The sequence below is a fragment of the Pseudarthrobacter oxydans genome, assembly GCF_030812335.1.
In the GTDB taxonomy this organism is placed as follows: domain Bacteria; phylum Actinomycetota; class Actinomycetes; order Actinomycetales; family Micrococcaceae; genus Arthrobacter; species Arthrobacter oxydans_B.
The window spans coordinates 54088-111758 of the sequence record NZ_JAUSSN010000004.1 but is presented as its reverse complement, the minus strand read 5'-3'; the positions used below and the strand labels follow the sequence as shown (position 1 = coordinate 111758).

50 protein-coding genes and 1 pseudogene (1 of these 51 running past the window's edge) are annotated in these 57671 nt (G+C 68.5%); 36 read left to right on the top strand and 15 right to left on the bottom strand.

Annotation, left to right across the window (positions count from 1 at the left end):
- On the bottom strand, positions 1 to 622 hold the 5' end (the start) of the coding sequence (locus tag J2W14_RS08070; protein ID WP_307460933.1) for an isochorismate synthase. Its footprint begins 911 nt before the window's first position; the window shows 622 of its 1533 coding nt (coding positions 1-622); the start codon lies at positions 620 to 622; its stop codon lies off the left edge, out of view.
- Between the two features lie 129 nt (positions 623 to 751).
- Between J2W14_RS08070 and J2W14_RS08065 the strand changes: the two genes are divergently transcribed.
- From J2W14_RS08065 to J2W14_RS08050, 4 genes and pseudogenes are all read left to right on the top strand, one after another.
- Positions 752 to 1540 (top strand): demethylmenaquinone methyltransferase, encoded by a 789-nt coding sequence (locus J2W14_RS08065; protein WP_307460931.1) that lies wholly within the window; start codon positions 752 to 754, stop codon positions 1538 to 1540.
- A gap of 12 nt (positions 1541 to 1552) precedes the next feature.
- Positions 1553 to 2837 (top strand): annotated as a pseudogene (locus tag J2W14_RS08060) (geranylgeranyl reductase family protein); the annotation flags it as partial.
- Between the two features lie 151 nt (positions 2838 to 2988).
- Positions 2989 to 4089 carry a polyprenyl synthetase family protein gene (locus tag J2W14_RS08055; RefSeq protein WP_307460927.1) on the top strand — a complete coding sequence of 367 codons (1101 nt, stop codon included), beginning with the start codon at positions 2989 to 2991 and terminating at the stop codon, positions 4087 to 4089.
- A 367-nt stretch (positions 4090 to 4456) separates the two neighbouring features.
- On the top strand, positions 4457 to 5278 hold the full coding sequence (locus J2W14_RS08050; protein ID WP_307460924.1) for an endonuclease domain-containing protein: 822 nt from the start codon (positions 4457 to 4459) through the stop codon (positions 5276 to 5278).
- A 125-nt stretch (positions 5279 to 5403) separates the two neighbouring features.
- On the opposite strand, the gene J2W14_RS08045 is transcribed toward J2W14_RS08050, so the two are convergent.
- Both J2W14_RS08045 and J2W14_RS08040 read right to left on the bottom strand, forming a co-directional pair.
- Complete coding sequence (locus tag J2W14_RS08045) at positions 5404 to 5832, bottom strand: hypothetical protein (protein ID WP_307460922.1); 429 nt, start codon at positions 5830 to 5832, stop codon at positions 5404 to 5406.
- Between the two features lie 14 nt (positions 5833 to 5846).
- On the bottom strand, positions 5847 to 6518 hold the full coding sequence (locus J2W14_RS08040; protein ID WP_307460919.1) for a trimeric intracellular cation channel family protein: 672 nt from the start codon (positions 6516 to 6518) through the stop codon (positions 5847 to 5849).
- Positions 6519 to 6580: 62 nt separating this feature from the next.
- Here J2W14_RS08040 and J2W14_RS08035 point away from each other — a divergent pair, with 62 nt between their 5' ends.
- The 14 genes from J2W14_RS08035 to J2W14_RS07970 all read left to right on the top strand — a co-directional run bounded on the left by J2W14_RS08035 (position 6581) and on the right by J2W14_RS07970 (position 21969).
- On the top strand, positions 6581 to 7315 hold the full coding sequence (locus J2W14_RS08035) for a sirohydrochlorin chelatase (protein ID WP_307460916.1): 735 nt from the start codon (positions 6581 to 6583) through the stop codon (positions 7313 to 7315).
- A 243-nt stretch (positions 7316 to 7558) separates the two neighbouring features.
- Positions 7559 to 9307 (top strand): nitrite/sulfite reductase, encoded by a 1749-nt coding sequence (locus J2W14_RS08030; protein WP_307460913.1) that lies wholly within the window; start codon positions 7559 to 7561, stop codon positions 9305 to 9307.
- Complete coding sequence (locus J2W14_RS08025) at positions 9304 to 10095, top strand: phosphoadenylyl-sulfate reductase (RefSeq protein WP_370871225.1); 792 nt, start codon at positions 9304 to 9306, stop codon at positions 10093 to 10095. The genes J2W14_RS08030 and J2W14_RS08025 overlap by 4 nt, the downstream gene beginning before the upstream one ends.
- Positions 10092 to 11063 (top strand): sulfate adenylyltransferase subunit CysD, encoded by a 972-nt coding sequence (cysD, locus tag J2W14_RS08020; RefSeq protein ID WP_307460908.1) that lies wholly within the window; start codon positions 10092 to 10094, stop codon positions 11061 to 11063. Before J2W14_RS08025 ends, cysD begins: the two co-directional genes overlap by 4 nt.
- Entirely contained in the window at positions 11063 to 12496 is a 1434-nt protein-coding gene (locus J2W14_RS08015; protein ID WP_307460905.1) for a sulfate adenylyltransferase subunit 1, read from the top strand. The genes cysD and J2W14_RS08015 overlap by 1 nt, the downstream gene beginning before the upstream one ends.
- Before the next feature lie 90 nt (positions 12497 to 12586).
- Complete coding sequence (locus tag J2W14_RS08010; RefSeq protein WP_307460902.1) at positions 12587 to 13348, top strand: hypothetical protein; 762 nt, start codon at positions 12587 to 12589, stop codon at positions 13346 to 13348.
- A 217-nt stretch (positions 13349 to 13565) separates the two neighbouring features.
- Positions 13566 to 14732, top strand: coding sequence for an RtcB family protein (locus J2W14_RS08005; RefSeq protein WP_307460899.1), 1167 nt, complete (start codon positions 13566 to 13568; stop codon positions 14730 to 14732).
- A 238-nt stretch (positions 14733 to 14970) separates the two neighbouring features.
- The gene (locus J2W14_RS08000; RefSeq protein WP_307460894.1) at positions 14971 to 16143 is read left to right on the top strand and encodes an ABC transporter substrate-binding protein; all 1173 of its coding nucleotides are present in this window, start codon (positions 14971 to 14973) and stop codon (positions 16141 to 16143) included.
- Positions 16144 to 16186: 43 nt separating this feature from the next.
- The gene (locus J2W14_RS07995) at positions 16187 to 16912 is read left to right on the top strand and encodes an ABC transporter ATP-binding protein (protein WP_307460892.1); all 726 of its coding nucleotides are present in this window, start codon (positions 16187 to 16189) and stop codon (positions 16910 to 16912) included.
- On the top strand, positions 16902 to 17837 hold the full coding sequence (locus J2W14_RS07990) for an ABC transporter permease (protein ID WP_307460889.1): 936 nt from the start codon (positions 16902 to 16904) through the stop codon (positions 17835 to 17837). Before J2W14_RS07995 ends, J2W14_RS07990 begins: the two co-directional genes overlap by 11 nt.
- Positions 17838 to 17916: 79 nt before the next feature.
- A complete protein-coding gene (locus J2W14_RS07985; RefSeq protein WP_307460887.1) occupies positions 17917 to 18396 on the top strand; it encodes an SRPBCC family protein in 480 nt (159 codons plus the stop codon).
- Positions 18397 to 18438: 42 nt separating this feature from the next.
- Positions 18439 to 18735 carry a putative quinol monooxygenase gene (locus tag J2W14_RS07980; RefSeq protein WP_307460885.1) on the top strand — a complete coding sequence of 99 codons (297 nt, stop codon included), beginning with the start codon at positions 18439 to 18441 and terminating at the stop codon, positions 18733 to 18735.
- A 335-nt stretch (positions 18736 to 19070) separates the two neighbouring features.
- A complete protein-coding gene (gene cobA, locus J2W14_RS07975; protein ID WP_307460882.1) occupies positions 19071 to 20387 on the top strand; it encodes a uroporphyrinogen-III C-methyltransferase in 1317 nt (438 codons plus the stop codon).
- A 109-nt stretch (positions 20388 to 20496) separates the two neighbouring features.
- A complete protein-coding gene (locus J2W14_RS07970; protein ID WP_307460879.1) occupies positions 20497 to 21969 on the top strand; it encodes an FAD-dependent oxidoreductase in 1473 nt (490 codons plus the stop codon).
- 195 nt (positions 21970 to 22164) lie between these two features.
- On the opposite strand, the gene J2W14_RS07965 is transcribed toward J2W14_RS07970, so the two are convergent.
- The gene (locus J2W14_RS07965) at positions 22165 to 22911 is read right to left on the bottom strand and encodes a GAF and ANTAR domain-containing protein (protein ID WP_307460876.1); all 747 of its coding nucleotides are present in this window, start codon (positions 22909 to 22911) and stop codon (positions 22165 to 22167) included.
- Between the two features lie 184 nt (positions 22912 to 23095).
- Here J2W14_RS07965 and J2W14_RS07960 point away from each other — a divergent pair, with 184 nt between their 5' ends.
- Positions 23096 to 23302, top strand: coding sequence for a hypothetical protein (locus J2W14_RS07960; RefSeq protein WP_307460874.1), 207 nt, complete (start codon positions 23096 to 23098; stop codon positions 23300 to 23302).
- 154 nt (positions 23303 to 23456) lie between these two features.
- A complete protein-coding gene (locus J2W14_RS07955) occupies positions 23457 to 24458 on the top strand; it encodes a DNA topoisomerase IB (RefSeq protein WP_307460871.1) in 1002 nt (333 codons plus the stop codon).
- 133 nt (positions 24459 to 24591) lie between these two features.
- On the opposite strand, the gene J2W14_RS07950 is transcribed toward J2W14_RS07955, so the two are convergent.
- Positions 24592 to 25539 (bottom strand): DUF1206 domain-containing protein, encoded by a 948-nt coding sequence (locus tag J2W14_RS07950; protein ID WP_307460869.1) that lies wholly within the window; start codon positions 25537 to 25539, stop codon positions 24592 to 24594.
- Between the two features lie 137 nt (positions 25540 to 25676).
- Here J2W14_RS07950 and J2W14_RS07945 point away from each other — a divergent pair, with 137 nt between their 5' ends.
- Positions 25677 to 26213, top strand: coding sequence for a hypothetical protein (locus J2W14_RS07945; RefSeq protein WP_307460866.1), 537 nt, complete (start codon positions 25677 to 25679; stop codon positions 26211 to 26213).
- A 144-nt stretch (positions 26214 to 26357) separates the two neighbouring features.
- On the opposite strand, the gene J2W14_RS07940 is transcribed toward J2W14_RS07945, so the two are convergent.
- The 5 genes from J2W14_RS07940 to J2W14_RS07920 form a co-directional block, all read right to left on the bottom strand.
- Positions 26358 to 27038 (bottom strand): FadR/GntR family transcriptional regulator, encoded by a 681-nt coding sequence (locus J2W14_RS07940; protein ID WP_307460863.1) that lies wholly within the window; start codon positions 27036 to 27038, stop codon positions 26358 to 26360.
- Complete coding sequence (locus J2W14_RS07935) at positions 27035 to 28387, bottom strand: MFS transporter (protein ID WP_307460860.1); 1353 nt, start codon at positions 28385 to 28387, stop codon at positions 27035 to 27037. Before J2W14_RS07935 ends, J2W14_RS07940 begins: the two co-directional genes overlap by 4 nt.
- A 163-nt stretch (positions 28388 to 28550) precedes the next feature.
- The gene (locus tag J2W14_RS07930; protein WP_307460857.1) at positions 28551 to 31283 is read right to left on the bottom strand and encodes a cation-translocating P-type ATPase; all 2733 of its coding nucleotides are present in this window, start codon (positions 31281 to 31283) and stop codon (positions 28551 to 28553) included.
- A 25-nt stretch (positions 31284 to 31308) separates the two neighbouring features.
- Positions 31309 to 32130: a polyphosphate kinase 2 gene (gene ppk2, locus J2W14_RS07925; protein ID WP_307460853.1), complete on the bottom strand. Its 822-nt coding sequence runs from the start codon at positions 32128 to 32130 to the stop codon at positions 31309 to 31311.
- Positions 32131 to 32418: 288 nt separating this feature from the next.
- Complete coding sequence (locus J2W14_RS07920) at positions 32419 to 33861, bottom strand: PucR family transcriptional regulator (protein ID WP_307460849.1); 1443 nt, start codon at positions 33859 to 33861, stop codon at positions 32419 to 32421.
- 145 nt (positions 33862 to 34006) lie between these two features.
- On the opposite strand from J2W14_RS07920, the gene J2W14_RS07915 reads away from it, so the two are divergent.
- The gene (locus J2W14_RS07915) at positions 34007 to 35437 is read left to right on the top strand and encodes a gamma-aminobutyraldehyde dehydrogenase (protein ID WP_307460846.1); all 1431 of its coding nucleotides are present in this window, start codon (positions 34007 to 34009) and stop codon (positions 35435 to 35437) included.
- An 89-nt stretch (positions 35438 to 35526) separates the two neighbouring features.
- Positions 35527 to 36882, top strand: a complete 1356-nt coding sequence (gene gabT, locus J2W14_RS07910) for a 4-aminobutyrate--2-oxoglutarate transaminase (protein WP_307460843.1) — start codon at positions 35527 to 35529, stop codon at positions 36880 to 36882.
- A 150-nt stretch (positions 36883 to 37032) separates the two neighbouring features.
- On the opposite strand, the gene J2W14_RS07905 is transcribed toward gabT, so the two are convergent.
- Positions 37033 to 37854 carry an AMIN-like domain-containing (lipo)protein gene (locus tag J2W14_RS07905; RefSeq protein ID WP_307460839.1) on the bottom strand — a complete coding sequence of 274 codons (822 nt, stop codon included), beginning with the start codon at positions 37852 to 37854 and terminating at the stop codon, positions 37033 to 37035.
- A 201-nt stretch (positions 37855 to 38055) separates the two neighbouring features.
- Here J2W14_RS07905 and J2W14_RS07900 point away from each other — a divergent pair, with 201 nt between their 5' ends.
- The gene (locus J2W14_RS07900) at positions 38056 to 38928 is read left to right on the top strand and encodes a universal stress protein (RefSeq protein ID WP_307460836.1); all 873 of its coding nucleotides are present in this window, start codon (positions 38056 to 38058) and stop codon (positions 38926 to 38928) included.
- 71 nt (positions 38929 to 38999) lie between these two features.
- Here the strand turns inward: J2W14_RS07900 and rarD are convergent, their stop codons facing one another.
- Positions 39000 to 40034, bottom strand: a complete 1035-nt coding sequence (gene rarD / locus J2W14_RS07895; RefSeq protein WP_307461592.1) for an EamA family transporter RarD — start codon at positions 40032 to 40034, stop codon at positions 39000 to 39002.
- Between the two features lie 174 nt (positions 40035 to 40208).
- Here rarD and J2W14_RS07890 point away from each other — a divergent pair, with 174 nt between their 5' ends.
- The 7 genes from J2W14_RS07890 to J2W14_RS07860 all read left to right on the top strand — a co-directional run bounded on the left by J2W14_RS07890 (position 40209) and on the right by J2W14_RS07860 (position 49670).
- Complete coding sequence (locus J2W14_RS07890) at positions 40209 to 41657, top strand: FAD-dependent oxidoreductase (RefSeq protein WP_307460833.1); 1449 nt, start codon at positions 40209 to 40211, stop codon at positions 41655 to 41657.
- Positions 41658 to 42435: 778 nt separating this feature from the next.
- A complete protein-coding gene (locus tag J2W14_RS07885) occupies positions 42436 to 43839 on the top strand; it encodes a GAF domain-containing protein (RefSeq protein ID WP_307460830.1) in 1404 nt (467 codons plus the stop codon).
- A gap of 221 nt (positions 43840 to 44060) precedes the next feature.
- Positions 44061 to 45584 (top strand): acetaldehyde dehydrogenase ExaC, encoded by a 1524-nt coding sequence (gene exaC, locus J2W14_RS07880; RefSeq protein ID WP_307460827.1) that lies wholly within the window; start codon positions 44061 to 44063, stop codon positions 45582 to 45584.
- 156 nt (positions 45585 to 45740) lie between these two features.
- Positions 45741 to 46751: an alcohol dehydrogenase AdhP gene (adhP, locus tag J2W14_RS07875; RefSeq protein ID WP_307461590.1), complete on the top strand. Its 1011-nt coding sequence runs from the start codon at positions 45741 to 45743 to the stop codon at positions 46749 to 46751.
- Between the two features lie 16 nt (positions 46752 to 46767).
- Positions 46768 to 47178, top strand: coding sequence for a DUF779 domain-containing protein (locus J2W14_RS07870; RefSeq protein ID WP_307460825.1), 411 nt, complete (start codon positions 46768 to 46770; stop codon positions 47176 to 47178).
- Between the two features lie 156 nt (positions 47179 to 47334).
- Positions 47335 to 48900, top strand: a complete 1566-nt coding sequence (locus tag J2W14_RS07865) for an amino acid permease (RefSeq protein WP_307461588.1) — start codon at positions 47335 to 47337, stop codon at positions 48898 to 48900.
- Positions 48901 to 49064: 164 nt separating this feature from the next.
- Positions 49065 to 49670 (top strand): TetR/AcrR family transcriptional regulator, encoded by a 606-nt coding sequence (locus J2W14_RS07860; protein ID WP_307460823.1) that lies wholly within the window; start codon positions 49065 to 49067, stop codon positions 49668 to 49670.
- A 57-nt stretch (positions 49671 to 49727) separates the two neighbouring features.
- Here J2W14_RS07860 and J2W14_RS07855 read toward each other — a convergent pair whose 3' ends face one another.
- Positions 49728 to 50363, bottom strand: coding sequence for a DUF2461 domain-containing protein (locus tag J2W14_RS07855; protein ID WP_307460822.1), 636 nt, complete (start codon positions 50361 to 50363; stop codon positions 49728 to 49730).
- Between the two features lie 275 nt (positions 50364 to 50638).
- Between J2W14_RS07855 and J2W14_RS07850 the strand changes: the two genes are divergently transcribed.
- From J2W14_RS07850 to J2W14_RS07835, 4 genes are read left to right on the top strand one after another with little or no spacing between them, the layout of a single operon-like run.
- On the top strand, positions 50639 to 51619 hold the full coding sequence (locus tag J2W14_RS07850; RefSeq protein ID WP_307460819.1) for an ABC transporter substrate-binding protein: 981 nt from the start codon (positions 50639 to 50641) through the stop codon (positions 51617 to 51619).
- Positions 51616 to 52458 carry an ABC transporter permease gene (locus tag J2W14_RS07845; protein WP_307460815.1) on the top strand — a complete coding sequence of 281 codons (843 nt, stop codon included), beginning with the start codon at positions 51616 to 51618 and terminating at the stop codon, positions 52456 to 52458. Before J2W14_RS07850 ends, J2W14_RS07845 begins: the two co-directional genes overlap by 4 nt.
- Complete coding sequence (locus J2W14_RS07840; protein ID WP_307460812.1) at positions 52455 to 53228, top strand: ABC transporter permease; 774 nt, start codon at positions 52455 to 52457, stop codon at positions 53226 to 53228. Before J2W14_RS07845 ends, J2W14_RS07840 begins: the two co-directional genes overlap by 4 nt.
- On the top strand, positions 53218 to 54093 hold the full coding sequence (locus J2W14_RS07835; protein ID WP_307460809.1) for an ABC transporter ATP-binding protein: 876 nt from the start codon (positions 53218 to 53220) through the stop codon (positions 54091 to 54093). Before J2W14_RS07840 ends, J2W14_RS07835 begins: the two co-directional genes overlap by 11 nt.
- A gap of 107 nt (positions 54094 to 54200) precedes the next feature.
- Here the strand turns inward: J2W14_RS07835 and J2W14_RS07830 are convergent, their stop codons facing one another.
- A complete protein-coding gene (locus J2W14_RS07830) occupies positions 54201 to 55700 on the bottom strand; it encodes a catalase (protein WP_307460805.1) in 1500 nt (499 codons plus the stop codon).
- A 24-nt stretch (positions 55701 to 55724) separates the two neighbouring features.
- Positions 55725 to 56192: a Fur family transcriptional regulator gene (locus J2W14_RS07825; protein WP_307460803.1), complete on the bottom strand. Its 468-nt coding sequence runs from the start codon at positions 56190 to 56192 to the stop codon at positions 55725 to 55727.
- A 198-nt stretch (positions 56193 to 56390) separates the two neighbouring features.
- On the opposite strand from J2W14_RS07825, the gene J2W14_RS07820 reads away from it, so the two are divergent.
- The gene (locus tag J2W14_RS07820) at positions 56391 to 57662 is read left to right on the top strand and encodes an MFS transporter (protein ID WP_307460800.1); all 1272 of its coding nucleotides are present in this window, start codon (positions 56391 to 56393) and stop codon (positions 57660 to 57662) included.
- The last annotated feature ends 9 nt before the right edge of the window (positions 57663 to 57671 follow it).

The following is a 57671-nucleotide window of genomic DNA, read 5'->3' as shown; positions in this document are numbered from 1 at the left end:
CGTCCCCGGCTGTGCCGATCGCGGCGGTGCCGTCCATAACGGAGCCGGTTCCCGGCGTCGGGCCCGCAGTCAGGGTGGCGTCAACCAGGGGGCGGTCAACAAGCGTGCCACGGGCAAGGAGCGTGCCGTCCGCCATGCTGCCAGCACCAGCACTGCCGCCGGCACCGACGTTGCCGCCCGCACCAGCGTTCCCGCCGCTGAGCCAGCGGTCCAGGGCGGCGCGGGCGCCCGCTTCGGTGAGGTCGCCGTCGTCGAACGTCATCTGGGTGAGCCAGGCCTTGCCGTCACGCAGCCCGACAACGATTTCGGGCACGATCAGGCGCGATTCGTGCGCGGAGGCTTTGGAGAAGGCGAACGAGCCGAAGGCGACGGGGCCGGTGCCGGGCCAGCCGACGGGGTCGTCGATCTCGGCCTCGATGACCAGGTGGCGCCACCAGATGTCCGCCTCGAGGAAACGCTCGGGTCCCGTGGCGGTGAACCGGGCCACCTCGCCGAAGCCGACCAGGCCGGCTTCGCGGCGGGTCCAGCAGAGGAGGTCGTCCCGGACCAGAAACGACGGCAGCCCCCCGGGGAATGATTCTGCATCGAGGGGGACTGTCAAGGTTCGGAACGCGCTCGTCATAGTGAGACCACACTACTCCCGACGCGCCGGAGGCCCCGCCGCAGGCACAACACGGCGCCACGGACGCCCGGTTCAGCCCCAGTTCAGGCGTGGTTAGGGTGTGTGCTGATCATTTGAGACACTGTAAGGGTGAACCGAGCATCCTTGGATAAGCGTCCGGACGAAGTAGCCACGATGTTTGACGACGTCGCCCCCAAATACGACGTCGTCAACGATGTCCTGTCGATGGGGCAGACGCGCCGTTGGCGCAAGGTTGTGGTCGAAGCCATGGATGTGAAGCCCGGCCAGCGGGTGCTCGATCTCGCCGCCGGCACAGGCACCTCCAGCGAACCATATGCCGACGCCGGCATAGATGTGATCGCCTGCGATTTCTCGCTGGGCATGCTCAAGGTCGGCAAGCGTCGCCGCCCCGACATCGACTTCATCGCCGGGGACGCCACGCGCCTGCCCTTCGCGGACAACACCTTCGATGCCAGCACCATCTCCTTCGGCCTGCGCAACGTCAACGAGCCGAAGAAGGCCCTGGCCGAGATGCTCCGGGTCACCAAGCCCGGCGGCAAGCTGGTCATCGCCGAGTTCTCCCAGCCCGTGGTGCCGCTGTGGCGGACCATGTACACCGAGTACCTGATGCGCGCGCTGCCCGCGATCGCCGTCAAGGTCTCTTCCAACCCGGACGCCTACGTCTACCTCGCCGAGTCCATCCGTGCCTGGCCGGACCAGGACCACCTCGCGGCCTGGCTGCAGGAAGCCGGCTGGGACAAGGTTTCCTACCGCAACCTCAGCGGCGGCATCGTCGCCGTGCACCGCGGCGTCAAGCCCGGCGCCGAGGCCGGCCCCTCCGCGGCCGCCGCGGCGCTGGCCGCCCACACCGGACCGGTGGCGAAGCTGCGCCGCAACATCACCCGGCCCGCGCGTTAGTTCGTCGCCGCCGTGAAAGTACTGATCGTCGGAGCAGGTCCGGCCGGATCCACTGCCGCCTACTACCTGGCGCAGGCGGGCATCGACGTCACGGTGCTGGAGAAAACCAGCTTCCCCCGGGAAAAGGTCTGCGGCGACGGGCTCACCCCCCGCGCCGTCCGCGAGATCCAGAAGCTCGGCCTGCCGCACCCCGAAGCCGACGGCTGGCGCCGCAACAAGGGCCTGCGCCTGCTCGCCGGCGGCCGCAGCATCGAACTGCCCTGGCCCGAGGTCTCCGACTTCCCGCAGTACGGCCTGATCCGCACCCGGCTCGGCTTCGATGAGGAGCTGGCCCGGCACGCCCAGTCCGCGGGCGCCGTCGTGCTTGAACGCCACAGCGTCACCGAGGCCCTGCGCTCCGACGACGGCCGCGTCACCGGGGTCCGCGCAGCCCTGCTGGACGAGTCCGGCCGCAAGACGGGGGAGACCCGCGACTTCGCCGCCGACGTCGTCCTCGCCGCTGACGGGAACTCCAGCCGCACCGCCGTGTCGCTGGGGATCCGCAAGCGCGACGACCGTCCGCTCGGCGTCGCCGTCCGCACCTATTTCACCTCCCCGCGGCACGACGACGACTGGATGGAAGGCTGGCTGGAGCTCCCCGGCCGCGACGGCAAGCTGCTGCCCGGCTACGGCTGGGTGTTCGGCGTCGGCGACGGCACCTCCAACGTGGGCCTCGGCATCCTGAACTCGTCCAAGGAATTCGGCAAGCTGGACTACAAGCAGGTCCTGCGCGAATGGACCGCCGGCATGCCCGCCGAATGGGGCTTCACGCCGGAAAACCAGGTCGGCGAGATCCGCGGCGCCGCGCTACCGATGGGCTTCAACCGCACCCCGCACTACTCGCCCGGGCTACTGCTGCTCGGCGACGCCGGCGGGATGGTCTCCCCGTTCAACGGCGAGGGCATCTCCTACGCCATGGAGTCGGCCCGGTTCGCGGCCGAGTTCATCATCGACGGCGCCGCCCGTTCGGCCTCCGCGGGCTGGGGCCCGGCCGACGGCGACGCGCACCTGTCGCGGTACGCGGACTACGTGCGGGACCAGTGGGGTTCGCACTTCACCCTGGGCCGCGCCTTCGCGGCCCTGATCGGCAAGCCGGCCGTGATGAAACTGGCCCTCCGGACGGGCATGCCCATTCCTGTGCTGATGCGTTTTGTGGTGCGGCTGCTGGCCAACCTGACCGATCCCGCGGCCAAGGGCTTCGAGGACCGCGTCATCCGGGTGCTCGAATCGCTGGTCCCGGCGACGTCCAACCAGGGCCTGGCCCGGGCGGACGCTGCCGGTGCGGGCGCTGCCAGTGCGGGCCCGGCGCACGCCGGCCCGGCCTCCGGCGACGCCCCTGCGCACGGCGACACCCCGACCCACACCGGCGCCAACTCCGCGGTTTCCGCAACAAAAGTTAGGGTTAACCCGTGACCAACTCTGCAGACCAAAGCTGGACGCACGCCGGACACGGCCTGCCGAGCTCCGAGCCCAGCCTCAACACCACCGCGATCGCCACCGGATTGCAGCTGCCGGCCGGCTTTGCCGCGATCGCGGGCGACCCCGAACTGGGGCCGGCGATCACCACCAACCTGGCCCGCGTGGAGAAGAAGCTGCGCGAGGCCATCGCCAACTCCGATCCGCTGGCTGACGCGACGTCGCGCCACCTCGTGGAAGCCGGCGGCAAGCGCATCCGCCCCTTGCTGACCTTGCTCTGCGCGCACCTGGGTGACGCCTCCCGGCCCGCCGTAGTGCAGGCCGCCGTCGTCGTCGAACTGACGCACCTGGCGACGCTCTACCACGACGACGTGATGGACTCCGCGCCGTTCCGCCGCGGCGCCCCCACGGCGCACGAGGTCTGGGGCAACTCCGTCGCGGTCCTCACCGGCGACCTGATCTTTGCCCGCGCCTCCATCCTGGTCTCCGAACTCGGCTCCCGCGCCCTCGGCATCCAGGCCCGCACCTTTGAGCGGCTCTGCCTGGGCCAGCTGCACGAAACCGTCGGCCCGCGTCCGGACGAGGACCCGGTGGAACACTACCTGTCGGTCATCGCGGACAAGACCGGCTCGCTCGTGGCCGCCTCCGGCCAGCTCGGCGCGATCTTCTCCGGCGCCGACGAGGCCTACGAGCCGATGCTGGTCGAGTACGGCGAAAAGGTGGGCGTCGCCTTCCAGCTCGCCGACGACGTCATCGACGTCACCGGCGTCAAGGTCAAGTCCGGCAAGTCCCCGGGCACCGACCTGCGCGAAGGCGTGCCGACCCTGCCCGTGCTGCTGCTGCGCAAGAAGGCCGAGAACGGCGACCAGTCCGCCGTCGAGCTCCTGAAGCTCATCGACGGCGACCTCAGCTCCGACGAGGCCCTCGCCGCCGCGGTTGCCGGCCTGCGCGAGCACCCTGTGACGGCGGAATCCTGGGTGGTGGCCCGCGCCTGGGCGCAGGAGGCCATTGCCGCGCTCGCGCCGCTGCCCGAGGGTGTCGTGAAGGACTCGCTGACCAACTTCGCGCTGGCCGTGGTGGACCGCGCCAGCTGACTCTACGGGCTCCGGCTTAAACGGAATGGCCCCGGTTCCTGCAACGTTTCGAGTCATCCGTTGCGTCGAACCGGGGCCATTTCTCCGTTCGCATCAGATCCACCGGAGGCATTTGGTGAACCCATGAATGAGCATATGACAGAAGTGTCACGCTGTCTAGGGATTCTGTAAATCCAGTGTCACACGATTGTTCGGGGACGCCTGATGGACTTTCCCCACGTTTCAACGTTTCCATCACCAAACCCCGGGCCTTTCGCTGCGGCACGCCGTTGGGGTGTCTGATAGGTGGGGAAATTCGGCGGAGAGTTTGTCCACATAGTCCAACTGCCGGTTCTACGACGTGGGCACCGCCGGGTCTGCTGGAGGCATGGACCTCACCGAGTATTTGAGATACGCCGGCTCGGTGGCCCGGACGGCGACGCTGTTGCAGGCCGGATTCACCGAGCGAACCATCAGAAACACCCTGGCTTCCGGGCAGGCGGTGCGGTTGCGGCACGGAGTAGTGGCCCTGCACGATGCGCAGCCGGACCTCGTTGCCGCCGTCCTGGCCAACGGTCTGCTGTGCTGCGCCTCGGCGGCCCCCCACCACGGGCTCTGGAGACTTTTTGCCCCCGCGCGGCTGCACCTTCTGTGCCGGCATGGCTCGGCTGCCGGCGTCGTGGTTCATCGTGGCAGTGTGGTGCCGCCGGAGTTTCCGCGCCCGGTGGCCGGGCTGACCGACTCGTTGTTGCATGCCGTGAGATGCCTGCCAGCCGTGGAAGCCGCGGTCATGGTGGAAAGCGCCCTGGTGCAGGGCCGCACCACGCTCGGCTATCTCGGGCAACGCCTTCCGGGAAATCGAAACGGAGGGGCCCGCAGAGTCCTGGAGCTAGTCGACGGAACCGCGGACTCTGCGATAGAAGTTGTGGCCAGGCTGCTGTTCCGGAGTGAAGGGATCTACACCCAGACGCAGGTGGACCTGCCAGGAATCGGCATCGTGGATTTTCTGCTGGAAGGCTTCCTCATCGTGGAGATCGATGGAGGCACGCACCTGGAAGCCCGGCAGGTCAAGAAAGACCGGCTGAGGAACAATGCCAGCACAATCGCCGGCTACGCCGTACTCCGGTACGGGTACCAGGACGTTGTCTACAACCCGCAGAAGATCGTCCGGGAAGTGTGGCAGGTTCTGCGGGGCCGGGTGGTGCGCTGAGATTCCCCACTTTCGGCTTCCCGCCGGCCGGGATCCCCGGCGGTTCGGGGCAACACACGGGCTGTGCCAGTCAAAGGTGGGGAGAATCCGCCGGCCGGCGTGGCGGTGGCCCGGGGGCCCGGGGCTTAGTCCTCGTCCTCGTCGTTGAAGGCCCACTCGAACATGTCGAAGACGAACTCGGAGAACGTGCCCTCTTCGCTCTTCCACTGGCCGCGGGCGTTGTTGCGGCGGTACACGATCGGATCCGGGACACTGAGGTCGCCGACCCGGAAACCCCAGGTGAACTGTTCTTCCTCGTCCTCGAGGAACATGAGGAAGCCTTCGTCATCAACTTCGAGCTCTTCGGGGTCCCAGAAGTAGTGGTACGCCTCCATGATGTCCTCGCAGCCGCCGACCGCGAGGTAGAACTCCCGCAGCACCTGCGGCACCTGGAACTGGTGCTCGGCGAGGGCCTCGTCCAGCTCCTCGGCCTCGAGGCCATCCTCTTCCTGCCATTCGTCTTCGAGATACTTCGGAACAAGCGCGCGGAACTTCTCGAGGAACATGTCAGTCATGGTTCTTATCCTAGCTAATCCTTGGGCCCGCCATCCGCCGCGTTCAGGCCGAGCCGGTGCCAGCCTCGGACCGCCAGCGGCGCGTACCACTTCCGCCGCCAGGCCGTGACGCGGAAGGCGAAAACGACGGCTGCGACGGCACCCGCGGTGAACGCGTTAAATGTGCCGGTGACGGACAGGGCCACGGTCAGGACCGCCCCCGCAAACGCCGGCAGGGCGTAGATGTCCTTGGGGTCGAACAGCTGGGGCACCTCATTGGCGGTGATGTCGCGCAGCAGTCCTCCGCCCACCGCCGTCGTGACCCCCAGCAGCACCGCCGCGACCGGGTTCATCCCGGCGTCCAGCGCCTTGAGGGTTCCGGTGATGCAGAAGAGCGCCAGGCCGCCGGCGTCGAACAGGATGAGCAGCGAGGTGTAGCGCTGGACGCTGGAGAACAGGAAGTACACCAGCACCGCGGCGAGCAGCGGCGGCGCCAGGTAGGCCGGGTTGGTGAAGGCCGCGGGCGGGCCGGCGTTGATGATGATGTCGCGGATGACGCCGCCGCCCAGGCTCACCACCGAGGCCAGCAGCAGGGAGCCGACGATGTCGAACTGTTTCCGTGCTGCGAGCAGGGACCCGGAGACCGCGAAGAAGAAGACCCCGGCCAGGTCCAGCCAGAGCAGGACAACGCTAAAGGAAAAAGTCATGGAGGGTCCCGGTGGGATAGCAAGGGGGCGGATGGGGCGGGTCCAAGGTTACGCTAACGGCTATGAATAGCCCCATCCTGATCGCCTGCGCCCACGGCACCTCGAGCACCGAGGGTGCCGCCGAAGTCAACGCCCTCCGGGACGGGATCGCCGCGCTGCGGCCCGGACTCGACGTCCGCGAGGCCTACGTCGACGTCCAGGACCCCGAGCTGCCGGACGTCGTCGCGGGCCTGCCGGCGGGGGAGACCGCCGTCGTCGTCCCGCTGCTGCTGAGCGTCGGCTACCACGTCAAGGTGGACATCGCCCGGGCCGTCAAGAGCCGCCCGAACACCCGCGCCGCCGCCCCGCTGGGGCCCGATCCGCGGCTCGCCGCGCTGCTGGACGTCCGGCTCCGGGAGGCGGGCGTGACCGACAACGACGCCGTGATCCTCGCCGCTGCGGGGTCCTCCGACCCCACCGCCGCGCAGAACGTCGAGGTGCTCACGGAGCAGCTGCGCGCGCTGCGGTCCAACCGCATCGTGGCCGCGTACGGTGCGTCCGCGAAGCCGTCGGTGCCCGAGGCCGTGGCCATGCTCCGCGAGGAGGCCGCGGGCGGCGCCGGCGCGGGGGAGTCTGCCGGGGCAGTCGATTTGGGCGGACGCGTGGTCATTGCCGCCTACCTGCTGGCACCGGGCTTCTTCCACGACCAGCTCGGCAAGGCCGGCGCGGACCTCGTCACGGCGGCGCTGCTGCCGTCGCCGGTGCTCGCCGAGATCGCGCTGGAACGCTACGACGCCGCGCTCGCGGCCGGCGCCTGACCCGGGGGCGACCCGCCGCCGTCGTGCGCCCGGGCCGCACCGCCTCCGCAACCGCCTCGCCCCGGGCACGGCCTGACCCGCCGCCGTCGGGCGCCCGGCGTCCGGCGCCTGACGCACCCGCCCCATGCACACCGCCCGCGCCACTTCAAGGCTCGCCGACGCTTCGTGACGATTTGTTGCCCTAGGTGACCTCGCGTTTCCGGACCTTTGTGACGGCATTACGGCCCGCCCTAGAGTCGATCCATGACTGATACAGCTCTAGCCGGAGCGTCCCCGGACCAGGCTGCCCCAGGCCGCACCAAGCGCCCCACCTCCCGCCCCGCCGCAAAGCCGCACGGGCAGTGGAAAGTGGACGGCACCGAGCCGCTGAACGCGAACGAAACCTGGAAGCAGGAAGACAACGGCCTGAACGTCCGCGAGCGCATCGAGTCCGTCTATTCCAAGCACGGCTTCGACTCGATCGAGGGCACGGACCTGCACGGCCGCTTCCGCTGGTGGGGCCTCTACACCCAGCGCAAGCCCGGGATCGACGGCGGCAAGACCGCCACGCTCGAGCCGCACGAGCTCGAGGACAAGTACTTCATGCTGCGGGTCAGGATCGACGGCGGTGCGCTCACCACCGAGCAGTTGCGCGTCATCGGCCAGATCTCCGTCGACTTCGCCCGCGACTCGGCCGACCTCACCGACCGCCAGAACATCCAGCTGCACTGGATCCGGGTCGAGGACGTCCCCGAAATTTGGCGCCGCCTCGAGTCGGTGGACCTGTCCACGACGGAGGCCTGCGGCGACGTGCCCCGCGTCATCCTCGGCTCCCCGGTCGCCGGCATCGCCAAGGACGAGATCATCGACCCGACGCCGCTGATCCACGAGCTCGCCGAACGCTTCATCGGCGACCCGGAACTGGCCAACCTGCCGCGCAAGTTCAAGACCGCCATCACAGGCCACCCCAGCCAGGACGTCGTCCACGAGATCAACGACGTCGCCCTGGTGGGCCTGGTCCACCCCGAACTGGGCATCGGCTACGACCTCTGGGTCGGCGGCGCGCTCTCCACCAACCCGATGCTGGGCAAGCGCCTCGGCGCCTTCGTCCGGCCGGACCAGGCCGCCGACGTCTGGCTCGGCGTCACCAGCATCTTCCGCGACTACGGCTACCGGCGCATGCGCACCAAGGCCCGGCTGAAGTTCCTGCTGGCCGACTGGGGCCCGGTGAAGTTCCGCCAGGTCCTCGAGGACGAATACCTCGGCTACAAGCTCGACGACGGCCCGGCCGCGCCGAAGCCCTCCACCCCGGGCGACCACATCGGTGTGCACGAGCAGAAGGACGGCAAGTTCTTCATCGGCGCCACCCCGCTGGCCGGGCGCCTCTCCGGCGGCCAGCTCGTGAAGCTCGCCGACACCCTGGAGGCCCGCGGCTCGCAGCGGCTGCGCACCACCCCGCACCAGAAGCTCGTCGTTCTCGACGTGCCCAAGGACCAGGTGGAACCGCTCGTCGCCGAACTCGACGCCCTAGGCCTCTCCGCCCGCCCGTCCGTGTTCCGCCGCGGCACGATCGCCTGCACCGGCATCGAATACTGCAAGCTCGCCATCGTCGAAACCAAGGTCACGGCCGCCACCGCCGTCGCCGAGCTGGAACGCCGCCTCGCCGACCTCGTCGAAACGCAGCAGCTCCCGCAGGCCCTGTCGCTGCATATCAACGGCTGCCCCAACTCCTGCGCCCGGATCCAGACCGCGGACATCGGCCTCAAGGGCATGATGCTTCCCACGCCCGACGGCGACCCCACCCCGGGTTTCCAGGTCCACCTTGGCGGCGGGCTGGCTTCCGACAGCCGCGAGGAGGCGGGCCTCGGACGCACCGTCCGCGGCCTGAAGGTCACGGCCGAGGACCTGCCTGACTACGTCGAGCGCGTGGTCCGGAAGTTCGTGGCCGACCACACCGAGGGCCAGACCTTCGCCGAGTGGGCCTTCGCGGCCGATGAGGGTGATCTGCAGTGAGCAAGCACGCGCTGGGGGTTGACCCCGTAGCTGGTGCAGCTCCGCAGGAGGCTGCTCCCCAGGGGGCGGCCGCCGTGGCCACGCCCGTCCTCCGCACCCACGACGAGCTCAAGGTCATCGCCGAATCCGGCGCCGCCGAGCTCGGCTGGGACGCCCCGGCCCGCGAGGTGATCGCCTGGGTGGCGCGCAACTTCGAGCTGCCCGCGGTCGCCGTCGCCTGCTCCATGGCCGACGCCGTCCTGCCGGCGCTCGTCGCGGACCAGCTTCCCGGCGTCGACGTGCTCTTCCTGGAGACCGGCTACCACTTCCCGGAAACCTATACGACCCGCGACGAGGTCGCGGCGAGCCTGCGCGTCAACGTTGTCGACGTGCTGCCGGAGAACACCGTGGAGCAGCAGGACCGGCTGCTCGGCAAGGACCTCTTCGCCCGCGACGCCGCCCAGTGCTGCGCGCTGCGCAAGGTCGCCCCGCTGCGCCGCACCCTGGCCGGCTACGAGCTCTGGTTCACCGGGGTCCGCCGCGACGAGGCCCCCACCCGCACCAACACCCCGCTGGTCACCTGGGACGACGTCAACGGCCTGGTTAAGGTCAACCCGGTGGCGGCCTGGAGCTTCGACCAGCTGGTCCAGTACTCCGATGACAACCTTCTCCCCGTCAACCCGCTGCTTTCACAGGGCTACCCGTCCATTGGCTGCCAGCCCTGCACGCGCAAGGTGGCGCCCGGCGACGACCCCCGCGCCGGCCGCTGGGCAGGAACCGACAAGACAGAATGCGGACTACACGTATGAGCATCAAAACCACCAACGAGGACCTGGAGCTTTCCGTGCTGGATCTTGACGCTGATTCTCCGAAGGCGGCGCATCCCCGCCTCTCCAGCCTGGACACGCTCGAGTCCGAGGCGATTCACATCATCCGCGAGGTCGTTGCGGAGTTTGAGAAGCCTGCGCTGCTGTTCTCCGGCGGCAAGGATTCCGTGGTGATGCTGCACCTGGCCACCAAGGCATTCTGGCCCGGCAAGGTGCCTTTCCCGGTGCTGCACGTGGACACCGGGCACAACTTCCCCGAGGTCATCGAGTTCCGCGACCGGACCGTGGAGCGGCTGGGGCTCAAGCTCGTCGTCGGCTCCGTTCAGGAGTTCATCGACTCCGGCGATCTGGCCGAGCGTGCTGACGGCACCCGCAACCCGCTGCAGACCGTCCCGCTGCTGGATGCGATCCAGCGCAACAAGTTCGACGCCGTCTTCGGTGGCGGCCGCCGCGACGAGGACAAGGCCCGCGCCAAGGAACGCATCCTGAGCCTGCGCGACGAGTTCGGCCAGTGGGACCCGCGCAACCAGCGGCCCGAGCTGTGGAACCTCTACAACGGCCGGCACACCGTGGGCCAGCACGTCCGCGCGTTCCCGATCAGCAACTGGACCGAACTCGACGTCTGGCGCTACATCGAGCGCGAAAACATCGACCTGCCCGGCCTCTACTACGCCCACGACCGCGAGGTCTTCGCCCGCGACGGCATGTGGCGCGCGGTCGGCGAGGTCTCCCAGCCCCGCGACACCGAGCAGGTCATCACCAAGACCGTCCGCTACCGGACCGTCGGCGACATGTCCTGCACCGGCGCCGTGGAATCGTCCGCCGCCACCGTGCGCGACGTCGTGATCGAAGTTGCCGCCTCCACCATCACCGAACGTGGCGCCACCCGGGCGGATGACCGCATCTCCGAGGCCGCCATGGAAGACCGCAAGAAGGATGGCTATTTCTAATGAGCACCGAAATCGACACCGCCCGCGCGGCTGCCCTGCTTGACGAGGCGCCCCTCGCGCACGCTTCGCTGTTCCGTTTCGCGACCGCCGGATCGGTCGACGACGGCAAGTCCACCCTGGTGGGCCGGCTCCTGCACGACTCCAAGGCGATCCTCGCCGACCAGCTCGACGCGGTCGCCCGCACCTCCGCGGACCGCGGCTTCGGCGGCGCCGGCGCGGCCGGCATCCAGGCGATTGACCTCGCGCTGCTCACCGACGGCCTGCGCGCCGAGCGGGAACAGGGCATCACCATCGACGTCGCCTACCGCTACTTCGCCACGGACCGCCGCAGCTTCATCCTCGCGGACTGCCCCGGGCACGTGCAGTACACCAAGAACACGGTGACCGGCGCGTCCACCGCGGATGCCGTCGTCGTGCTCATCGACGCCCGCAAGGGTGTCCTCGAGCAGACCCGACGGCACCTGTCCGTGCTGCAGCTGCTGCGGGTGGCGCACGTGATTGTCGCCGTGAACAAGATCGACCTGGTGGACTTCAGCGAGTCCGTGTTCCGCGAGATCGAGGCCGACGTGCAGAAGGTGGGCCGCGAGCTCGGCCTGGGTGCGGACGGCATTGCCGATCTGCTGGTCATTCCGGTGTCCGCGCTCGACGGCGACAACGTCGTGGACCGCTCGGACCGCACGCCCTGGTACGACGGCCCGGCCCTGCTCGAGGTCCTGGAGACGCTGCCGGCCGCGGACGAACTCGAAAGCCACCTGGAAAGCTTCCGCTTCCCGGTCCAGCTCGTCGTCCGGCCGCAGGGGGCGCTGGCTCCCGACGCCGTCGCCGCCGGGCTCGACGTCGAAGGCTACCGCGACTACCGCGCCTACGCCGGCCAGATCACCGAGGGCTCCGTGAAGCTCGGGGACAAGGTCAGCGTCCTCACCCCGGGCCAGGCCCCGCGCACCACTACGGTGATCGGCATCGACTTCGCGGGACGGCGGCTCACCGAGGCCGTGGCGCCGCAGTCCGTGGCCCTGCGCCTGGCGGACGAGTTCGACGTCGCCCGCGGGGACACGATCGCGGCGGCCGGCACCATCCGGGAAGCCTCGGCCGACCTGTACGCCGCGCTGTGCTGGCTTTCGCCGAAACCGCTCCGCGAGGGCGCCAAGGTCCTGGTCAAGCACGGCACCCGCACGGTTCAGGCGCTGGTCCGGAACGTGACGGGAAAGCTGGACCTCGCCAACTTCCAGCTCGAGCCGACCACCACGCTGGAGCTCAACGACATTGGACATGCCCAGCTGCGGCTCGCCGCGCCGCTGCCGCTGGAGAACTACCTGCACCACCGCCGCACCGGGGCGTTCCTGGTGATCGATCCGCAGGACGGTAACACGCTCGCCGCCGGCCTCGTCAAGGACCACCCCGGCGACCACGAGGACGAGCGCTACTCGATCTGAGCCGGTCCTTGAGCTGGGCGTGCTAAGGCCCGGTCCCAAAACCTGAGCGTGCAGCCCTGGGTTTAGCTGACTGCGGGCTAGAGTCGTCGCATGAGGACGGGATGGAAGCAGCTGGACCCACTGCAGCGAGGCCTGCTCATCGGGCTGGTCCTCGGTGTGCTTCCGGCTGTGCTCGCCCGGGATCCGCTCTGGATTGCGGCCACTCTGGCGGCAGGGGCAGTCACCGGCAACGTTGTCGCACGACGCCGTAAGCGTGCCCGGGCAAAAGCGCGCGCTACGAGCACAGGGGCACCTGTGACCCGTCAGCAGCGTCGGCAGGACAAGGTCGACCAACGAGAATTCAGGCTGAGAGCTGCTTCCTCCTACCAGGGCCGCGAACTGCTGTACCGCGGCGCCGATCGCTCCACGGCCCTGGAACGGGTCCGCGCCAAAGTCCCCGGCTTCGCGGACGAACGCTATGAGGCGGCACTGTCCGATGCCGTCGCCCAGCTCGAGCGACTCCGCCGGCACTCCCTGGAACGACGAGCCAAGAACATCGCCGAGGCTCGCCTCCAGGATGTGCTCAACGCGGTGTTCGCCCTGCACTACGTCAACGGACGCTTTGGCCGGCAAAATATCGACGACGGGATCGTCCTGATCCATCTGCACGAGGTGCTGGGTGACCTGTGGTCGGCGGAGGAGATCGAGGCGGCTCTCGCCCGCTCAGCCACCTTGATCGAGGACGGGATGCGCTATGGATGGCAGCCGGACCAGACGGGGCAACATCTGGACGAACTCGCGACCCGCCACCCAGGTTTCAACCTCCCCAACCTGCACGCAGCCTTGGCCTGGGGTTACCAGAGAAACCGGTGAGCCCGCGGGGGCGGTGGACGCCTACTGGCCACATCGAGCCACTTGGGTCAGCGGCCGCAGGTTGATGAGCGTGACGGCAGGCAGCAACAGCGGCCGCAGAGCCGGTCTAGGTGAGTCGTCATGCGCCGAAAGAACCCTAGCTACTTGCGGGTCGCCGTCCAGGACCCCTTGCCACCCGGCCGGCGGACCACGATCATCGTCGTGGGAGGGCAGATCGTTGGAAGTCATCAACAGCAAGCTGTTCAGCTGGGCCTCGATCCTTGACGACGCGACCCGCCAGCAGGCCCTGGCCACGGCGCAGCTGTCGGTCATCTTTCCGCATCTGGCGCTCATGCCGGACGCCCACCTGGGCCTCGGCGCCACCGTGGGATCAGTCATCCCCACCCTCGGCGCCGTCATCCCCGCGGCCGTGGGCGTGGACATCGGCTGCGGCATGATCGCCGTGCGCACGCAGTACTCCGTCAAGGACCTGCCGAAGGACCGCAAGCCGCTGCGGGAGGGCATTGAGCACGCCGTTCCGCTCTCCGCCGGCCACTTCAACCACAGGATCAGCGCCACCGCCGCACCCCGGATTGACCAACTGCGGCGCCTGGCGGCGAAGGCGCGGTTCGACCCCGGCCAGTACGCCGCCAACTGGACGCTGCAGCTGGGATCGCTGGGCTCGGGCAACCACTTCATCGAGGTGTGCGCCGATGAGACGGATGCCGTGTGGCTGTTCCTGCATTCCGGCTCCCGCGGCGTGGGCAACAAACTCGCGCAGCGGCACATCGGCGAGGCCCGGAGCTTGGTCCGGAGCGGGAAGGTCGTGGTGCCGCACCCGGATCTGGCCTACCTCCGCGAGGGCACCCCCGAATTCGACCGGTACATCCGGGAGCTCCGCTGGGCCCAGCACTTCGCCCTGCTGAACCGCGAGGAAATGATGGACCGGGTGGTCCGGCAGTTCGAATCCTGGACCGGCGGCTCCGTCCGCGAGGCCGAACGGATCAACTGCCACCACAACTTCACCGCCAGGGAATGGCATTACGGCAAGTCCGTCTGGGTCTCGCGCAAGGGAGCGATCCGGGCCGAGGCGGGCGACCCCGGGCTGATTCCCGGCTCCATGGGCACCGCATCCTACGTCGTCGTCGGGCTGGGGAACAAAGAGTCCCTGAACTCCTCCCCGCACGGCGCCGGACGGGAATACTCCAGGCATGCGGCGCAGAAGACCTTCACCCTGACCCAGCTGAAGGCCGCCATGCAGGGCATCGAATTCCGTCCCAGCAAGGCCTTCATCGACGAGATCCCGGCGGCGTACAAACCCATCGACACGGTGATGCGCGACTCCGCGGACCTTGTCAAGATCCGGCACAAGCTCCGGCAGCTCGTCAATGTTAAAGGCGACTAAAGCGCCATAAATCCGCTGTAAAGCCCGGATGACGGTCCCGCATATGACGCCGCATGAACCCGCGTGACCCCGGGTTTCCGGACCGTTGAACCGCGTTCCCCGCAGTCCCTATGGTGAAGCAATGACAACCACGGAACTGCTTCCCCCTGGCCCCGCCGGCCGGGTACCCCGGGGGCGATGTCGCCGGCGCTGACCACCCGCCCGGCCTCCCGCTCACCCCAGGAACAGGACCTCCCTCATGTCATCGCCCTCGAACACCCCCACCCCCGGCCAGACCCCCGGAACCACCCGGATCGTCGCCGGTGAATCCGCCAAGCCCAGGCGCAGGCGCGCGCTGGAGATCAGCCTGGCGGTCGGCCTCGTGCTGCTGATCGCCGCCGGCGCCGCCGTCGCGTCGTCGCTGAACCGCACCAATGACGCCGCCGCCGCTGCGCCCGCGGCCACCCCGGCTGCCGAACTCAAGCTCGGCTACTTCGGCAACATCACGCACGCCCCGGCCCTCATCGGCACGAGCCAGGGCCTGATCGCGAAGAGCCTCGGCGAAACCAAGCTCAGCACCCAGGTCTTCAACGCCGGCCCCGCCGCGATCGAAGCCCTCAACGCCGGCGCCATCGACGCCACCTACATCGGCCCCAACCCGGCCATCAACTCCTACGTCAAGAGCAAGGGCGAATCGATCAGCGTCATTGCCGGCGCCGCGTCCGGCGGGGCGCAGCTGGTCGTCAAGCCCGAGATCACCTCGGCCGCGGACCTGGCGGGCAAGAAGCTCGCGACCCCGCAACTCGGCGGCACCCAGGACGTGGCCCTCCGCGCCTGGCTCGGCCAGCAGGGCTACCAGACCAACACCGACGGCAGCGGCGACGTCGCCATCAACCCCACCGAGAACGCCCAGACCCTGAAACTCTTCCAGGACGGAAAGCTCGACGGCGCGTGGCTCCCGGAGCCCTGGGCCTCCCGCCTGGTCCTCCAGGCCGGCGCGAAGGTCCTGGTCGACGAGAAGGACCTGTGGGAGAAGGGCGAGTTCATCACCACCGTCCTGATCGTCAACAAGAACTTCGCCGCCGCGCACCCCGAGACGGTCAAGGCGCTGCTGAAGGGCCACGTCGAATCCGTGGACTGGCTCAACGCCGCCCCCGCGGCGGAGAAGTCCACGGTGCTCAACGCCGCGCTCAAGGACTCCGCCGGCGCCGCCCTGCCCGCCGACGTGATTGACCGCTCGCTCCAGAACATCGTCTTCACCGTCGACCCGCTCGCCGGAACGTACCAGAAGCTGCTCCAGGACGGGGTCGACGCCGGCACCACCAAACAGGCCGACATCAACGGCATCTTCGACCTCACGGCCCTGAACAGCGTCCTCGGCGAGGGCACCACGGGCACGAAAATCTCAGCGCAGGGACTGGGCAAGGACTAGCCGGTCCTTCCCCCAGCCCGCCAACAGAAGTAAGGACGTGACCATGCCAGTCGTACTGGAAAACCTGGGCAAGCGCTTCGGCGACGGCGCCCCGGTGCTGGACGACGTCAACGCCAGCATCGGGCAGGGCGAGTTCGTCGCCCTGCTCGGTGCCTCCGGCTGCGGCAAGTCCACCCTGCTGAACATCATGGCGGGACTGGAGGCCCCGACGTCGGGCGCCCTGGAGGTGCCCAGCGACGGCGCCGCCTTTATGTTCCAGGACGCGGCGCTGTTCCCCTGGCTGAACGCGCGGGAGAACATCGAGCTGGCCCTGAAGCTGCGCGGCGTCGGGAAGGCCGAGCGGAGGATCAAGGCGGGGGAGCTGCTGGACCTCGTGCACCTGGGCGGAGCCGGCGACAAGCGCCCGCACGAACTCTCCGGCGGCATGCGCCAGCGCGTGGCTTTGGCCCGGTCGCTCGCCCAGGACCGGCAGCTGCTCCTGATGGACGAGCCGTTCGCCGCCCTGGATGCGATCACCCGCGACCTGCTGCACGATGAGCTGGAGCGGATCTGGAAGGAAACCGGCCGCACCATCGTTTTTGTCACCCACAACGTCCGCGAGGCCGTCCGGCTGGGCCAGCGCGTGCTGCTGCTCTCCTCCCGGCCCGGCCGCGTGGTGCGGGAATGGCACGTAAGCGAAGAGCACCGCACCGACGCCGGACTGGCCGGCCAGCTCACCGGCGAAATCACCGCCCGGCTACGCGAGGAGATCCGCCGCCATGCCAAATAAACCAACGTCCCTGGTGGAGCCCGCCGAGACCCGCCACATCACCGCGGCCCTGACCCGGTCCTCGACCGGCCCGTCCGACCTGCGCGAGCTCGAGGCCGGGCTGGACTCGCTGCAGTCCGACGCCGTGCGCAAGGCCCGCGTCGACTGGAGCCGAGTCCTGCTGCCGGTCGCCGCGCTCGCGGTGCTCGTCCTCATCTGGCAGCTCTACGTGTCCCTGGGCTTCAAGCGGCAGGACCTGGTGCCCGGGCCGCTGGATGTGCTGGGGCAGCTGGGAACTCTGTGGGCCGACGGGAAGCTGCAGGAAGCGGTATGGACCTCGCTGCAGCGCGGGCTCGTCGGGTTCCTGATCAGCGTGGCCATCGCGACCCCGGTCGGGCTCCTGCTCGCCCAGGTCGCGCCGCTGCGCCGCGCGTTCGGCCCGCTCATCTCCGGCCTGCAGGTGCTGCCGTCCGTGGCGTGGGTGCCGGCCGCCATCATCTGGTTCGGCCTGACCGACGCCACCGTGTACTTCGTGGTCTTTATGGGCGCCATCCCCTCGATCATCAACGGGCTGATCTCCGGCGTGGACCAGATCCCGCCGCAGTACCGCAGCGTCGGGAAAGTCCTGGGCGCCTCCCGGCTCCAGCTGGCGCTGCAGATCATCCTTCCGGCAGCGCTGCCGGGTTACCTGGGCGGACTCAAGCAGGGCTGGGCCTTCTCCTGGCGCTCGCTCATGGCCGCGGAAATCATCGCCGTGGGCGGCACCATCGGCTTCGGCCTGGGCTCGCTCCTGGACCAGGGCCGCGTGCTGTCCGACATGACCACCGTGATGGCCGCGATCCTGATGATCCTCGCCGTCGGCATCCTGATCGAGCTGCTGTTCTTCGGCCCGATCGAAAAGCGCCTGCTCCGCCGTCGAGGCCTCCTCGCCGGCAGCACCCGCTAGGCACCCCAGCACAACCCGACAACGGGCCCCGACGGCGACTACCGCCGTCGGGGCCCGCTGTGTCTGGCAGACTGGCGGCATGACCGTGAGCTTCGTCTGCCGCACCGAGTCCGTTCTGCCGAGGGAGCAGCTGTTCGACCGGGCGCGCAGCATTGACGCGCATGTGGAGACGATGGCGGCCTCGGGGGAGCGTGCCGTGGCCGGGGTCACTGCAGGACTCATCGGCGCCGGCGAGGAAGTGACCTGGCGAGCCCGTCATTTCGGCGTCCCCCTGACCATGACCAGCCGCGTGACCCGCCTCGACTACCCGGCCTCGTTCGTGGACGAACAAGTGAAGGGCCCCTTCAAAGCATTCCGCCATGTCCACGAGTTCGCGGCCAACGGCGCCGGCTCGGTCATGACGGACCGGATTGAGTTCTCGGCACCCTTTGGACCCGTGGGCTGGCTGGTCGAGCGGGTCGTTCTGCGCCGCTACCTGCAACGCCTTATTGCCGGGCGCGGTGCCCTCCTCGCGAAGCCTTGTCCGGACCCCGGGACCGGCCTACACTCGCGGCTATAGGCCGGGTTCCGGCCGATCCAGCCCAATTCTGAGGAGACAGCCGTGGCGCCAAAATATGGAGTGCTGGCACTGGTCGAAGCAAAGCCGGGGAAGGAACAGGACGTCTGGGACTTCCTCAACGGGGGCCGGGAGATCGTTCTGGCGGAGCCCGGCACCCGGACCTGGTACGCCTTCCGGGTCAACGAGAACACTTTCGGCATCTTCGACTCCTTCGACACCGAGGAGGACCGGCAGGCCCACCTCAACGGGGCCATTCCCGCCGCCCTGGGCCAGCACGGGCCCGAGCTGTTGGCCAAGGACCCCGACCTCAAACTGATCGAGCTCATCGCCGTGAAATAGGGGATGGCCGCCCGGCCGCCTGCCAACTCGCCTGCCGTCCGGGGGGACTTTGACGCGGAGAGGCCGTCACATGAGCCCGAGCTGGCTGTTCCGGCCGGCAAAGTGCCCCCGGACGGCGACGGGGACGGGGACAGGACGCCCAGGATGCCGCGCGGGCCGGCCCCGGACGGCGAACGGGTGCCCCGGGACGGCGACTGGGACGGCGACAGGGAGACCCAGGGTGCCCCCCGGGCCGCCTCCCGGACCGCGACAACTATGTGACGTGGCGTTACCCCGCGTGAACGGGTGTTTCCGCACCGTTGTTTAGGCCCCTGGCACCGCCCTATCGTCGATGCATGGCAATTCAGGACATTTACCCCACGGCGCTGCGCCTCCTCGGCCGCCCCGTGCTGGTCGTCGGCGGCGGCCCGGTCGCCGCACGCCGCGCCAAGGGACTGCTCGACGCCGGCGCCCGCGTCACCGTCGTCGCGCCCCTGGCCTGCCCCGCCCTGACCGGCCTCGCCGACGCCGGCCTCCTCGCCTGGGAGCCCCGCACCTACCGCACGGCCGACGTCGACGGCGTCTGGTTCGTCCAGACCGCGACCGGCGACGCCGCCGTGGACGCGCAGGTGTCGGCCGACGCCGAGGCGCAGCGGATCTGGTGCGTCAACGCCTCCGACCACGAGGCCTCCGCCGCCTGGACACCCGCCGTAGCCGTCGTCGATGACGTCAAGATCGCCGTGAACGCCGGGGGAGACCCGCGCCGCGCCATGGCCCTGCGGGACGCCGTCGCCACCGCCCTGGAAACCGGGGACCTCCCGCTGCGCCGGCAACGAACCACCACATCCGCCGGAACCGTCGCGCTCGTCGGCGGCGGACCCGGCGACACCGGGCTCATCACCGTCCGCGGCCGGCGGCTGCTCGGCCAGGCCGACGTCGTCGTCGCGGACCGCCTGGGCCCGCGCGAACTCCTCAGCGAACTGGCCCCCGACGTCCGCGTGATCGAGGTCGGCAAGACCCCCGGCCACCACCCCGTCCCGCAGGCCGAGATCAACCGCATCCTGGTCGACGAGGCCCTGCAGGGACACCGCGTGGTCCGGCTCAAGGGCGGCGACCCGTACGTCCTGGGCCGCGGCGGCGAGGAAGCCGAATTCTGCCGGCAACACGGCGTTGAAGTTGAAGTGGTCTCCGGCGTCACCTCCGCCATCTCCGTCCCGGCCGCGGCCGGGATCCCGGTCACGCACCGCGGCCTGGCCAAGGGCTTCAGCGTCGTCACCGGCCACGAGGAACTCTCCGAAGTCCCCGCCCGGGCCGACCACACCGTGATCCTGCTCATGGGCGTGGGCCAGCTGCGCGATTCCGCGGCCTCGCTGGGACGCGCCGGTTTGCCAGCGGGGACACCTGTTGGCATCGTAGAGAATGGTTATTTGCCGAACCAGCGGGTGACCATCGGAACGCTCGGGACCATCGCGGATCAGGCGGAGGCGGCAGGCGTCGCGAACCCCGCCGTGATCGTGATCGGTGACGTGGTCCGCGTCAGCCCGTTCGCGCCGTCGCACTTCAAGACCGCGGACTACAGCACCACCTCCCCGAACGCCCCGCGCACCGCCAGCACCACCACCAGCACCACCGCGACTACCAAGACCACCCAGACCCGCGTACTAACCCCCTGAACCGCATACCGACCCCCTAAACCCCGTCGATTGCTCCACAACTGCCGTTATCAGGCCCCAAAAGGGCAGGTGTGGAGCAACGGATGCAGAAGAACAAAGGAACACAGCCGTGTCAACGAACACCCCTGTAGGAACTGCTGCCCGCCCGCTGCGCATCGCCGTCGTCGGCTCCGGACCCGCCGGTGTGTACGCCGCGGACATCCTGACCAAGAGCGAGGCCGTCAAGAGCGGCGAGCTCACGGTCAGCATCGACCTGTTCGACCGCTACCCGGCGCCCTACGGACTGATCCGCTACGGCGTGGCCCCGGACCACCCGCGCATCAAGGGCATCGTCAACGCCCTGCACAAGGTCCTGGACCGCGGCGACATCCGCTTCTTCGGCAACGTCGACTACGGCACGGACCTCTCGCTCGAGGACCTCCGCACACACTACGACGCCGTCATCTTCGCCACCGGCGCGATCAAGGACGCGGACCTGAACATCCCCGGCATCGAACTCGAGGGCTCCTACGGCGGCGCGGACTTCGTCTCCTGGTACGACGGGCACCCGGACGTCTCCCGCGAATGGCCCCTGGACGCGAAGGAAATCGCCGTGATCGGCAACGGCAACGTCGCCCTTGACGTCGCCCGGATGCTCTCCAAGCACGCCGATGACCTCCTGGTTTCCGAAATCCCGGACAACGTCTACGCCGGCCTGAAGTCCTCCCCGGTCACCGATGTGCACGTCTTCGGCCGCCGCGGCCCCGCCCAGGTGAAATTCACCCCGCTGGAGCTGCGCGAGCTGTCCCACTCCAAGGACGTGGACATCATCCTGTACGCCGAGGACTTCGAGTTCGACGCCGAATCGGACCGGCAGATCCAGAGCAACAACCAGACCAAGACCATGGTCGGCACGCTCACCAACTGGATCGCCGAGCAGCCCGAGGACCTCTCAGAGCTCACGGCCTCCCGCCGCCTGCATCTGCACTTCCTGCACAGCCCGGTTGAGGTGTACGGGGACAATACCGGCGAAGCCGGTGCGCCCGGCCGCGTCGCCGGCATCAAGTTCGAGCGCACCGAGCTGGACGGCACGGGCCGCGCCCGCGGCACCGGCGAGGTCGTCGACTACCCGGTCCAGGCCGTGTACCGCGCCATCGGCTACTTCGGCTCGTCGCTGCCCGAGGTCGAGTTCGACCACAGCAAGGGTGTCGTCCCGAACGACGGCGGCCGCGTCCTGGATTCGTCCGGCGCCCACGTGCCGGGCATCTACGCCACCGGCTGGATCAAGCGCGGCCCGGTCGGCCTGATCGGGCACACCAAGGGCGACGCCCTGGAGACCGTGACGTACCTGCTCGAGGACCGCGCCAACCTGCCGCTGGCCGCGGCACCCGCCCCGGGCGCCGTCGTCGAACTGCTGGAGAACCGCGGCGTGCAGTACACCAGCTGGGAAGGCTGGCTGGCCCTGGACGCACACGAGCGGTCCCTGGGCGAGAAGTTCAGCGCCGACGCCGGCACGGACGGCCTCGTCCGCGAACGCGTCAAGGTGGTCCCGCGCGAGGACATGGTCCAGATCTCCCGCGATGGAGTGGCCGCGGAGGTCTAAGCGCCAACCTGGTGACCCCGATTGTGCAGGACGGAGCCGCCCGGTCGCGGTCACCACGCGGTGACCGCGACCGGGCTCGGCCGGGGTGCCGTGGCACCGGTTTGCCGGACAGGCCCCGGGGCACGGCGGACCTGCCGGTGGGGCGGCTGCAACTGAGCCGCGGTTGCGAAAAGACGCGGGCGTTCAGCTCTTGGCTCAGCGTGTTCCGGGATTGATGATTTCTCCGCTGCTGGCGAGATGATCGGCGATATCCCGAAGCTTGATGTTGGACCGGGAACTGGCGCGGCTGAGGACGACGAAGGCTTGCTCGGCCGTGATCTTGTACCGCTCCATCAGGATGCCTTCGGCCTGGCCGATCGCCTGTCGGGAAGCCAGGGCTTCGCCGAGTTGGCTGATTTTTTGGGAGTCCGCGAAGGCCACCGCAGCGTGGGCTGCCACCAGCATTCCGACCTGTTCGGATTCGCTTGAGAAGGCATTGGGGCCGTCACCATAGAGGTTCAGCGCACCCAGCCGGTCACCCTCGACGAATAACTGGAATGACAGCATGCTCCGCGCCCCGAGTGCCACGGCACCCCGGGAGAACTCAGGCCAGCGTTTCTCCTGGCTGAGGTCCGGGACACGGACGACGTGTTTCTCATAGGCAGCGTCCAGGCACGGGCCCTGCCCGGTGGAGTTTTGCAGGGCATCGATTTGTCGGGGAAAGTCCCCTGATGCGACTTCTGATTCGATCTTCTTGCGGGCCGTGACGAGGCTGATCGAAGCATGCGCGGCACCCGGCACAAGTTCCACGGCAGCATCGAGGATGCCGGAGAGGACGCCCTGAACGTCGTCTTCGTGCTGCAACTCCCGTGCGAGCTCACTGAGTTGGGTCGCCAGCACCCCGCTGGCCGTCCTGTCATCGTTCCGGGTCTGGCTTGTCTCTGGTCCGTCAGCACCCATCATGAGCCTCCGCTTTCCCTCGCATTTCTTGATTCTATGCCTCATGACAAAGCCTGGGCGGGGTCCGGAGTACCCTAGCCAGCGGCCATCAGTGCCGGTAGCCACTCGCGGCCGTGGCGGGTCGCCCTGTACTGTCCCTCTTGGGTGCATGTAGGGCCCGGACGCCCACGTGAAAGATGGAGAAGGCATGACGACGGAGAACCTGCATCTGACCCCGGCGGAATCGTTTCCCGAGCACTTGGAGAAGGTCTCGGACCGGGAACTGCAGATACTCGACAGCCAGGTCCAGCGCCAGATCGACCACGAGATCGTGGCCGGGGGAGAGGCGAACCCGGAAACGGAGTTTCGGCGTTACGAGCTGAACGAGGAGTTCGGAAACCGGGAAAGCCGCTAACAGCCTTGCCGTTACACCTGGGGCTCGGATGCGGGTTCAGCTGGTTCAACTTGTAGGTAATCAGTAGGCTTACCGTCATGGAAGCGCAGCAGATGCCAAGCACGCCCGGACCAGGTCCCCGCCAGCCAGGACCCCGCCGGCCAGGAGCCCGCCGGTGAGGCTCCGGCGCAGCAACGCGTCCGGCCGCGGCTACCGCAGGGTCCCGGCCGGGACCGGCTTCAGCTACAAGGACCTGGACGGCTCCACCCTGCCGGCCGGGCCGGTGCGCGAGCGGCTGGAGAGCATCGGCATCCCGCCGGCGTGGACGGATGTCTGGATCGCGCCCTACGACAACGGGCACATCCAGGCCACCGGGGTCGACGCCGTCGGCCGCCGCCAGTACATCTACCACCCGGGCTGGCGCGAAAAGAAGGACCGGGTCAAGTTCGACCGCGCCCTCCAGCTCGCCGAAACGCTGCCCGCCGCGCGCCGGCTCGTCACCATGGACCTGCGCTCCGAGGGCCTTACCCGGGAGCGCGTGCTGGCCGCCGCCTTCCGGATGCTGGACAGCGGCTCGCTGCGGGTCGGCTCCGAGCGGTACACGAATGAAAACGGCAGCCACGGCCTGGCCACCCTGCTCTGCGCGCACGTCGGCGTGCGCAAGGACGAGCTCCGGCTCAGCTTCCCCGCCAAGAGCGGCAAGAACTGGGAATCGCGGATCCACGACGCCGACCTGGCCGCCGTCGTGCGCCAGCTCAAGCGCCGCGGCGGCAACGCCCGCCTGCTGGCCTACAAGGACGGCCGGCGCTGGCACCCGGTGACCAGCTCGGACATCAACGACTACGTCAAGGAACGCACCGGCCAGGACTTCACCGCCAAGGACTTCCGCACGCTGCGCGGGACCGTGGCCGCGGCGGCGAGCCTGGCGAAGAGCGGTCCGCAGCCGAAGGTCTCGGCCCGGAAGAGGGCGGTGAGCCGGGCCATGCTGGACGCGTCCGACGTCCTCGGCAACACGCCGTCGATCGCCCGGAAGAGCTACGTGGATCCGCGGCTGCTGGACCACTTCTCCGCGGGGGAGACCATCGACCCGAAACGGGCGGACTCCGCCGAATCCGAGGTCCGCGCCCTGCTGTACCAGGAGGGCGACGTCGTTCCGCTGCGGAAGGCCGCGGGGTAGCTGCCGGGCCGGCCGACGGCGGCGCCGTGCGGGCCGACGGCGGGCTGGACGGCGGCGGGTTTGGACGACGGCGAGTTGGACGACGCCGGGCCGGCCGACGGCGGCGCCGTGCGTCGGGTTACACCCGCCCGGGCTACATCCGGCCGAAGCGTGCCCGGACCAGCGCGAACAGCCCGTAGGCGATGAAGCCCGCGCCGATCGCCAGGAGCAGGACTGGGCCGAACGGGTGGTCCTGCAGGGCCTTGAGGCTGCCATCCAGCCCGGTGGACGAGCCGGGATCGTTGGTGGCGGCGGCGATGACAAACAGCAGGCCCGTCAGGATCAGCGCCACACCCTTGGCAATGTGGCCGGTGACGCCCAGACCGCTGATCAGCCGGCCCCGGCGCATCCCCTCAAAGTGGCGCAGTTCCTCCTTGAACTTCTTTCCCGCGCCCTTGACGATGAAGTACACGCCGATCCCGATGATGGTCAGGCCCAGGCTGATCAGCGCCGGCACCCCGAAGGGGCTGCGGACCAGGGCGGTGCTGAAGTCGCGGGTCGAGTCGCCCGAATCGCCCCGGTTGCCCAGCGCGAACCCCGCGAAGCTGAGCCCCACGCTGCCGTAGGCGATGCTGAGGAAGCCGGAGGAGACCAGCTTCCCGAGCCGCTGCCGGCGTGGAAGGTGCCGGGCCCGCAGCGTCGCCTCACTGAGCTGCCACAGGGAGAGCCCGGCGCAGGCGATGAACCCCGCCCACATGACCGCCGGACCCCACGGGTTGGCCGCGAGCTGTTCGATCGCCCCGGTCGGCTCGGCCTGGCCCGGGGCGCCCAGCACCAGGGCCACGGCAATCGCGCCGATCACGATGTGCAGCAGCGCCATCACGGCAAAGCCGGAGCGGGCGACGACGTCGAGCGCCGCGCTGTCCGACGCGGACTCCGCGGCGTCGGCAGCATCGCCGGCGGCCGCGCCCAGGGCTCCGCCCCGGGTTTCGTCTGAGGTTTCGTCCCTGGTTCCGTCTGAGGTTTTGCCGCCGGCCTCGCCCGTCGTCTCGCCTACGGCTCCGCCGGGCGCTGGCTGGCCGTGTGGCCCCGGTGATTCCATGCCGACGAGTCTAGTCAGGGCAGGGCGCCTCCCCGGAACTACCAAGTTTTTCATAAGTGTGCTTACCATAGCCGGAACGTGGCCTTTCGTGGGCCCCGACTGTTCCAGACTCGAATGCAGACGATAGGAAGCTCACCATGGCAGGAAATCTTGTTGCCCGATCCATCCACGACCTGACGGCGGGTGCCTGGTTCGGCGGTTCGCTGATGGGCGCCATCGGCCTGAACGGCGCGACGGCGGAAGCCAAGGATCCGGCCGAACGCACCCGGCTCTCGAGCCTGGGCTGGAAGAAATGGGCCCCGGTCCAGACGGCGGCCTTCGGCGCGCACATTCTCTCCGGCCTGGCGATCATGTGGGAGAACAAGGGCCGGATGGCCAAGCAGGACGGCGTCACGCGCCTCAGCGTCATCAAGACCGTCGTCACCCTCGCCGGCGCCGGCGTAACCCTGTACGCCGGGCTCCAGGGCGCCAAGGTGGACAAGCTCGCGAGCGAAGGTGCCAAGGGCGCCACCGAGCCCAAGCCCGGCGCCTCCGAGGAACTCCGCTCCGCCCAGCAGCAGCTGAAGGTCCTGCAGTGGGCCATCCCGGTCTTTGCCGGCACCGTGATTGTCCTCGGCGCCAAGCACGGCGAGATGCAGCGTCCCAAGAACGTCTTCGCGGGCCTCGCACGCTAATCGCGGGCAGCGGTGTGGCGTCGCGCTAGATTCGCGCTCGCCGCACGGCACGGCGCGGCGTCAGCCGCCGCCGTCACCCGCACAAGCAAGGCCCCCGCACCGGAAGCGGATTCCGGTGCGGGGGCCTTTTGCTGCCCGGGGCAGCTACTGCTGGATCCACTCCGCGCAGGAGTTCAGGTTCCGGTGCACGCTCTCGACGGCGGCCGTTTCGTCGTGCGCGGCGATGGCGTCGACGAGTTCGTCGTGACCTTCGTGCGGGAGGCCGTTGAAGCCGGCACGGCCCTGCTGCCGGAGCAGGTCGGCGTGGAAGACGACGCCGAAGCTGACGTACAGCTCGTGCAGCAGCGGATTGCCCGAAGCCTGCGCGACGAGGACATGGAAGTCCCAGTCCGCCCGGGCCCAAGCGGCATAGTCCTCGGCGAGCCAGGCGACCCGGCGGGCCTCCAGCAGCCCGCGCATCGCCTCGACGTCGTCGGCCGTGGCGTGGCGGGCCGCGAGCCGGGCGGCCTGGGTGTCCAGGCCGACCCGGACCTCCAGGATGTGGACCTGCGAGTGGTCCCGGTACATGCGCTGGGCCGCGCCGGAGATCTCACTCGTGGCGCGGACGTAGGTCCCGTCCCCGCGCCGGACCTCCAGCATGCCGCTGTGCGCGAGGGCCTTGATCGCCTCGCGCAGGGTGCCCCGCGATATGCCGAGGGCGGCCATCAATTCGGGTTCGGCCGGGATCCGCTGCTGCAGCGGCCATTCGCCCGAATGGATCAGCTCCCGCAGCTTGGCGGTGACCTCCTCCACGAGCGGCGGCCGGTGCGATGTAGTGAGCGTCATGACTGTGCCCTTCCGGCTGAGAAACGGGTGGGCGTCCCGCCGGCCTGCAGTTCCGCCGGCGGCAGCTCCGCAGGCGCCGGTTCCGCAGCCGCAGGCTCCGGTGGCCGGGGAACCTTGGGCTTGGCGGTCAGCAGGTGCCCGACGGCGATCTGGCCCAGTGCCACGGCCAGCAGCAGGATCAACGGCAGCGTCCAGGAGTCGGTGGCGCTGTGCAGCAGCCCCATGCCGAAGGGACCCAGTGTCGCCAGCAGGTAGCCCGCGGACTGCGCCACCGTAGACAGGGCGGTGGTTTCGGCCGTGGTGCGGCCGCTGCGGCTGATCATCACCATCACCAGCGGGAAGATCCCCAGCCCGAAGCCCAGCAGTACCGCGGTCAGCGGCGCCCAGGTGACCGGCAGGACGAGCATGGACAGGACGCCCACGGCCATCGTGACCGTGGCGAGGTAGAAGGCGGTGCGCCGCAACCGGGGGCGTGAGCCGATCGCGACCAGCGCCATGCCGGACGGGACGGAGACGAGCTGCATCAGGCCGAACATCAGCCCGCCTTCGGAGGCTGTCATGCCCAGGGTGACCAGCATGTAGGGGAACCAGCTCAGCACGGCGTAGGCCAGCAGGGCCTGGACCGTGAAGCCGAGCGTGATCAGCATGCCCGTGCGGGTCCGCAGCAGGGGCCAGGGGGAGACCCGGCCGGCCTTGACGGCGGGCGCGTTGCGGTGGGCGTGCAGCGCGATCGGCAGGAAGCCGAGGCAGGCGCCGAGCGCCAGGAAGCCGATCGCTCCGACGCCGGCGGAGGGCGAGCCGAGCTGCTGCGCGACCGGGACGATCAGCACGGCAACCACGGTGGCGCCGGTCGTCATGGTCACGGTATACAGCGCCGTCATCAGCGAAGTCCGGTGCGCGAAATAGACCCGGATGAAGGACGGCATCGCCACGTTGCAGATCGCCAGCCCGGACATCCCGACGACGGTGCCCGCCATCAGCATGCCCGTCGAGGGGATTCCGCGGACCAGCAGCCCGGCCGCGAGCAGCACCAGGGAGAGCAGGATCGCCTTCTCGAGCCCCAGAACCCGGGTAAGCCACGAGGTTGCGGCGCCGGCCACCGCGAAGGACAGCGTGGGAATCGAGGGGATGATGGCGGCGATCAGCGGCCCGTAGCCCAGGACCGCCTGCAGGTCATGCAGCAGCGCGGCGGCGCCGGTGATCCCGGCGCGCAGGTTGAGCCCGATCAGCACGATCGCGACGACGCCGGCGATGACCACGCTGCGCGGTGCGCGCACGACGGCGGGAGGTGCTGTGACGGCGGGGCATGCTGTCTGGGGAAGGGCGGACGCCGCCGTGCTGGTAGCCATTTCTAAAGGTTAGACGTTTGACGTTTGAGGTGTCACCTTTAGTGGCGAATATCTCGGCAGGTGACTTGCCCACGCCCCACCAAGCAACGCGGAGTCACTTAGCGCCCAAGACGCGGCCCGGGATGGGCGCGATGTGACCCCGCGATGCTTTTAGAAGGTGGGGTCAGCGCGCGTGCCGGGCCCGCAGGATGAGCTTGAACAGCTCGCCCAGGAGCAGCAAAAGCACCGCCGGAACCAGGCAGGCCAGCCACTGCTCGCCGTTGAGCGCCACGGTGCCGAACAGGTCCTGCAGCACCCGCATCTGGGTGATCAGCATGGAGCCGACGAAGGCCCACGCGAACGCCCAGAGCAGCTTCGGGTTGGAGAACGTGGAGGGGCCGAAGGCGCTTTCGGTGGGGTAGCGGAGGTTGAGGGCGACGGCGATGTTCATCAGCCCCAGGCCCACGATGGCCATGCTCTGGCCGATCTCGAGGGAGCCGTAGGAGGTCTTGCCGATCTCCACGAGGACCAGTGTCGCGGCCGCCATGAACAGCCCGACCACAAACAGCCGCACCATCATCGACCGGACGATGATCGGCTCGTTGAAGGGCCGGGGCTTGCGGTCCATGATGCCCGGCGTCGCGAGGTCCAGGCCCATGACGGCACCGATCGGCGCGACGATCGCCATGTGGATCCACAGCACCTGGGCCGGGCTGAGCAGCGCCGTGCCGGCGATCGCGAAGGCCGAGGACCCGATGAAGGCGAGGATGAACATAAAGAGGTTGGCGACCTGGATCCGGATGAACTTCTGCAGGTTGTCGTACACCAGCCGGCCCTGCTCGACGGCGGTCACGATGGTGGCGAAGTTGTCGTCCGCCAGGATCATCTTGGCCGCGCCCTTGGCGACGTCGGTGCCGGTGATGCCCATCGCGATCCCGATGTCGGCCGCGGCGATGGCAGGCGCGTCGTTCACGCCGTCGCCGGTCATCGCGACGATGTGGCCCTTGCGCTTGAGCACCTCGACCAGCCGGACCTTGTGCTCGGGGGCCACACGGGCGATCACGCCGATGCCGTCCACCTGGCTGTCGGCCTCCGTATCGCTCATCGCCGCGAACTCGGCACCGGTGACCGCCCGGCCCCGGATGCCCAGCTCGTCGGCGATCGCGGCCGCGGTGATGGCGTGGTCGCCGGTGATCATCCGGACCCGGATGCCGGCGTGCTTGGCCTTGGCGATGGCGGCCACGGCTTCGGCCCGCGGCGGGTCCACCTCGCCGATCAGCGCGCAAATCTCCAGATCCTGCATCAGCGCCATCAGGTCGCCCGAGGACTGGAACGTCGCGGGGTCGAACTCGCGCTGCGCCAGGGCGAGCACCCGCCGGCCCTGGCTGGCGATCCGTTCGTTCGCGGCGAGCACTTTCGCCCGCATCTCCTCGGTGAGTATTTCGGCGCGGCCTCCCGGCATCCGCCCGGACGATGACCGGTTGAGCACGACGTCGGGCGCGCCTTTCACGTAGGCGCGGATCACGGGCCTGCCGTCGGCCCCCGGCATCCGGTGGAAGGTGGCCATGAACTTGTAATCGGAGTCGAAGGGCACCGACGCGACCCGCGGGTTGTTCCGGCGGAACTCCTTGACGTCCACACCGCCCTTCTGCGCGAGCACGTACAGCGCAGCCTCGGTGGGGTCGCCGATCACCTCGCCGTCCTGGATATCGGAGTCGTTGCACAGCGCGCACGGGAACATCACATAGTCGAGGTTCTGCTCGGCGTCGCCGGTGGTCCGCTTGACCTGCCCGTCGAAGCTGTAGCCCTCACCGCTCACCGTGTAGTGGTGCTGCACGGTCACGAACTCGCGCACCGTCATCTGGTTCAGGGTGAGGGTGCCGGTCTTGTCCGAGTTGATCGCCGACGTCGAGCCCAGGGTCTCGACGGCGGGCAGGACCTTCATGATGGCGTTCTTCTTGGCCATGTTGACCGAGCCCACCGACAGGATCGTGGTGACGACGGCGGGCAGCGCATCCGGGATGGAGCCGACGGCCAGCGCCACGCCGATCCCGAAGAGCACCGCGAAGGAATCGCCCTGCGCCAGGCCCATCACCACGATGGCGACGAAGGCGAAGAGGGCGGCGATGATGATGAAGATGGTGAGCCGGTCCACCTGCTTGGTGAGCGGGGTCTTCTCCACTTTCTGCCCGGACAGCATGTGGGCGATGTGGCCGACCTCCGAGCCCATGCCCGTGGTGGTCACCAGGATCTCGCCGTGGCCCCGGGTCACGTTGGTGTTCATGAATGCCATGTTGAGCCGGTCCCCGATGCCGACGTCGTGCCGGCCGATGACGGCGGTGTCCTTCTCGACCGCGACGCTCTCGCCGGTCAGGGCGCCCTCCTCGATCTGGAGGGTCGCCGCCAGGATGACCCGGCCGTCGGCGGGGACCCGGTCACCGGCGTCGACCACCACAATGTCGCCGGGGACGATTTGTTCGGCGGGGATTTCGGCCATGTCGCCGTCGCGGCGCACCTTGGCCATCGCCTTCATCATCTGGCCCAGGGAGGCGGCGGCTTCTTCAGCCTTGCCTTCCTGGTGATAGCCGAGCCACGCATTGAACAGCGTCAGGATGGCGAGCCCGATGGCGGTCCCGTATTCCGCGATCAGCAGGCTGACCAGCGCGGCGACCACGAGCACGATTTGCATGTAGTCCCGGTAGTGCTTGAAGAACCGTTTCCAGACCGGTTCCTGCTTCGCGGCGGCCAGGGCATTGGGGCCGTACTCCTGCAGCCGCTCCTGCGCCTCGGCCGCGCTCAATCCGCGGGCCGGGTCCACCCGCAGTTCGGCCGCCACCTCGGCGGGCGCGAGCGTGTACCAGGGGGCGTCCGCCTCGGCCCGGGCCACTGCTGCCGCCGTTCCGGGATTGTCCTTCATGACTTCCTCCTCATCACGGCACGGCTCAGAACTGGGTCGGGACGCGCCGCACCGCGAGCGTCGGCTCTTGGTAGTCGCCGGGCTTCTGGCGCTTCGGCAGTTCGACGTCGAGCCCCGGGTACGGCTCGTAGGGCACCTGGGTCAGCAGGTGGCTGATGATGTTGAGCCGGCCGCGCTTCTTGACGTCATTGTTCGCGACGAACCACGGTGCCCACGCGGTGTCGGTCGCGGCGAACATGGCGTCCCTGGCCCGGGAGTAGTCGTACCACTTGCTGTAGGACTTCAGGTCCATCGGCGAGAGCTTCCAGGTCTTGCGCGGATCGTCCATGCGGCTCTGGAGCCGCCGGGTCTGCTCGTCCGCGCTGACCTCGAGCCAGTACTTCACCAGGATGATGCCGGAGTCGACCATCGCCTTCTCCACCAGCGGCGCCATATTGAGGAACTTCTGCGTCTGCTCCGGGGTGCAGAAGCCCATCACGGGCTCGACGCCGGCCCGGTTGTACCAGCTGCGGTCGAAGATGACGACCTCGCCGGCCGCCGGGAAATGGGCCATGTAGCGCTGGAGGTACATCTGGGATTTTTCCCGGTTCGTCGGCGTGGGGAGCGCCACCACCCGGAACACCCGGGGGCTCACCCGCTCGACGATGCGCTTGATCGTGCCGCCCTTGCCGGCCGTGTCCCGGCCCTCGAACACGATGCAGATCTTGGCTCCGGTGGACCTCACCCACTCCTGAAGGGCCACCAGTTCGCCCTGCAGCTTGGCCATCTCCGCCTCGTACTCCTTGCGGGGCATCTTCGTGCGGGTCTCGTCCTCGGTGCCGTTTTTGTTTTTCTTCTTTTTGCCCACGATCGGCCTCCTAGTCGGGTACTTCCTAGGGCGAATCAGGCAACCGCACTCCGACATCCGAGGGGACCGGCCCTGTCGTCCGCGGGGCGGGCGGAAAGGCGCAGACTCTTCACGGGCACTCTCGTACAGCGTGCTGCCAATCCCAGTGTTGACCGCGGCTTCGTGCCGGGTCTACGGCACTAAGACCCTATTGGGCAACGCGGGGTCATGTCGCGCCCATGTTGGGGCCCGGGATGGGCGGGGTCTGACCCCGCGTTGTTTGGGGGCGGGGGCTCCTGGTGGGAGGCGTCAGCGCGGGTGGCGGGCGCTTAGCCGCTGCACGGCCAGCGCGAGCCAGAGCTGCACCCGGTCCGCGGTCTGGGCCGGGTCGTAGCCGGTGAGCTCGGTGATCTGGGCCAGCCGGTAGCGGACCGTGTTCCGGTGCAGCGTGAGCTCCTCGGCCACGGACGCCACCGAGCCGTTGTTGTTCAGGTAGCTCTCCAGTGTCGCCATCAGCTCGGCGCCATGGGCGGCATCGAAGCTCCGGAGCGGGTTGAGGGACTCGTGCGCCATGTCCGCCAGCGGCACATCCTCGCTGGCCAGCAGCAGCGAGGTCAGGCTCAGCCGCTCCGGTTCGTTCACGGGCAGGCCGTGGCTCGCCGCGTCGCGGGCCTCGAAGTAGCTCCAGCGCAGCCCGTTGGGCTTGGTGTAAGCGCCGCCGATCCCGATCGTGGCGTGGATCCCGGCCTCGGCCAGGTGGTCGCTGAGGCTGCGGGCCAGCGCACTGGCGCCGTGGCCGTCGTCGGGGATCACCACCACCAGGTCCTTGCCGACTACGGCGCTTACCGCCTTTTCCAGCGGCTGCGGCAGGGAGGAGGTGCCGAGCTGTTTGGTGTGCGCGGCGGATTCTGCCAGCAGGACGACGTTCCGGCGGGTGCTGTTGACCCCGATGCCCGCGAGCCGGCGGGTGGCCTCGCTCGGCTCCAGGGTCCCGTGGATCACGTCCTCGAGGACCTGCCCGGCCAGGGCCCGCTGGGACTGGCGCTGCTTGACCATGTTGTTGAGTTCGACGCTGATCAGGTTCTGCGCGTAGCCCACGATCCCGGAATCCTCGAAGGGCTGCCGCACCCACAGCGTGCACGCGTCACGGCGGCCGGTGGGAATCGGGAAGGATGCCCAGCCGTCCGCGCTCGGTGCGGGGTGGCCCGGCACGCTGTTGTAGAGCTGGGCGGTGAACTGGGTCAGCACGATGTCGGTGCGCAGCATCGACCCGAGGTGCTTGAGGAGCTCGGCGAGGCCGCCGCCGGTGAGCAGGGCGCGGGCGAGGATCTGGTGCCCGGCGATCAGCCGCTCCAGCTTGGTGAAGTGGTCCGCGGACTGGGCGTCGGCGACGAGCTTGCCGATCGCGATGAACGGCGTCTCGTACGGCACCGCCACCACGGGCAGCCCCCAGCGGTTGGCCTCGGCGATCAGGGCCGGCGGCACGGCGTCGTGCGTCAGGCCGATCCCGAAGCCGATGCCCACCGCACCGGCGCGCTGGACCTGGCGGACGAAGCGGCGCTGTTCCGGGGCGCTCTTGAGCCGCATGCCGGTGGTGAGGACCAGTTCGCCGCCGTTGAGGAACCGCTGCGGGTCCTCCTGTTCGGTGACGGCCACCCAGACGATGTCCTGGTGCCAGGTGGTCTCCGCGAGGCCGGCCTTGGCGAGTTTGAGGGACGGCACCCCCAGCAGGGCGGCAAGTGAAATGGCCATAAATTCAGGATAACCGCGGGCTGGGCAAGCGCACTAAAATATGGCGTCAACGGTGTGCAGGTGACTATTCCCCGGGGTTGACCGGCTGGCATAGGCTCGGAGCAGTCTCATTGGGTCCTTTTCAGCGCGAAAGAGGTTGTACACCGTGGTTCAAACCTTGCAAAACTTCATCAACGGCGAGTTTGTCACTCCGGCCGGAACCGGGGTCCTGGACATCGTCAATCCCACCAACGGCGAGGTCGTGGCGAAGTCGCCGGTCTCGGGCCAGGCCGACGTCGACGCCGCGATGACCGCCGCGAAGGACGCTTTTAAGAGCTGGAAGCACACGACGCCGGGGCAGCGCCAGCTGATGCTGCTCAAGCTCGCCGACGCCGTCGAGGCCAACAGCGACGAGCTCGTCGAGGCCCAGCACCGGAACACCGGCCAGGTCCGGTCCCTGATCGCCTCCGAGGAAGTGGCCGCCGGCGCGGACCAGCTGCGCTTCTTCGCCGGCGCCGCCCGCATCATAGAGGGCAAGTCCGCCGGGGAATACTTCGAGGGCCACACCTCCTACGTCCGGCGCGAACCGATCGGCGTCGTCGCCCAGGTCGCGCCCTGGAACTACCCGTTCCTGATGGCCATCTGGAAGATCGGCCCGGCCCTGGCCGCGGGCAACACCGTGGTGCTCAAGCCCTCGGACACCACCCCGGAGTCCACCCTCGTCCTGGCCCGCCTCGCCGGCGAGATCTTCCCGGCCGGCGTGCTCAACGTCGTCCTGGGCACCGGGGAGACCGGCGCCCTGATGGTGGAGCACAAGGTCCCCGGCCTGGTCTCCATCACCGGCTCCGTCCGGGCCGGCATCGCCGTCGCCTCCGGCGCCGCGAAGGGCCTCAAACGCGCGCACCTGGAGCTCGGCGGCAAGGCGCCGGCCATTGTGTTCGCCGACGCCGACATCAAGAAGAGCGCCGCGGCCATCGCCGAGTTCTCCTTCTTCAACGCCGGCCAGGACTGCACCGCGATCACCCGCGTCCTGGTCCAGGATTCGGTGCACGACGACGTCGTCGCCGCCATGGTCGAGCACACGAAGACCCTGCACACGGGCTCGCAGAACGATGAGGACAACTACTTCGGCCCGCTGAACAACGTCAACCACTTCAAGGCGGTCACGTCCGTCGTTGAGCACCTGCCGGCGAACTGCAAGATCGAGACCGGCGGGCACCGGGCGGGGGAGAAGGGCTACTTCTTCGAGCCGACCATTGTCACCGGCGCCAAGCAGAGCGATGACATCGTCCAGAAGGAAACCTTCGGCCCGGTCATCACGGTGCAGAAGTTCAGCACCGAGGAGGAAGCCGTGGAGATGGCGAACGACGTCGACTACGCCCTCGCCTCCAGTGTCTGGACCAGCAACCACGGCACGGCCATGCGCCTGAGCCGCGACCTGGACTTCGGCGCCGTCTGGATCAACACCCACATCCTCCTCACCGCCGAAATGCCGCACGGAGGGTTCAAGCAGTCCGGCTACGGCAAGGACCTCTCCATGTACGGCGTGGAGGACTACACCCGCATCAAGCACGTCATGTCTGCATTAGATGCATAACGCCGTCGCATAATCCCCACCGGCTCCCGAACTTCGCTCCGCCAGGAAACCCTGCCGGCGTGGCCCCATTCAGCAAGAAAGGCTTTTCCATGACCACCACCGCGAATGACATCACCTACCGTCTTGAGCAGAAGCGCCGCGTCCAGGCCGATTTCCCGGGCCCGAAGTCCATTGCCCTGACCGAGCGCCGCAAGGCCGTCGTCGCCGCCGGCGTCGCGTCCACCGTTCCCGTCTTCGTCGCCGACGCCGACGGCGGCATCATCCACGACGTCGACGGCAACTCCTTCATCGACCTCGGCTCCGGCATCGCCGTGACCAGCGTAGGCGCCTCCGACCCCGCCGTCGTCGGCGCGGTCAAGGAAGCCGTGGAGCACTTCACCCACACCTGCTTTATGGTCACGCCCTACGAGGGCTACGTCGCAGTCGCCGAGCAGCTGAACCGGCTCACCCCGGGCGACCACGAGAAGCGCACCGTCCTGTTCAACTCCGGCGCCGAAGCGGTCGAGAACGCCGTCAAGGTCGCCCGCCTGGCCACCGGCCGGGACGCCGTCGTCGCCTTCGACCACGCCTACCACGGCCGGACCAACCTGACCATGGCGCTGACCGCCAAGGCCATGCCGTACAAGACCAACTTCGGCCCGTTCGCGCCCGAGGTCTACCGCATGCCGATGAGCTACCCCTACCGCGAGGAAAACCCGGCGATCACCGGTGCCGAGGCCGCCAAGCGCGCCATCACCATGATCGAGAAGCAGATCGGCGGCGAGCAGGTTGCCGCGATCATCATCGAACCGATCCAGGGCGAGGGCGGCTTCATCGTCCCCGCCGAGGGCTTCCTGCCCGCGCTGGCGGCCTGGGCCAGGGACAAGGGCGTCGTCTTCATCGCCGACGAGGTCCAGTCCGGCTTCTGCCGCACTGGCGAATGGTTCGCCGTGAACCACGAGGGCGTCGTCCCGGACATCATCACGATGGCCAAGGGCATCGCCGGCGGCATGCCGCTCTCTGCCATCACCGGCCGCGCCGACCTGCTCGACGCCGTCCACCCGGGCGGCCTCGGCGGCACCTACGGCGGCAACCCGGTGGCCTGCGCCGCGGCCCTCGCGTCGATCGGCTCCATGGAGCAGTACGGCCTCAACGCCCGCGCCAAGCACATCGAGGAGCTCGCCCTCGGCAAGCTGCGCGAACTGGCGACTGACCAGCCCGTGGTCGGCGACGTCCGCGGCCGCGGCGCGATGCTCGCCATCGAACTGGTCCAGGCCGGCTCGAAGGAGCCGAACCCGGAGCTGACCAAGGCCGTCGCCGCGGCCTGCCTCAAGGAGGGTGTCATCATCCTCACCTGCGGCACCTACGGCAACGTCATCCGGCTGCTGCCGCCGCTGGTCATCAGCGACGAGCTGCTGCTGGACGGCCTCCAGGTCCTGGCCGCGGCCATCAAGGCCAACGCCTGACCCCGGCCGGGCACGAAGGCCGTCAGGCCGTCCCCGGGCCACCCGGTCAGCCGGCCGTCCGGCCAGCCCGCCATCCGGGAATCCGGCCATCCGGGAACACCGGATAGCTGACACCAGCAGAGCCGTTAAGCCTGTGTAGCTGTCCGGGAGCTATTTCCAGAAACTGGCGTCGAGCTGGACCGCGACGACGTAGACGACCTGGCCCCGCTCGATTTTCTCGACCTCCCAGACCCGCACCTTGGTCTCCGGCACCGGATCCCCAGGCCGGCCGACGCCGATCCCGTAGCTGACGACGCCCTCGAAGTCCCCGGCCGGGGCGTAGCTGGTGAGCGCCGGGTAGCCCAGCGCCGGGCCCGGTTCGCGCGTGATGGTGCTGGCCGTGCCGTCCTCCGTGTGCGCCTGGGCGCCGCGGAAGACCACATTGAGGACGGCGCCGGTGCCGGGCATGGCAACCGGCAGGCCGCTGCCGTCGGCGATCAGTTCAGGCACAAACTCGATCTCGTAGCTCGGGAACCCGCCCAGGAACCGGAAGCTCATCTGGTCGTAGGGCGGACTCTCCGCGGGGTGCGACCCGGCTCCGATGGCGTACAGCGCGGGCAGCAGGGGAGCGGCCGGGGGCGGGGCAATCGGCACCGGGTTCTCATGCGTTTCCCTGAACGGGCGGCCCGGGCCGGGCCAGGTCCAGTCCAGGACGATTTTGGAGGAGATCACCCTGGCGCCCGAGTGCGGCGGAGCCGTTTCGTCAGTGTCGGCCGGAACGGTGGCGGACGCGGACGGAGCCGCCGCCGCCGTCGTCGGCGTCGACGTCGCGGGGGCGGACGGGGAAGCGGTGGACGTGGCAGCGGGCAGGCTGGTTCCGCCGGATTGCGGTGCGGACGGCGTACAGGCGGTGAGGGCGAGCAGCAGTGCCACCATCGCCAGCCCGGTGTTCCGGGTGGCGGCGCGGAACCTCCGGGTGTCAATCGCTCCCATAGCGGGCTCCCCTCGACCCTGCCAGCCTAGGGACGGATGATTGCCCTGCTCAGGGCCGAAAGTCACGCACTGACACGGCCAATTCGGGGCCCCGCTGGGCTAGAGTCGTTCCTACCACTGCAGGAACGCAGACCGGCCGACGTCGCCCGGAACCCCCGGAGCAAAGCTGGCTTCTGCCACAGACCCATAAGGGGTTTATACATGCGATACGTAGTTGGCTATACCCCCAGCGACCGCGGCGCCGACGCCGTTGCACTGGCCTCTGCCCTGGCCCGGGCCCAGGGTGCCCAACTTGACCTGGTCTATGTTGTGGACCGGCGGACCCCCTACGTCGCCCTGCACCCGGAGGGAAGCGGTGTCAGTGCCGCGGAGCAGGAAATGCTCACCGCGGAACGGGAGGGCCTGTCCCTCATCCCCAAGGACGTCGAGGCCAGGTTCCATGTCCGCCACGCCGACTCGCACGCCGCCGGCCTCATTGATGCAGCCCTGGACTACGAGGCCGGACTGATCGTCGTCGGTGCCGCCAGCGCCGGGCTGTTCAAGCGGTACACCATCGGCAGCGCGGCCAACGCCCTGCTCCACGCCTCGCCCGTTCCGGTGGCGCTCGCACCGCGGGGTTACCACCGCACGGAGCCGATCACCCGGCTGACCCTCGCGGTGGGCCAGCGTCCCGGCGCGGAGGCGGCGATCGACGTCGCGATCGCGGCCGCGGAACGCCGGGGGGTCCCGCTGCGGCTGGTTTCCCTCGTGGAGCTCGACGTCGAAGGGGACAGCGGCGAAAACATCAACGCGGCGCACATCCACGCCAATACCGTCCTCACCGCGGCCGCCCACCGGCTCCCGGACGGGCACGACGTCACGGTCGAGGTGGCCCATGGCCGCACGATTGAGGAAGCGATCGACGACCTGGACTGGGACGAGGGCGAGATCATGATCGTCGGTTCGTCCCGCCTGGCGGAGAAGAACAAGCTCTTCATCGGCAGCACCGCCCACAAGGTGCTGCTGGCCCTGCCGGTGCCCATGGTGGTGGTCCCGCGCGACTACTCACGGATGCACGTCAGCCCCGGGGTCTGACAAGCCGGAGCGCGCCGGCCGCCCGGGCCAGACTCAGGCGCCGGCCGCCCGGGCGGCGGCGCGGGCCAGACTCAGGCGGCGGCGCGCGCCAGTTTCCGGTTCACGGAGTTCTTCCGGGCGGTGAGCAGCATGTCCACGGTGAGCACCAGCAGCGCCAGCCAGACGACGCCGAAGCCGATCCAGCGGTCCGTCGTCATGGGCTCGTGGAACACGGCCAGCGCCACGATGAACTGCAGCACCGGGGCGAAGTACTGCAGCAGGCCGATGGTGGTCATCGGCAGGCGCCGGGCCGAGGCGCCGAAGAACAACAGCGGCACGGCGGTGATGATGCCCGACGCGGCGAGGAGCCAGAAGTGCCCGGGGCCGTGAGCCGCCAGCGTCGCGGCTCCGGTGAGTGCCAGGACGATCATCGCGGCGGCGGCCACCGGCGCCAGCACGATCGTCTCGACCGTGAGGCTGGTGATCGCGTCGGCGCGCGGGCCGACGCGCTTCTTGACGAAGCCGTAGAGGCCGAAGCTCAGCGCCAGGGTCAGGGCGATCCACGGCAGCTTGCCGTAGGAAACCGTCAGGACGCCCACGGCGATGAAGCCGATGCCGACGGCGGCCCACTGCAGCGGCCGCAGTTTCTCCTTCAGCACCACCACGCCCAGCAGGACCGAGACGAGCGGGTTGATGAAGTAGCCCAGGGAGGCTTCGACGGCCTGGCCCGTGGTCACGCCGTACACATAGGTCAGCCAGTTCACGGCGATCAGGAACGCGGCGATGATCAGCGGGAAGATCAGCGTGCGGTTCCGGAAGGCGGCGCCCAGGACCCGCCAGGAGCGGGTGATGGTGATCAGCAGGGCGCAGAACAGCAGCGACCAGAGCACGCGGTTGGCCACGATTTCGACCGCGCCGGCCGGTTGCAGCAGGAAGAAGTAGAGGGGCATCAGCCCCCACAGGCCGTAAGCGCCGATCCCGAAGATGATTCCCGCCGTCGTGTCCGTGTCCACGGCCTTGAGGGCCGCCGGCGGTCGCTTCGACGGGCTTCCGCCGGGGGCGGCGGTGCCCGGAGCGCTCAGCGTGGCGGGGGAGGGGGAGCGGTCGGGGATAAGCACAAGATCAATAACACCACCTGCGGGACACCTATTCCTGCCTTTCGGCCCGGAGGCGTCCGGCGCCGGGAGCGGATCCCTGCGATGTCGGTCACCGGGGCGCCCATACTGTCCTGCGGACATTTAGAATGGGGGATTGTGCGCTGCATGTGTCGGCGCCGTCGCTAAGACTCAGAAGGGCTTCCGGTGTCCAACTCGGCCGAAACCACGCCTCAAAGAACGTCCAAACGTCCGCTCCGCGTTGCGATTGTCGGCGCCGGACCGGCCGGCGTCTACGCCGCGGACATTCTGACTAAGTCCAACGAGGTCAAGGGCGGCGACTTCGAGGTCAGCATCGATCTCTTCGAGGCCTACCCGGCACCGTACGGCCTGATCCGCTACGGCGTCGCCCCGGACCACCCGCGGATCAAGGGGATCGTGAACGCGCTGCACAAGGTCCTGGACCGCGGCGACATCCGCTTCCTCGGCAACGTCACCTACGGCCGTGACCTGACCCTGCACGATTTCCGCGCGTTCTACGACGCCGTGATCTTCTCCACCGGCGCCATCAAGGACGCGGACCTGGACATTCCCGGCGTCGGGCTCGAGGGGTCCTTCGGCGGGGCCGACTTCGTCTCCTGGTACGACGGGCACCCTGACGTTCCGCGCGACTGGCCGCTGGAGGCCAAGGAGATCGCGGTGATCGGCAACGGCAACGTGGCCCTCGACGTGGCCCGGATGCTGGTCAAGCACGCCGACGATCTGCTCGTGACGGAAATCCCGGACAACGTCTACCAGGCGCTCAAGAACTCCCCGGTCACGGACGTGCACGTGTTCGGCCGCCGCGGACCGGCCCAGGTCAAGTTCACACCCTTGGAACTGCGCGAACTCTCGCACGCCCGGGACGTCGACATCGTCCTGTACCCGGAGGACTTCGAGTTCGACGAGGCCTCCGACGAGGCGATCCGCAGCAACAACCAGATCCGCACCATGGTCAACACCCTGACGAACTGGCTGGTCGAGGAGCACACCGAGGCCGCAGAGCCGTCCTCGCGCCGGTTGCACCTGCACTTCCTGCACAGCCCGGTGGAAATCCACGACGACGCCGCCCACCCCGGCAAGGTCACCGGCATCAAGTTCGAGCGGATGCAGCTGGACGGCACCGGCAACGTCAAGGGCACGGGGGAGTACCTCGACTACCCGGTCCAGGCCGTGTACCGCGCGATCGGCTACCACGGTTCGGCGCTGGACGAACTGGCATACGATGCCCGACGCGGCGTCATCCCCAACGAGGGCGGCCGGGTGCTCGACGCCGAGGGCAATCCCGTGCCCGGCATCTACGCCACGGGCTGGATCAAGCGCGGCCCCGTCGGCCTGATCGGCCACACCAAGGGCGACGCGCTGGAGACCATCGGCTTCCTGCTCGAGGACCGGCTGAGCCTGCCCCCGGCGCAGAACCCGGACCCGCAGGCGATCATCGACCTCCTCGAGGAGCGCGGGATCGAATACACCACCTGGGAGGGCTGGAACCGGCTCGACGCCCACGAGCTGGCCCTCGGCGCTGAGTGGTCCGCCTCCGGCGACGCCGACAGCATCGTGCGGGAACGCATCAAGGTGGTTCCCCGCGAGGACATGGTGCGGATCTCCCGCGGTTAGCCACCCGTCCGCAGCGCAGGCCGCTCTGACGCTGCGCCGGTTCTCTGATGCCGCGCCTGCCTTCCTGCGCTGCGCTTGCGTTCCTGCGCTGCGCGAAAACGCTGATGCGCCGATACACCGGCGTCGACAGCGCTTTGGCGCATCGCGGAACCCATAGCGCGTCGCCGAACCGGTAGCGCGTCGCCGGCGCTGCGTTGTCCGTCGATGACCCGCCGTCGTTGGAATGACGGTCCCGGCGCCGGCGGTGTGGCAGAAGGACCGGCAGCTCGCGCGGCGCAACGTTGCTCATGACGCGCGAAAACGCCGGCGCGCCGGTATACCGGCGTCGACAGCGCCTTGGCGCAGCGTGAAAATGGTTGCGCAGCCTGAAAGGGATGCCGCGTCGTGGAACCGATTGCGCGTCGCGGCCCGATGGGGGTGCTGCGTGGCAGAAGGACCGGCAGCTCGCGCGGCGCAACGTTGCTCATGACGCGCGAAGACGCCGGCGCGCCGGTATACCGGCGTCGACAGCGCCTTGGCGCAGCGTGAAAATGGTGGCGCGTCGTGAAAGGGAAGGCGCAGCGTGCAGCTAGTTGCACGGTGCCGGGCGCACGCTCCCCGCGGAATGACCGCGGGGCGTGGGCCTCGGCGCCACGCCGCCCACGCCGCCCACGCTCCGGCGCCCCAACCTCCAACCTGCCCGGGCGGCGGGAGCTCTGGCGGGCTGGGGGTACGCCCCGTAGACTGACCAGACATGGCTGCCTCCGGCACGCCGTCGTGCCCGTCCGGTGGGAGTTCAATGAGGAATCCGATCCATCCGGCAGCGCTGTTCCCGCCAGCCGGCGGAGTTCCCGCAGCGCTGCGCCAGAAGTATGCCAGCGCCGGCCACGAGCAGCTGGACTCCCAGGGGCTCGTCTTCCCGGCCGATCTGCAGCTGCCCGGCCTCAGCAGCCTGATCCAGGAGTCCTGGCGCCGTTCGGCCCAGCTGCACGCCAACCCGGACAATCCCGAGGCCCCGCTGGCGATGGACAGCGAAGAACTCGAAGAGTACCGCCGCCAGCACCCCCTCGCCGCCATCATGCCGGTCATCCACAAACTCCTGGTCCTGCCCAGCCACGACAGCGGCATGCTGGTGGCCGTGGGCGATGAAGTGGGCCGGCTGCTCTGGGTCGAAGGCGACGCCGAAATGCGGCGCCGGGCCGAGGGCATGATGTTCGTTCCCGGGGCCGACTGGTCCGAAGCGACCGTAGGCACCAGCGCCCCCGGCACCGCCCTGGCCCTGGGCCGCGGCATCCAGATCTCCGGCGCCGAACACTACAAGCGCTCCGTCCACCCGTGGAGCTGCACGGCCGTGCCGTTCCACGATCCGGATTCCGGGGCGGTGCTGGGCGTGGTGGACATCACCGGCACCGAGTCCGCCGTCGCGCCGCACACCCTGTCCCTGGTCGAGGCCACCGTGGCCGCCGCCCAGGCGCACCTCCGCGTCGAGCGGCTCCAGCTCGCGGCCGCCAAACAGTCCTCGCCGGCCCGACGGCGGGGCGCCGCCGCGTCCGGGACGGGCCGGGACAGCGGCACCTCCGGGACCGGCGGCTCGGCCGGCAGCCTGTACCGCAACAGCCTCCAGCTCCTCGGCCGGGACCAGGCGCTGCTCAGCATCGACGGCCGCACCGTGGCGCTGTCCGCCCGGCACAGCGAAATCCTGGCCCTGCTCAGCACCCACCCCGAGGGGCTCAACGCCGAGGAACTGTGTGCCCTGCTGTACCCGGGGGACGCGTCCACCATGACGCTGCGGGCCGAGATGGTCCGGCTGCGCAAGGTCCTCCAGCAGCTCAACCCGGCCGCCGTTCCCGAGTCACGGCCCTACCGGCTGCCGCTGGACCTGGTGCCGGACTCCGGCCAGGTGCTGAACTGCCTGCAGCGCGGCGCGCACCGGATCGCGCTCGAGATCTACCGCGGCGCCGTCCTGCCCCGCTCGGAGGCCCCAGGCATCGCCGAGCTGCGGTCCCGGGTCTCCTCCCTGCTCCGCGACGCGGTGCTGACGGACGGCAGCGCCGAGACGCTCCTGAGGTATGCCGAGCTGCCCGAGGCGAGGGACGACGTCGAGGTCCGGCTCGCGGCGCTGAAACTGCTGCCGCCGCGCTCACCCAAGCGCGCCGCGATCGTCGCGGACCTGGAACGGCTCGAGGCGGAACTCAGCGCCTAACCCCCGGTTGAGCTATCAGATATGGTCCTTAAAAGGTCCGTTTCGGCCGGTTTAGCAGCCGTAAGTGATAGCGCAACCGGGCCAGCCGCGCGGCCCACGCCCGCAGAAGTGACCCGGGTCACGTGGTTGCAACCTGACTGCAACCTCCCTGCTCCTAGGCTGAACACAACGGTGGCGCCGACATCTGGCCGCCACTATCTTGCACAGCAAAGGAGCTAGCAATGACTGTTTACGCACAGCCCGGCACCGAGGGCTCGAAGGTCACCTTCAAGGACCGCTACGAGAACTGGATCGGCGGCGAATGGGTCGCCCCGGTCAAGGGCCAGTACTTCGAAAACATCACTCCCGTCACCGGCAAGGTCTTCTGTGAGGTCGCCCGCGGCACCGCCGAGGACATTGAACTGGCGCTGGACGCCGCCCACAAGATTGCGCCCTCCTGGGGCAAGACCTCCGTCGCCGAGCGCGCCGCCATCCTGAACAAGATCGCGGACCGGATCGACGAGAACCTCGAGATGCTCGCCGTCGCCGAGTCCTGGGACAACGGCAAGCCGATCCGCGAGACCCTCAACGCGGACATCCCGCTCGCCGCAGACCACTTCCGCTACTTCGCCTCCGCCGTCCGCGCCCAGGAAGGCCGGCTGTCCCAGCTCGACGACGACACCACCGCCTACCACTACCACGAGCCGCTCGGCGTCGTCGGCCAGATCATCCCCTGGAACTTCCCGATCCTGATGGCCGTCTGGAAGCTCGCCCCGGCCCTCGCCGCCGGCAACGCCGTCGTCCTCAAGCCGGCCGAACAGACCCCGTCCTCGATCCTGGTCCTGATGGAACTCATCGGCGACCTGCTCCCGGCCGGCGTCCTCAACGTCGTCAACGGCTTCGGCGTCGAGGCCGGCAAGCCGCTGGCCTCCAGCCCCCGGATCCGGAAGATCGCGTTCACCGGCGAGACCTCCACCGGCCGCCTGATCAGCCAGTACGCCAGCCAGAACCTGATCCCGGTCACCCTGGAACTGGGCGGCAAGAGCCCCAACATCTTCTTCAACGACGTGGCCGACACCAACGACGCGTTCTACGACAAGGCACAGGAAGGCTTCACCCTCTTCGCCTTCAACCAGGGCGAAGTCTGCACCTGCCCCTCCCGCGCCCTGGTCCAGGAAGACATCTACGATTCGTTCATGGCCGACGCCGTGAAGCGCGTCGAGAAGATCATCCAGGGCAACCCGCTGGACACCGACACCCAGCTCGGCGCCCAGGCCTCCAACGACCAGCTGGAAAAGATCCTCTCCTACATCGACATCGGCAAGCAGGAGGGCGCCAAGATTCTCACCGGCGGCGCCCGGGCCGAGATGCCCGGCGACCTGGCCGGCGGCTACTACGTGCAGCCGACCATCTTCGAAGGCCACAACAAGATGCGGATCTTCCAGGAGGAAATCTTCGGCCCGGTCGTGTCCGTGACCCGCTTCAGCGACTACAACGACGCCATGGGCATCGCCAACGACACCCTCTACGGCCTCGGCGCCGGCGTCTGGTCCCGTAACGGCAACGTCGCCTACCGCGCCGGCCGCGAGATCCAGGCCGGCCGCGTGTGGGTGAACAACTACCACGCCTACCCGGCGGGCGCTGCGTTCGGCGGCTACAAGTCCTCCGGCATCGGCCGCGAGAACCACTCGATGATGCTGGACCACTACCAGCAGACCAAGAACCTCCTGGTCAGCTACAACGAGAACAAGCTCGGCTTCTTCTAAGCCGCACCGATCCCGGGCGGGGCGGATCGGAAAGATCCGCCCCGCCCGCACCACGTGTGCACCCGCCCGGAAGGACGCCGTGCACACGCCCCCAGCTGCACCCACGCTCGACGACGCAAGGATTTCGCTATGACGACGACAACGACGACGACGACAATGCAAGCCGCAGTAGTAACAGAATTCGGCAAGGACCTGCAGATCCAGACCGTGCCCGTGCCGACGCCGGGCCGCGGACAGGCTCTCGTGAAGGTGCTGACCACCGGCGTCTGCCACACCGACCTCCACGCCGCCGAAGGCGACTGGCCGGTCAAGCCCAGCCCGCCGTTCATCCCCGGCCACGAAGGCGTCGGCGAAGTGGTGGCCCTCGGTGAGGGCGTCACCGACCTGGCCGTCGGCGACATGGTCGGCAATGCCTGGCTCTGGTCCGCCTGCGGCGACTGCCAGTACTGCCGCACCGGCTGGGAAACCCTGTGCGAGTCGCAGCAGAACGCCGGCTACAGCGTTGACGGCTCCTTCGGCGAGTACATGCTGGTGGACACGCGCTTCGCGGCCCGGATCCCGGCCGGCTCGGACCCCGTCGAGGTCGCCCCGGTGCTCTGCGCCGGAGTGACCGTCTACAAGGGCCTCAAAATGACCGAGGCGCGCCCCGGCCAGTGGGTCACGATTTCGGGCATCGGCGGCCTCGGCCACATCGCCGTCCAGTACGCGGTTGCCATGGGCCTGCGCGTTGCCGCGGTGGATATCGCCGATGACAAGCTCGCCCTGGCCAAGAAGCACGGTGCGGAACTGACCGTCAATGCCCTGCACGAAGATCCCGTCGAAGTTATTCAGCGCGAAACCGGAGGTTGCCATGGAGTCCTGGTCACGGCGGTGCACCCGTCAGCGTTCGGACAGGCGATCGGGATGGCCCGCCGCGGCGGAACGATTGTGTTCAACGGCCTGCCGCCGGGTGACTTTCCGGCGCCGATCTTCGAGATTGTGCTCAAGGGCCTGACCGTCCGCGGCTCCATTGTGGGAACCCGGCAGGACCTGCAGGAGGCGCTGGAGTTCTACGCCGAGGGCAAGATCCACCCCACGGTCTCCACCCGCGAGCTCTCCGAGGTGAACGCTGTCCTCGACGAAATGAAGCACGCCAAGATCGACGGCCGCGTGGTCATCAAGTACTGATCAGGAAAGGACTCTGATGCCACCACCGACAAAGCTCGACGCCGCCGTCACCCTTCCCGGGGAGGACTTCTCCCGGGTGGCGCTCACCCCCGTGGCGGTGGAACTGCTGCGCAAGATGTGGCTCCAGCACGGGCCGCTGATGTTCCACCAGTCCGGCGGCTGCTGCGACGGATCCTCACCGATGTGCTATCCCGCAGGGGAGTTCATCACCGGGGACTCGGATGTGCAGCTGGGCCTGTTCGACATTTCCGACGGAGTGCAGCCGCAGACCATCGAGTTCTGGATGTCGAAGGAACAGTTCAACTACTGGAGCCACACCCACCTGACCGTGGATGTGGTGCCGGGCCGGGGGAGCGGCTTCTCGGTGGAGGCGCCCGAGGGCAAACGGTTCCTGATCCGGTCCACGCTGATGGACTGGCCGGTCTAAAGAGGTACGCACCACGCGCCGGCGGGCCGTGCAGGGAAACCTGCACGGCCCGCTTTTTGCGTCTCACCATGTGGGATAAAAATGGCCGTCCAGTGGATGGACACTACTATGGATAGGTCTGTTTCCAAACAAGCTACCGAGATTGTGGACCTTTCTATGAACCTCTTCCGGACCAAATCAATCGAGCAGTCCATGTCGGACGCCGATGAACCCGGACGCCAGCTCAAGCGCTCGCTGAGCTCCTGGGACCTGATGATCATGGGCGTCGCCGTTGCCGTCGGCGCCGGCATTTTCTCGGTGGGCGCCAAGGCTGCAGCAAACTTCGCCGGCCCGGCCGTCACCCTCTCCTTCGCCATCGCCGCCGTCACCTGCGCGCTGGCCATCATGTGCTACGCCGAGTTCGCCACGGCCATCCCCGTGGCCGGCTCCGCCTATGTCTTCACCTACGCCACCATGGGTGAGCTGCTGGCCTGGATCATCGGCTGGAACCTCATCCTCGAGCTGTTCACCGCCGGTGCGGTGATCGCCAAATACTGGGGCATCTACCTCAGCAAGGTCTTCGCGCTCATGGGCGTCGACATCCCGCCGTCGATCTCCCTGGGCGGCGTGGACCTGTACTGGGGTGCGTTCCTGATCGTCGCCGTGTTCACCGTGCTGCTGGTGCTGGGGACGAAGCTGTCCGCCCGCGTAGGCAACATCTTCACGCTGATCAAGATCGGCGTCGTGCTCTTTGTCATCGTGGTGGGCTTCAGCTATGTGAAGTTCGAGAACTACGCCCCGTTCGTCCCGGCCTCCGAGCCGACCGGCGGCACCGGCGCCGCCGACGTCATGAAGCAGTCCTTCTTCGGCTTCCTCACCGGTGCCGCCCCGGCGCAGTACGGCACGCTGGGCATCTTCGCCGGCGCCGCGCTGGTCTTCTTCGCCTTCATCGGGTTCGACGTCGTCGCCACCTCCGCCGAGGAGGTCAAGAACCCCCAGAAAACACTGCCCCGCGGCATCTTCGGCGGCCTCGCCGTCGTCACCGTGCTCTACATCCTGGTGTCCCTGGCGCTGACCGGCATGGTGTCCTACACCGAGCTGGCCGAGGCCGAGAACCCCACCCTCACCACGGCGTTCGAGGCGGTGGGCAACACCGACGCAGCCAAGGTCATCGCCTTCGGCTCCCTCGTGGGCCTGACCACAGTGATCATGGTGCTGCTCATGGGCCTCTCCCGCGTGGTGCTGGCGATGAGCCGCGACGGCCTGCTGCCGCGCTCGCTGTCCAAGACCAGCACCATCCGTGCGACGCCGGTCCGGCTCCAGATCATCTGTGGCGCCGGCGTGGCGGTGGTCGCCGGTCTCACCAACGTGGACCTGCTCGAGGAAATGATCAACATCGGCACGCTCTCCGCGTTCGTGACCGTCAGCATCGGCGTCCTGGTGCTGCGCAAGAAGCGCCCGGACCTCAAGCCCGCGTTCCGGGTGCCGTTCGGCAAGGTGCTCCCGATCATCTCTGCCGTCCTGTGCCTGTACCTCATGACGAACCTGGCCGTGGAGACCTGGATCTTCTTCGCCGTCTGGCTCGTGATCGGCGTCGTCATCTACTTCTCCTACGGCCAGCGCCACTCCCGGCTGAACGAGAAGTTCGCCGAGGCCAGGGCTTCTGTCAACGGCCCCGCCGACAAGAGCGCCGCCGTCGCGGACGCCAAGGCCACGGCCAAGGCCGGAGCCGGCGCCAAATAGGGAGCCCGCGCCGACTAAGGAGCCCGGCTGCGGAGAACGAGGACATCCTCACCCGCCGCCAACCACAACGCGGGGTCATTTACGGCCCATTCCGACCCGTCGGATGGGCCGTAAATGACCCCGCGTTGTCTTATTGGGGGTGGCCCGCTCCCTATGATGGAACCATGGCCCGCCCAGCACGACCGGAACGCAAAACGGAGCTGTTGGCCGCCATCCTGGACTACCTCATGGACAAGACCCTCGCGGAGCTCACCTTCCGGAGCCTGGCCGATGGCCTGGGGGTCAGCAGTTACGTGCTGGTCTATCATTTCGGCCACCGCGAGCAGCTGGTGAACGAGATCATCCGCACCATTGAGTCCCGGCTGGACAGCATCCGGGCCGCGGACGTGCGGGACATCGACCGGGACGCCTGGCGGGCGTTCCTGCTGGAGTCCTGGCGCTGGACCATGGCGCAGCGCAACCGGCACCTGGCCAGGCTGGAATTCGAGGCGACGGCGCAGGACATCGTGGCGGATCAACCCCGCGGAACGGCGCAGGAACATTTCAGGATGCTGCACGAGAAAGCCCGGGACTGGCTGATACTCCAGGGCATCCGCGAGGAGTTCGCCGACACCGACGCCCGGCTGTTCACCGCCGCCTTCTACGGGCTGCAGTTCGACTTCGTCGTGAACAACCAGCCCGAGGAAGCCAGCCAGGCCTTTGACCTGATGCTGCTGGTTTTCTTCAACAACCTGGACCGGCGGCTCGCCACCGACGGCGAACACATCTGACCGGCCCAGCCGACACGGCAGATCCGAACCGGCACATCCGGCCCCGTCCGACGTCGCTCAGGGCGCGGCGTAGCGCCCGATCCACTCCACCAGCGGCCGCAGTTCCTCCCAGCGCCGGGCCACCTCCCGGGCCGCGCCCGGCGTTGAGATCCAGTCCGGCCGTCCCACGTGCATGCCGGCGGCGAGGGACTTGTGCTTCAGTAGGTCCGCGCGGGGATGGTCCTTGGTGAACCCGCGCGGAACCGTCTTCAGGGTCTCACCCTCCACGGTGAAGCCCAGCGCCGCGACGCGCGCGACGATCTGCTGCAGGACTCCTCCGCTGGAGGGGGCGTCCACCGCACTGCGGAAGCGGGCCAGCTGGGCAGGTGTGTGCGTGTGGTATCCGCCGCCAATGAGGAGGCCGTCGGCGTCGAGTTGGATGTAGAAGCCCGTTCCCTCGGCAACGGCGGCAAGGGCTCCCTGGGCCGTTTTGTAAGGCGATTTGTCCGGGGAAAACCGGATGTCCCGGTTGGGCCGGAACAGCCTGGCTTCGCCGAACTCCGGCTCCAGGGCGGCCAGCAGCCCGGTCAAGGGTTCCTTGACCGCGGAGTCGTAGGTGGATTTGTGTTCCAGCCACCAGCCACGGTTGTTGTTGTGTTCGAGTTCCGCGTAGAACTCGAAGGCGGCGTCCGGGATGCCTGAAAATGGGGTCATGTGTGCATCCTAGGGACCTGGCGCGCCTCGCCGCGAGCGGCGCCAGCCCTATGTGGAAAGACGAGGACACCCCCGCCGCGGTCAACGTGGGGCACCGAGGATCTCGCTCCCTCACATGCCGTGGACGCACCCGTCTCAGAGCTGTAACAATGAGCCGGATGTGGTTGACCTCACCTGGGGTTTAGATCAGACTTAATTTGAACGTCTGTTCGAATAGCGAACATTTGGGGCTGGGGGCTAGTCACTCCCATGCCAATGGGCACATAGGAGTGAACATGAAACGTCGTTTTATTGCCGTCCTGGCAGCCGCATCCGTTCTGGGACTGTCGGCCTGCGGAAGTGGCTCGCCCAGTTCCACGGGAGGCGGCGCTGCCACCGGCGGCGGAGATTCGAGCCTGACCAAGGTCAGCGTCGGTGTCATTCCGATCGTCGACTGCGCCCCCATCTACCTCGGCGACAAGCAGGGCTTCTTCAAGGAGGAGGGACTCCAGCTGGACATCCAGACCGCAACGGGCGGCGCGGCGATCGTCCCCGGCATCGTCAGCGGCAGCTTCGACTTCGCCTTCTCCAACCTGATCTCGGTCATGGTCGCCAAGGACAAGGGCCTTGACCTGAAGTTCGTCGCCAACGGTGCCTCCACCACCGGTGAGATCGGCAAGGACATCGGCGGCGTCGTTGTGCCGGCCGGGTCGAGCATCCAGTCCGCGAAGGACCTCGCCGGCAAGACCGTCTCGGTGAACAACCTCTCCAACATCGGCGACACGACGATCAAGTCCGTCATCGAAAAGGACGGCGGGGACCCCAACAGCGTGAAGTTCGTTGAGGTGGCCTTCCCGGACGCCCCGGCGGCGCTGGCCAACAAGCAGGTGGAGGCGGCCTGGATCCTCGAGCCCTTCCTGTCCAAGGCGGTGGCTGAAGGCGGCAAGGTGGTCTCCTGGAACTTCGTCGAGATGCACCCGGAGCTGGACATCGCCGGCTACTTCACCAAGGCGGAGACCATCCAGGGCAAGGCCGAGCTCACGCAGAAGTTCACCCGCGCCATGAACAAGTCGCTCGAATACGCGCAGCAGCACCCGGAGGAGGTCCGCGCCGTCGTGGGCACCTACACCAAGATCGACGAGGCCGCGCGGGCCGCGATCGTGCTGCCGCGGTACCGGGTCGAGTTCAACCAGGACGCGTTCAAGACCCTCGGCGACGCCGCCGCCAAGTACGGCACGCTGACCAAGGCTCCGAACGCAGACGAACTCCTCCCGTGAGTTCAAAGACCCTGGCCTCCGGTGCTGCCGCTCCCAGCGTGGAGCGGCAGCACCGGCAGGTCCGCAAGATGCCAACCAAGCAACTGCTCGGCCTCGCGGGGATCCTCGGATTCCTGCTCACCTGGGAACTCATTCCCCGGCTCGGCCTCGTCGACCCAAACTATTTGCCGCCCGCCAGCGAGGTCATCGCCGCGCTGATCGTCGATTTTGGGCTCACGGCCTTCTGGGTCGCCGTGGGCGAGACCATGAAGGCGTGGTTCCTGGGCCTGCTGATGGCCGTGGCGGCCGCCGTGGTGCTCGGCTTCATCATCGGCTCCAGCAACTTCCTGCGGAAGGCCACCAACTCCACGATTGAATTCCTGCGCCCGATCCCGTCGGTCGCGCTGATCCCGCTGGCCGTGCTGATGTTCGGTGTGAAGATCGAGTCGTCGCTGCTGCTGATCGTGTACGCCGCCTTCTGGCAGGTCCTGATCCAGGTGCTCTACGGCGTGGCCGACGTCGACATGGTCGCCAACAACACGGCCAGGACGTACGGCCTGGGCAGGATGGCCCGGATCCGCTACGTCGTCTTTCCCACCACCCTGCCCTACCTGATGACCGGGGTGCGGCTCGCCGCGGCGGTGGCGCTGGTCCTGGCCATCACCGCGGAACTGGTGATCGGATCCCCGGGGCTCGGCCGCGAGATCGCCCTGGCCCAGTCCGGCGGTGCGATCTCCGGCATGTACGCCCTGGTGCTCGCCACCGGCCTGATCGGGGTGCTGATCAACATGCTGATGCGCTTCATCGAAAAGAAGACCCTGTCCTGGCACACGTCGGTCCGGTCCGAGGTGTTCGTATGAAAACCCTGAAGAATCTCGGCTACCTCCTGGGCCTGCCGGTGATCCTGATCCTGATCTGGTGGGCCGCCACCCTGGAGACGGAGAACTTCTTCGTTCCCACCCCGGCCAGCCTGGTCGAAACCTTCGCCGAGGTCTGGTTCGGCGAGCGTATCTTCACGGATGTGCTGCCCAGCATCGGCCGGCTCGCGGTGGGCGTCCTCGTGGCCATCGTGATCGGCGTCGTCGGCGGGGTCCTGATCGGATCGGTCAGATGGCTCCGGGCGCTGCTGGAACCGACGCTGGAGTTCTTCCGCGCCATCCCGCCTCCAGTCCTGGTGCCGGTGCTGATGCTGCTCATGGGCATCACCGACACCATGAAAGTCGTCGTCATCATCTCCGGCTGCATCTGGCCGGTGCTGCTGAACACGATCGAGGGCGTCCGCGCCGTCGACCCGGTGCTCTCCGACTCCGCCCACACCTACGGCGTCGACGGGTGGGCCCGCGTCCGGTACCTGGTGCTGCCGTCCGCCAGCCCGCAGATCATGGCCGGCGTGCGCCAGTCGATGTCGCTCGGGCTGATCCTGATGGTCATTTCCGAAATGTTTGCCTCGTCCTCGGGACTGGGCTTCGCCATCGTCCAGTTCCAGCGGTCCTTCTCCATCCCGGAGATGTGGTCCGGCATTGTGGTGCTCGGGCTGCTGGGTGTGGGCATGTCATTCATCTTCCAGTGGGCCGAGCGGAACATCCTGCGCTGGTACCACGGCCAGAAAGAGGTAGAAAATGCAGCCTGACCCAACGCAGGCGGCCCCGGAAGCGATGCTCTCCGTGCGCGGGCTGAAGAAGGTGTACCAGACCGACGGCGGCGACGTGGAGGCCGTGCGGAACCTCACCTTCGATCTGCGGGCGGGGGAGCTGGCGTGCCTGGTGGGGCCCTCCGGGTCCGGCAAGACCACGCTGCTCAAGTGCATCTCCGGGCTGATGGCCCCGACCGAGGGCGAAGTCCTCCTGAGCGGCAAGCGGGTGTCCGGGCCGCCGAAGAAGATGGCCGTGGTGTTCCAGGAATACGGACGCTCGCTCTTCCCGTGGATGCGGGTCCGGGACAACGTGGAACTGCCGCTGAAGAACCAGGGCGTCCCGCGGGCCGAACGCGACCGGCTCGTGGATGAGGCCCTCGAGGCGGTGGGCTTGTCCCACGTCCCGCGGTCCTACCCCTGGCAGCTCTCCGGCGGCATGCAGCAGCGCGTCGCAATCGCCCGAGCCATCGCGTACCAGCCCGAGGTGCTGCTGATGGATGAGCCGTTTGCTGCCGTGGACGCCCAGACCCGGGCGGATCTGGAGGACCTGATCCGCACCGTGTGGAAGAAGCTCGGGATCACGATCCTGTTCGTTACCCACGACATCGACGAATCCGTGTACCTCGGCGAGCGGGTCATCATCCTCTCCAGCTCCCCGACGGTGATCCAGGAGGACATCGCCATTGACCTGCCCGAGGAACGCGACCAGCTCGAGACCCGGTCCCTGCCGCGCTTCACCGAACTGCGCCACCACGTCTACGAGCAGATCCAGCTCGCCAAAAAGGGCGACCGACCGGCCGCGGCGGGAACACCGTCCGCAGGCCCGACGCCGGCAGCCGCCTCGGGCGCGGATGTCGCCTAAACGGTCACGCCGGTAGCGGCACTAACGGCAGCAACAAAAAGCACCCCGCCACGGGGACCGGTTCAGGTCCGCGGCGGGGTGCTTTCTTAATGCCTGGAGCGGGACGATCAGACCTTGTTGGCGGCCTCGGCGTCGGATTCGACCTGGCCGGCACCCAGGTTGGCGCGCAGCTTGGCGCCGAACTCGGCGTCGACGTTGGTCCAGTACTGGATGGCGCGTTCCTTGATCTCGGCGTTCTTGACGCCGCTGACGGCACCGGTGACGGTGTCCAGCAGGCGGGCCTTGGCGCCGTCGTCGAACACTTCGCGGTACAGCGTGCCGGCCTGGCCGAAGTCGCCGTCTTCGGCGTGCAGGGAGTGCGCGGAGTGCGTGAGCTCGCCGTCGTTCTCCCAGCCGCCGGCCGGGTTCAGCGGCTCCACGGCAGCCGGGCCGCCGAGGGAGTTCGGTGCGTAGACCGGAACGGACGGGGCGTTGAAGAGGTAGCGGCCCTGGCCGTCCTGGCTGTAGTTGTTGACCTGGTTCTTGGGCAGGTTGACCGGCAGCTGGGCGTGGTTGGTGCCCACGCGGTAGCGGTGCGCGTCGGCGTAGGAGAAGATGCGGGCCTGCAGCATCTTGTCCGGCGATGCGGCGATGCCCGGCACGAAGTTCGACGGCGCGAAGGCGGCCTGCTCGATCTGCGCGAAGTAGTTCTCCGGGTTCCGGTTCAGCTCCATGGTGCCGACCTTGATCAGCGGGTAGTCCGCGTGCGGCCACACCTTGGTGAGGTCGAACGGGTTGAAGCGGTAGGTCTTGGCATCCTCGTACGGCATGACCTGGACGTGCAGGTCCCAGGAGGGGAAGTTGCCGGCGGCAATGTTCTCCTGCAGGTCGCGGATGTAGAAGTCGCCGTCGGCGCCGGCCAGGGCCTCGGCCGCGTCTCCGGTCATGGAGTTGACGCCCTGGTTGGAGCGGAAGTGGTACTTGACCCAGAAGCGCTGGCCTTCGGCGTTGATCCACTGGTAGGTGTGCGAGCCGTAGCCCTGCATTTCACGCCAGGAGGCCGGGAGGCCGCGGTCGCCCATCAGCCAGGTGACCTGGTGCGCGGACTCGGGGGAGAGGGTCCAGAAGTCCCACTGCATGTCGGCGTCGCGCAGGTGGGTGCCCGGGAGGCGCTTCTGCGAGTGGATGAAGTCCGGGAACTTGATGCCGTCGCGGATGAAGAACACCGGGGTGTTGTTGCCGACGAGGTCGTAGTTGCCCTCGGTGGTGTAGAACTTCACGGCGAAACCGCGGGGGTCGCGCCAGGTGTCGGGGGAGCCTGCCTCGCCGGCGACGGAGGAGAAGCGGATGAGCATCTCGGTCTCGGTGCCCGGCTGGAACAGCGCGGCCTTGGTGTACTTCGAGACGTCCTCGGTGGTCGTGAAGGTACCGAACGCGCCGCCGCCCTTGGCGTGCACGACGCGCTCCGGCACACGCTCGCGGTTGAACTGCGCGAGCTTCTCGATCAGGTAGTGATCGGTGAGGATGATCGCGCCGTCAGCACCGACGGATTTCGAGTGGGCATCGGATGTGACCGGGGCACCGGTCTGTGTTGTGGACACGGCGGGCGCAGAGATGTTCTGAGTCATCGTTCTCCTATTTCTTGGTTGTACTTATTTACGTTCGGAGGGAAGTTGTTGGGTGCGCTGGCAGTCCTGGCAGATGCCCTGGTACAGCACGTCCGCGATCTGGATGGTCATCGGCTTGGCGTTCTCGTCCCAGCTCGGCGTCAGGCACGGCGCATGCCCGACGGCGCATTCGACGTCCTCCACCCGGCCGCAGCTGATGCAGACGGCGTGGTGGTGGTTGTCGCCCACCCGCGTTTCGTACAGGGCGGGGGAGTGCGGGGGCTCGAAGCGGCGCAGCATCTGCAGGTCGGTCAAATCGCCCAGGACCACGTAGACGGACTGCGCGGTCAGCTCGGGGAGATCCTGGCGGGCGGCGGCGAGGATGTGCTCGGCCGGGGAGTGCGGGTGGTGTTCGACGGCGGTGAGCACGGCGAGCCGCTGTTTGGTCACCCGGCGGCCGTGGGCGCGCAGGGCGGCAGCCCATGCCTCGTGGGTGCCCGCCGAATCCGTCATGCCCCCATTCAAGCACCTATTATGAGTCGATCATAATAAGGCGCGCCTATGTCGCCTATCCGGCTTTGGCGTCGCCGGCGGCGCCGGGGGCGCCTATGACGCCGCTGACGCCGGCGGCTCCAGGGGCGGCGGCGGCCAGACTGCGCGTCGGGCACCGGGTGCGCCGGCCTGCCGCTCCGGCGCCATTAGAGTATCCGGGTGGGGAAATATCTGGCGGACATCACGCCCTTGCGCGAGAGTCCGGCGTTCCGCCGCCTGTGGCTGGGATCCACCGTCGCCGCCCTGGGAAGCCAGCTGACCCTCGTGGCCGTGAGCCTGGAGGTCTACCGGCTCACCCAGGACAGCCTCTACGTGGGACTGCTGAGCATTTTTGCCCTCGTCCCGCTGGTTTTCGGCGGGCTGCTGGGCGGATCGATCGCGGACGCCCACGACCGCCGCAAGGTGGCGCTGCTGGCCTCCTCGGTACTGTGGCTGACCACCGCCTGCCTGGCCTTGCAGGCCTGGCTGCAGCTGGGGAACATCTGGGTGCTGTACGCCCTGGTGGCGGTGCAGAGCGGCGCGCAGGCCATCAACCAGCCGGCCCGCAGCGCCATTATCCCGCTGCTGGTGCGCAAGGAGCTCCTGCCGGCCGCCAATGCGCTGAGCATGATCAGTTTTGGCCTCACGCTGACCGCCGGGCCGCTGCTGGCCGGGCTGCTGGTAGCCACCGTGGGATTCGCCTGGACCTACACGATCGACGTCGCCACCTTCGCCTTCGCCTTGTGGGCACTGTTCAAGCTGCCGGCAATGCCGCCGGGGGAGCATGCGCGGCCCGCGGGGCTGCGCTCCGTCGTCGAGGGCTTCCGTTTCCTGGGCACCCGCCCCAACCTGCGGATGACCTTCATCATCGACCTCGTCGCCATGATCTTCGCGCAGCCCCGGGCGCTGCTGCCCGCGATCGGCGCCGTGATGATCGGCGGCGGCGAAGCCACGGTGGGGATCCTGCTGGCCTCCACCGCGGTCGGCGCGTTCCTGGCCGGCCTCTTCTCCGGCCCGCTCGGGGCGGTGCGGCGGCAGGGGGCCGCCGTCGTCTGGTCCGTGATGGGCTGGGGCGCCTCAATTGCAGGCTTCGGCCTCGTCGTCGTCCTTGCCGGGGACTCCGGCGCCGGTGGCGTGACGTGGTGGCTGCTGCCCGCGGCCCTGTGCTGCGGGCTGGCCGGCATCGCCGACTCCGTCAGCGCCGTCTTCCGCACGACCATCCTGCAGGCCTCCACGCCGGACCACCTGCGCGGCCGGCTGCAGGGCGTCTTCATTGTGGTGGTGGCCGGCGGACCCCGGGTGGGGGACATGCTGGCGGGCGGTGGGACTAAAATTTTGAGTGAAGGCTGGGTCCTGCTTTTGGGCGGCCTGTTGTGCATCGCGGTGGCCTGGGCCGTGGCGCACTGGCAGTGTGGCTTCCTGAAGTATGACGCGCGGAACCCGGTGCCCTAGCGGGACGTT

Bases quoted from the DNA above. Each gene is read 5' to 3' on its own strand.
- cysD (WP_307460908.1), top strand. From the start codon at position 10,092: ATGAGCATCAAAACCACCAACGAGGACCTGGAGCTTTCCGTGCTGGAT.
- J2W14_RS07865 (WP_307461588.1), top strand. From the start codon at position 47,335: ATGAACCTCTTCCGGACCAAATCAATCGAGCAGTCCATGTCGGACGCC.
- J2W14_RS07835 (WP_307460809.1), top strand. From the start codon at position 53,218: ATGCAGCCTGACCCAACGCAGGCGGCCCCGGAAGCGATGCTCTCCGTG.
- J2W14_RS07860 (WP_307460823.1), top strand. From the start codon at position 49,065: ATGGCCCGCCCAGCACGACCGGAACGCAAAACGGAGCTGTTGGCCGCC.
- J2W14_RS07945 (WP_307460866.1), top strand. From the start codon at position 25,677: ATGGCAGGAAATCTTGTTGCCCGATCCATCCACGACCTGACGGCGGGT.
- adhP (WP_307461590.1), top strand. From the start codon at position 45,741: ATGCAAGCCGCAGTAGTAACAGAATTCGGCAAGGACCTGCAGATCCAG.
- J2W14_RS08040 (WP_307460919.1), bottom strand. From the start codon at position 6,518: ATGACTTTTTCCTTTAGCGTTGTCCTGCTCTGGCTGGACCTGGCCGGG.
- exaC (WP_307460827.1), top strand. From the start codon at position 44,061: ATGACTGTTTACGCACAGCCCGGCACCGAGGGCTCGAAGGTCACCTTC.
- J2W14_RS07900 (WP_307460836.1), top strand. From the start codon at position 38,056: ATGCGATACGTAGTTGGCTATACCCCCAGCGACCGCGGCGCCGACGCC.
- J2W14_RS07920 (WP_307460849.1), bottom strand. From the start codon at position 33,861: ATGGCCATTTCACTTGCCGCCCTGCTGGGGGTGCCGTCCCTCAAACTC.
- J2W14_RS07905 (WP_307460839.1), bottom strand. From the start codon at position 37,854: ATGGGAGCGATTGACACCCGGAGGTTCCGCGCCGCCACCCGGAACACC.
- J2W14_RS07940 (WP_307460863.1), bottom strand. From the start codon at position 27,038: ATGACGCTCACTACATCGCACCGGCCGCCGCTCGTGGAGGAGGTCACC.
- cobA (WP_307460882.1), top strand. From the start codon at position 19,071: ATGGCAATTCAGGACATTTACCCCACGGCGCTGCGCCTCCTCGGCCGC.
- gabT (WP_307460843.1), top strand. From the start codon at position 35,527: ATGACCACCACCGCGAATGACATCACCTACCGTCTTGAGCAGAAGCGC.
- J2W14_RS07830 (WP_307460805.1), bottom strand. From the start codon at position 55,700: ATGACTCAGAACATCTCTGCGCCCGCCGTGTCCACAACACAGACCGGT.
- J2W14_RS07960 (WP_307460874.1), top strand. From the start codon at position 23,096: ATGACGACGGAGAACCTGCATCTGACCCCGGCGGAATCGTTTCCCGAG.
- J2W14_RS07855 (WP_307460822.1), bottom strand. From the start codon at position 50,363: ATGACCCCATTTTCAGGCATCCCGGACGCCGCCTTCGAGTTCTACGCG.
- J2W14_RS07935 (WP_307460860.1), bottom strand. From the start codon at position 28,387: ATGGCTACCAGCACGGCGGCGTCCGCCCTTCCCCAGACAGCATGCCCC.
- J2W14_RS08050 (WP_307460924.1), top strand. From the start codon at position 4,457: ATGGACCTCACCGAGTATTTGAGATACGCCGGCTCGGTGGCCCGGACG.
- J2W14_RS08045 (WP_307460922.1), bottom strand. From the start codon at position 5,832: ATGACTGACATGTTCCTCGAGAAGTTCCGCGCGCTTGTTCCGAAGTAT.
- J2W14_RS07825 (WP_307460803.1), bottom strand. From the start codon at position 56,192: ATGACGGATTCGGCGGGCACCCACGAGGCATGGGCTGCCGCCCTGCGC.
- J2W14_RS07990 (WP_307460889.1), top strand. From the start codon at position 16,902: ATGCCAAATAAACCAACGTCCCTGGTGGAGCCCGCCGAGACCCGCCAC.
- J2W14_RS07840 (WP_307460812.1), top strand. From the start codon at position 52,455: ATGAAAACCCTGAAGAATCTCGGCTACCTCCTGGGCCTGCCGGTGATC.
- J2W14_RS07985 (WP_307460887.1), top strand. From the start codon at position 17,917: ATGACCGTGAGCTTCGTCTGCCGCACCGAGTCCGTTCTGCCGAGGGAG.
- J2W14_RS07950 (WP_307460869.1), bottom strand. From the start codon at position 25,539: ATGGAATCACCGGGGCCACACGGCCAGCCAGCGCCCGGCGGAGCCGTA.
- J2W14_RS07885 (WP_307460830.1), top strand. From the start codon at position 42,436: ATGAGGAATCCGATCCATCCGGCAGCGCTGTTCCCGCCAGCCGGCGGA.
- J2W14_RS07850 (WP_307460819.1), top strand. From the start codon at position 50,639: ATGAAACGTCGTTTTATTGCCGTCCTGGCAGCCGCATCCGTTCTGGGA.
- J2W14_RS08000 (WP_307460894.1), top strand. From the start codon at position 14,971: ATGTCATCGCCCTCGAACACCCCCACCCCCGGCCAGACCCCCGGAACC.
- J2W14_RS07965 (WP_307460876.1), bottom strand. From the start codon at position 22,911: ATGATGGGTGCTGACGGACCAGAGACAAGCCAGACCCGGAACGATGAC.
- J2W14_RS08030 (WP_307460913.1), top strand. From the start codon at position 7,559: ATGACTGATACAGCTCTAGCCGGAGCGTCCCCGGACCAGGCTGCCCCA.
- J2W14_RS08035 (WP_307460916.1), top strand. From the start codon at position 6,581: ATGAATAGCCCCATCCTGATCGCCTGCGCCCACGGCACCTCGAGCACC.
- J2W14_RS07995 (WP_307460892.1), top strand. From the start codon at position 16,187: ATGCCAGTCGTACTGGAAAACCTGGGCAAGCGCTTCGGCGACGGCGCC.
- J2W14_RS07930 (WP_307460857.1), bottom strand. From the start codon at position 31,283: ATGAAGGACAATCCCGGAACGGCGGCAGCAGTGGCCCGGGCCGAGGCG.
- J2W14_RS08010 (WP_307460902.1), top strand. From the start codon at position 12,587: ATGAGGACGGGATGGAAGCAGCTGGACCCACTGCAGCGAGGCCTGCTC.
- J2W14_RS08015 (WP_307460905.1), top strand. From the start codon at position 11,063: ATGAGCACCGAAATCGACACCGCCCGCGCGGCTGCCCTGCTTGACGAG.
- J2W14_RS07870 (WP_307460825.1), top strand. From the start codon at position 46,768: ATGCCACCACCGACAAAGCTCGACGCCGCCGTCACCCTTCCCGGGGAG.